This window comes from Ectobacillus ponti (assembly GCF_024294785.1).
Classification (GTDB): domain Bacteria; phylum Bacillota; class Bacilli; order Bacillales; family Bacillaceae_G; genus Ectobacillus; species Ectobacillus ponti.
In genome coordinates this window covers 110,536-166,279 of record NZ_JANCLT010000001.1, presented here as the reverse complement: position 1 = coordinate 166,279, position 55,744 = coordinate 110,536, and the positions used below count along the sequence as shown (strand labels likewise).

The following is a 55,744-nucleotide window of genomic DNA, read 5'->3' as shown; positions in this document are numbered from 1 at the left end:
ACAAGGCTGACGGTTTCAAACAGCGTTTCGAAAATGCCGCGCATGATGGCGCCGTGCATGTCGCAGACCGCATGCGGCCGTTCCTGCGCCAGCTCCTTGAACGGGCAATTGTATACCTGATAAAACACCTTGGATTGCTCCCGCACTACATCAAATTCCGGGGACAAGCCTGCTGTAATGAGGGCTTCCCGGGCAATTGCCACCTTGTCTTCAAAGGAAAGGTCTGCCTCGGCAACGTTATGCTGCTGTAAATGCCTGTTCATCAGCTCTTTACCGAATTTCTTTCCGGTTTCATACAGCGCAGTCTGTCCTGCCTTGCCCAGGCCGAGCAAAGTATCCAAGGCAATTTGGGACAGCAGCTTGTAGTCCCTGAATGGGAATTGCAGTTGAATGACGTCATTGGACAACCGGTACAGCCGGCTCGGTCTGCCGCCTTTTCCAGTTTTCTTTGTTTCAGACACGAGCATGCTGACATCTTCCAGCTTTGTCAGATGAAGGCGCGCGACATTGGGATGAATCTGAAATTCATCAGCAATTTCCTGCACCGTGACCTCTGCATGCTTTTGGGCAATGTATTGATAAATATAATAACGGGTTGGATCAGACAGCACGTTTGTTACCTTTAAAGCTTGTTCCATACGATTCGCCACCTTTAGCTTTGTCGGAGATACTAACATTATAATATAGGAAATGTTATATAATAACAGGATTTGACAAGGGTTCGGAAATTGTTCATATTTGCCTTGTCTTCTTCTCGTGCTTGTAAACAGGATTGGCAAGATACATAGATTAAGTGCAGAATGTCATCATTTTCCTTCCTCTTTCTGTCATGTTATATAAGGTAGCAAGGAGGTGAATCATATGAATTCTGTTGAACAGTTTGCCGCGCAGCTGCTGGCAGAAGCCTGTGAGCTGCGGGCATCTGATATCCATTTCGTGCCGCGCAGCCAGGATGCCGCTGTGCAGATGCGGCTCGATCACGACCTGCTGACAAGGCATATCGTTTCCAAAGCCTTTTGTGAACGTCTCGTGTCCCATTTCAAATTCTTATCAGGAATGGACATCGGGGAAAAGCGCAAGCCGCAAAATGGCTCATGGGAATGGGAACAGAACGGGCAGCAGATGCATCTGCGCTTGTCCACGCTCCCTACCATCCATAATGAAAGTCTCGTCATCCGTGTCCATCTGCACGACTCCGCACCGTCCCTGTCCGAGCTTTCTCTATTCCCCAGTTCTGCCAAAACGCTGCTTTCCTTCCTTCATCACTCGCACGGCCTCATTTTGTTTACCGGGCCGACCGGCTCGGGGAAAACCACTACCATGTACGCCCTTTTAGAAGCAGCGAAGCAGTCGCAGCGCAGTATTGTCACCCTCGAGGATCCGGTGGAAAAGCGCAGCGACGGCATGCTGCAAATTCAAATTAACGAACGCGCCGGCATTACGTATGAAACCGGACTGAAGGCGATTTTGCGGCATGATCCTGATATTATCCTGGTCGGGGAAATTCGGGATGAACAGACTGCCAAGGTGGCGGTGCGGGCGAGCTTGACTGGGCATCTCGTGCTGACAACTCTGCATACGAATGATGCACAGGGAGCGGTGCTGCGCTTGTTGGATTTCGGCATTCCGCTGCAGGAGCTGGAGGATTCCTTGCTTGCTGTAGCCGCGCAACGGCTGGTAGAGCTGAAATGCCCGTTTTGCAACGGCAAATGCTCCCCGCTTTGCAAGAAAATGCGGCAGACGAGAAGGCTGAGCGTATATGAGCTTTTATATGGCAGGGAACTGCGCCATGCTCTTGCGGCGGCGCGCGGAGAAAAACGGTCGTACCGATACGCCACGCTGCAGCGGACAGTGAACAAGGGCTATGCGTTGGGATACATCGAGGAAGAGCATGCCCGTGTCTGACAAGCGGCGGCGCTGGAGCTTGAAGGAGCAGGCCATCTTGCTCCGGCAGTTGGCCGATTTGCTCCAGAAAGGATACACGCTGAGGCGTGCCCTCGAGTTTGTCCAGCTGCACATGCCGGCGGCGAAGCAGGAGCAGCTGCGGGAGGCCGTGCTGCAGCTGAAGACCGGACAAAGTCTGCATGATGTGTTCTGTGGGCTGCAGTTCCATGCGGAAATGCTCAGCTATTTGTTTTTTGCCGAGCGGCACGGTGACATCGTTCAGGCACTGAGGCAAAGCAGTGTGCTGCTGGAACGAAAACAGCGGCGCGCTGACAAGCTGAAGAGTGCGCTGCGATATCCGCTGTTTCTGCTCACCTTCTTCTTGGGGCTTGTTTTCCTGTTCAACACAGTTCTCCTGCCTCAATTCTCCAGTCTGTACACCTCGGTGCAAGCCGCTTCCGGCTCTGTTTCTATTCCCTTGCTGATCTTACAAGCCCTGCCGAAGCTTTGTCTGATCCTGCTTGCCATTGTTGTATTGGGATTTGTTTACTTCCGGCTTTCCTTTCGAAGGCTGCCGGCCGAGGAGCAAATGAAGCGGCTGCTGCGCATCCCGGTCGCCCGTTCCTGCCTGCGCTCCCTGCATTCCCACTCTTTTTCCATCCAGCTGAGCAGCCTGCTGCAGGGAGGTTTGTCAGTCCTGGATGCGCTTATTCTGATGGGACAGCAGCAGCATCAGCCTTTTTTACAGCATGAAGCAGCGGCAATTAAGCATGCGCTTGCCGGCGGCGAGGGACTGGAGCAGCAGCTGCAGAAGCGGCCGTACTATGAGAAGGAGCTGGTTTATGTAGTGGCGCACGGACAGGCAAATGGCGCATTGGCGGAGGAGCTTGCTGATTATGCCGAAATGGCGCTGGAGCGTCTGGAGGCTTTCATTGCCGCTGCAACTGCGGCCATCCAGCCGCTCTGTTTTCTTGTGATCGGATTGCTGGTGGTCTTGTTATACATGGCCATCATGCTGCCGATGTTCAACATGATGCAAACGATATAAAAGGAGGATACGCATTTGCGAAACGAGAAAGGCTTTACTTTGCTGGAAATGCTGTTGGTTATGGTTGTGATTTCTGCTTTGCTGCTGTTGATTATTCCAAATATCTCAAAGCAACGTGCGTCTGTACAGTCTAAAGGATGTTCGGCACTGCAAAAGTCAGTGGAGGTTCAGGTGCAGGCGTATCATTTAGAACAAAATAAGTTTCCGGCAATAGAGGATTTAATAAAGGATAAATATATCAGCTCAGATAAATGCCCGAACGGACAGAGTATCATCATTGGCGCCAATGGAGAAGTTTCCGTGCAATGATACGGGAGGAACGGGGCTTTACTTTCGTGGAGATGCTGTTTGTGCTGCTGATTGCCGGCATGGCGGCATCTCTGCCGTTATTTTATTTGCTGCCGTGGCATGAGAGCCGGAAGCTGGAGCAATTTGTTGAGCAATTTCGGGAGGATACGATGTTTATGCAGCAGGCTGCCATCAGCAATAACGGGAGCTATCAGCTGCGCATGTTTCCGAAGGAGCATTTGTATACGATTGCGAAAGCAGGCACGCTGCAGACTGTTTTGGTGAGGGAGTATCACGGCAGCCTGCAAATAGACCAGAGTACACTGCAGCAGCCCGTTACATATGGGGCGGACGGAAATGTGAATCGCGGAGGAACCATGTATGTTTCGTACGGAAAAAAGAAGTACCGCATTGTGTTTTACTTGGGGCAGGGGAGGTTCGCCTGCCTCCTGCAATGAAGATGGGTATATGCTGGTAGAAATGCTTGCTTCCTTCAGCCTGCTGTGTATGCTGACGGCACTGCTGCTGCCGCAGGCTGTGCACCTGCTCTCGGAGCGTAAGCATATGAGGCAATCCTATGAAGCGGCCTTGCTTTTAAAGGAGACAGCTGCACAATATCGGGAAGAGGGGATGACGGCGGGCCGCCAGGCTGTGGAGCGGGGAGGTGTGGTATATGAGATTCAGAGTACGAGAGTGGACGAGAAAAGAAGTATGGTCTGTGCGATATGGACAAGTGTCCGAAACAGGGAGGAGAGACGCTGCCAAGCTCTTAGACACTAGCGGACAAGCAGGATTCACCCTGTTGGAAATGCTGGTTTCTGTATCTGTTTTGGCCGTCCTTTGTCTTGCGGTGCCGCCATTGTATGTATTGATGCCATCCGCCAAGCCCGGGACCTTGCATGAACGGGAATGGACTTTGTTTCTCGCGCAGCTGCAAATGGATTTCCGGGAGTCCTATGCGGTTGAAATCAGGGAAAACCGGATTCAGCTGTGGCAGGAGGGCATTGGGACTGTGGAGTATTTCTGCGGCGGAGAGCAAATGGTCCGCACAGTCAATCGAAGGGGGAATGAGGTTGTGCTGGAAACAGCGGCCCGCGTATCCTACAGAGCATCTCCCACCCGTCTTTGGATTCAGATGGAGGACCATGCCGGCACGGCGCACAAAGGGCTTGTCGTTCGGTTTTGGGAACTGGACCGCATCGGATGAAGGAGGAGAGAGGCGCTGTACTGCCGGCTGTGCTGTTGTTTTCCCTCATTTTTTTATCCCTGTTTCTGCACAATTGGCAGGTAGTCCGTGTAGAGAAGCAGTTCCAGTTTGAAGCGGAGCAGTATTTGCTGCTGGACCAGCTCATGGCCAATGCGGTGCAGGAGGCGAAGCGGGCCTTGCAGCAGGGGACTGCCCTGCCGCCGGCCGGACAATATGAGGACGAAACGGGAAAAGCGCGGATTTCCTATCAGCTTTCTTCCGCCTCTGTCATCAAGGTTTCGATCTTCTGTTCCACTACAAGAAACCGGGCATACCAGGCTTCGTTCTTGTATAATAAAGAGCATGCAAAGCTATCCAAATGGGCGGAGGAGCGATTCAATTGAAAACATTGTATATTACAGGGTTTATGGGGGCAGGCAAAACAACAATTGGAAAAGCGATGGGGGAGCTGTGGCAGGTGCCGGTGCTGGATACGGACCAAGAAGTGGAACGAAAATGGGGAAAAACGGTGAGGGAGATGTTTGAGCAGGAAGGGGAAGGTGTATTTCGCTCCCGCGAAACGGAGATGCTGCAGGCTCTTCCGTGTCAAGATGCCATTATTACAACAGGGGGAGGCATTGTCGGCAAGGAAGAGAATCGGCAGTGGATGAAGCGAAACGGCACGGTGCTGTATCTCTATTGCGATCCGGAGCTGATTGCAGAACGGCTGCGCGAGGATACAACACGGCCGCTGCTGCAGCAGGATAACCTGGACGCGTTCTTCAGCCTGTTCCGGGCGCGGCAGCCTCTGTATGAAGAAGCGGATATTCAAATCGATACTACAGGCAAAAGCATAGCGGCAATTGTAGCTGAAATTGAAGAAAAGATTAAATAAAAGCAAGCTGGATATACTGGTAACAGAGATTGAGGTTGGGGGTGAACAGTATGTCTACAAATGATTATGTGAAGTTTGTGACCCAGCAGGTCGTATCGTACATGAATAGCCCAAAGGAAGCGAGGCAGGAGAAGAAGCAGCTGAAGCGCTTTGAACGTCCGCCCTTCTTGACCCGGTGGTTTGGAGTGCTTCCCTTGAGTGTGGCGCTGCTCTATAAGGCGGTTAAGCATAGGAAAGCAGAGTAGGAGCGGTTTGCCGGATCAGCAGCCGCTTCTTTTTTTGTAACGAGAGTTATTCTTATCTGAAAATAGCAGCAGGCCCATTTTGATTCAAATGTAAAATTATGTATAATGGCAGTGTGATTGTTATGGAAACATAGTAATGGAATTGATGGAGGGATTTACATATGGCAGAGCGTTTAGTTGGAAAACAAGCACCGCGCTTTGAAATGCCGGCAGTTATGCCGAACAAGGAATTTGGCAGAGTAGGTCTGGAGCAGCTGATGAAGGCAAACAAATGGACGGTGTTATTTTTCTATCCCATGGACTTTACATTTGTATGCCCTACAGAAATCGTTGCGCTGTCTGACCGCTATGATGAATTCCTGGACTTGGATGCCGAGGTCATCGGTGTGTCCACTGACACGGTTCATACACACTTGGCCTGGATCAACACAGAACGCAATCAAAATGGACTTGGCGATTTGCGGTATCCGCTGGCTGCGGATACAAACCATGCTGTGTCCCGTGACTATGGCGTACTGATTGAAGAAGAAGGCATTGCGCTGCGCGGCCTGTTCATCATCAGTCCGGAGGGTGAGCTGATGTATCAGGTTGTCCACCACAATAACGTCGGCCGTGAAGTAAATGAAGTATTGCGCGTGCTGCAGGCACTGCAAACCGGCGGGTTATGCCCGGCGAACTGGAGACCCGGCCAAAGGACGCTGTAGGCTTACAGGTCTTTCTTCCGATTGGGACGTTCATCAGGGCAGCAGCGCAGCGATAGCAGAAGAGTGGATGGAAGGAGAACCGGCAGGGGAGTGCCGGTTCTTTTTTCGTTCGATGCCAATGCAACTGTAGAATAATTTGTCACAAAATGGACTTAAATTATATATTAACACTGTCCGAATGTTGCTTTATAATGTAACTATGAAAAAGTTGTGCATACATTATTGTGAAAGAAATAACATAATTTGCTTTAGCATATAAATGAAAACGCTGTCAAAGAAAGGGGGATTTTCGTGAGCAAGTTCTTTTTCAACTATCGTCCGGCAACGCTGGAGGATGAGAAGCTGCTGCAATATGCGGAGGCTATTTACGGGCAAGGCGGCCAGTCTGTACTGGAAAACCTGATGGCGAAGGCGGCCATTCGCCTTCGCGACCGCTACCCGTATAAGTCTGATGAACAGATCTCATACCTGGTGAACAAGGGTCTCCATGAAATGCTCAGCAAGTATGTGGAACAGTAGCGAAAGGGTACTTCACGGTACCTTTTTTGTTTTGCCATGAAACGAGGTATGGTAGAGGACAGAGGTGATGAAGATGACAAAGCAAGCATTTTCCCTTTCAGGGCTTTGGCGCGTGACCAGCCCTCCGCTTGGGCAGCTCGTGCTGGGCCTGCTGCTGTCCATGGGCAACACGGCTGTGTCCTTGGCCATCCCGCTGTTTATTAAAAAAATCATGGATGCCTTGGCGGAGAAGCTGAGCCCCTCCTTATTGGCCGGGCTGATTGCCCTGCTGCTGCTGCAGGTGGTCACTTCGGCGCTGTCACTGTTCATTTTGGCCCGGGTCGGGCAGCAGATTGTACGGCAGCTCCGGACAAAGACATGGCGGAAGCTGCTGGCGCTTCCGGTTTCCTATTATGACCGGCACCACTCCGGCGAAATGATCAGCCGCGTGACAAATGACACGACGGTGGTGATGAATTTGCTGTCGACAGAAATGGTGCAGGTTGTGACCAGCTTCCTGTCTGTCATCGTCTCCGTTGTCATTTTGTTTACTCTCGATGTGCCCATGACAGCTGTATTGCTGACAGCAGTGCCGATTACCTTCCTGATTGTGATGCCGATCGGCCGGAAAATGTACCGGCTGTCCTATGAACAGCAAAACCGCATGTCCGATGTGACCGCATTTCTGACACAGATGCTGAGTGAAATCCGCCTGATTAAGGCCTCGACAACAGAGGGTGAGGAGTTTGAGAGGGGCAGCGGCAAGTTTGACTCCTTGTTCGAGTACGGCGTGAAAAAAGCGAAAATTCAATCGATCCTGGCTCCATTGATGACGGCTGTTATGACTACGGTGCTGGTGGTCATTATCGGCTACGGGGCGTACCGGGTCAGTGAAGGCCTCATTACCTCGGGCGAGCTGGTGGCATTCGTGCTGTATTTGTTTCAAATCATTATCCCGGTCGGCTCCATCAGCCGGTTCGTGACGAGCTTTCAGGAAACGAAGGGCGCAACGGAGCGCCTGTTTCAGATTTTGGCGGAGCAGGAGGAGAATCATGAGGGGACGGAGTGCATAGAAGCTCCGCGGGAGCTTGTCTTTGAAGAGGTAGGCTTTGGCTACGGCGGAGAGCTTGTGCTGCGGAATGTGAGCTTTGCTGCCCGTCAAGGAACGATTACGGCCTTTGTCGGTCCGAGCGGAGTGGGGAAGACAACCGTGTTTTCGCTGATGGAGCGCTTTTACGAACCAAGCGAAGGACGGATTCGCCTGAATGATGTTCCCGCTTCGCATATCCCGCTCCGGGAGTGGCGCCGGCTGTTTAGTTACGTGCCGCAGGATGCACCGATGCTGACGGGAAGTGTCCGCGACAACATTACATACGGCATGAACCGGGCGGTAACAGAGGAGGAGGTGCAGGAGGCGGCCCGGCTGGCCAACGCGCATGCGTTTATTTCACAATTTCCGGACGGCTATGACACATGGGTCGGAGAACGGGGCATTACGCTGTCAGGCGGCCAGAGGCAGCGCATCGCCATTGCCAGGGCACTGCTGCGCGACCCGCAATTTCTGCTGCTGGATGAGGCGACGGCAAGTCTGGATTCAGAATCGGAGCGCCTGGTGCAGGAGTCGTTGGACACACTGCTTCAGGGGCGTACGGCGTTTGTGATTGCCCATCGCCTGTCCACGGTTGTGGATGCCGACCAGATTATCGTCATGGAGAATGGCACCGTTACGGGTGTGGGGACGCATGCCGAGCTGCTTCGAGAGCATGACTTCTACCGCACGCTTGTGCAGCAGCAGTTTCACCGCGGCAGCGCATAAATTGGCCTTGTTTGCGGAAGCTACGAAGGAACATCCGCAGAGGAGGTGCAGGAATGATGATGAGCGAGGGATCCGGCGGTTCCAAGAAAAACGAAGAGAACGATGCCAATCACGTGAGTGCGCGCACAAAGGCGCATCAGCGCCATATGACGAAGCATCGGCAGGAAGAGCACAATGACGGCCGCAAGTATAATGGCAAGGTATAAGAGAAGGGAGCTGCTTTGGCAGCTCCTTGTTTTTTTTGCGCGTCACAGCGGAATTCGTCCCGGCGTCAGGTAGAACAGTCCGCCGTTTACCACTTCGAGGAGGATGCGCGGCTCATATTGCTCCTGAAGCGCCTGTTTTTCGGTCGCGTAGCTTTCGGGCAGCTCCTCTACTCCCTCGTAGAACTGATTGAGCAAATCCAAGTCATGCTGCCAGCGTTCGCGGGCTTCATCCGCCCATGTATGGTCTTCCTTCATAATGAGGGATTTTACGGTTTCTTCAATCCGGATCAGCCCGCTTTGCGGCCGGATCATCGGGGTCAAGGTAAAGCACAGGTCCGGTATTTTCGGCGTCAGCGGGATGCTTTGCAGCGTTTCATGAAAGCCGGACACAATTGCGCCGCTGATAAGGTGCAGCCCGAGCGAATACATCATGTCCTTTTTTCGGTCACACTGATAGGACACCTTCATATTCACCCCGAGCCATGGATGGAGCGGGATGCCGTGCGGGCCCTCCGCCTGCACTTCTTCGTACAGGCGGATATAAGCGCCGAGCTCCTTTGTCGCGTGAAAAATTTGCCGAAGGCGCGGGGAGCCGTAGTGGATGACTTCCCCCTTTACATCCTCCGGTGCTTTGTTTTGGTCGGTAATGAGTGAGAGAGAGGCCGGATTTGGAACGCCGCCGGTCTTCTCCAGGTAGTGCCAATAGAACGGGCGGTTCATCAGCAGCTTGTCCATTTCAATGGTCAGCTGCACATGCAGGTGATAGTCGCGATTCTCCAGAATCTCGCATTGATTGGCCAGAAAAAAGCGATGCATATAATCATGGATTTCATGTTGCTGCATAGCGGTCCACCTCCGTCTCACTGCGGCGCGCAAATTCAATGACCGATGTCAGGTTCTCCATCTTAATCCGGATTTCCCCCTCTGTTTTGGAGTGCAGGAAGATGTCCTGAATATGATCTTCAATATTCTTCATATCAATCCGGGTCAGAATATCATCCAGTTCGCCGACCACCCGCTCAAACAGTTCAATTTTTTCGTACAGAAGCTTCAGGATATGCTCCTCCACCGTGTCTTTTGTTGCCATGTTGTAAATATGGACATCATTCTTCTGGCCGAGACGGTGAATTCGACCAATGCGTTGTTCAAGGCGCATCGGATTCCAGGGCAGATCGTAGTTGATCATATAGTTGCAGAACTGCAGATTGATGCCCTCGCCGCCGGCTTCTGTTGCAATCAGCACCTGGGCATGATTTTGGAACAATTCCTTCATCCAGTCCTTCTTGCCGCGCTTAAAGCCGCCGCGGAATGGCACGGAGGAAATGCCGTGCTGCTTTAAGAACCACTGCAAATACATCTGGGTGGCCCGGTACTCTGTGAAAATGACGACCTTATCGTCAAGCTCCTTTATAATCTCCAATATTTTTTGGGCCTTGGAGTTGGAGGGAATTTGGTTGATTTTCTCCATCAGGGTATGGATGTAGGGCTCTACTGTGTAATCCGGATTTTCCTTCTGCCGCTTTTCCACAAACTTTTTCAGGGAGAAGTAGACAGACTCCCGGCTGCTGCAGGCCTCCCGTTTCAGAGTGAGCGATGAGAAAGCTGAGGTAAAGGCGTTCTCTGACCGCCAGCCGCTGATGGCATCATACAGAGCGCGCTCCTGTTCGTTAAAATCCACAAAAATGGTGTGCACATGCCGTTTGGGCCATTCAATGCCTGTGTCATGGCGGCGGTTGCGGACCATGACCTTGTTGATTAATTCCTTTAAATGCTGATCTGTTTCCAGCGTCCGGTTGCCCGAGGCGTAGTACTCTTCGAAATTGGATTGATTTCCGAGGTGCCCCGGCTTGAGCAGGGATACAAGATTGAAAATCTCGTCAATCCGGTTTTGAATTGGAGTGGCCGTCAGCAAGAGACAGAACTTCTTTTTTAGTAGTTGGGCAAACTCGTAGTTTTTTGTCTTATTATTCTTCAGCTTGTGCGCCTCGTCAATGATGATGAGGTCGTACTCAAGATTCAGGACAATGTCCCGGTGCGGCGCCCGCTTGGCTGTGTCAATGGAAGAGACTATCACTTCCGCCTGCTCCCAGGAATAGCTTTTGCGCTGGGCGACAGCCGGGATGTAGAACTTTGTATTCAGTTCGTAGGCCCATTGTGACACAAGGGAGGCAGGGACGAGGATCAGCACCTTCTTCACAAGTCCGCGAATCATATATTCTTTTAGAATCAGCCCGGCTTCAATTGTTTTGCCAAGACCCACCTCATCAGCCAGAATGGCCTTGCCGTTCATTTCTTCAATGACTGTTTTGGCAACCTCCAGCTGATGCGGCAGAGGGGTGAGATGGGGTAGGTGCCCGGGGGCCTGCAGCCCTTCAAATGAGGGAATGAGCAGCTGCTTTTCCGTTTCGTATGCGAGATTGTATAATTCCCAGTTGGACCAAGGGCCGTCGCCCTCTGCCTTTTGCAGAAATTCCTCCTGCCACGAACGGTCCACCATTATATCGACATTCATGTGCCGTATCCCACCTTCAGTAAATTCGAAATTATTTTTTAAGCGAGAATATTGCTGAAAACATTTCAAAAATGTTAGGATATTGGTTGTAAAGGATATGGAATCTTTCGTATTTTGTCCGGAAATAGCCTGTTTGATGTACGCTTTCACAAAAAAAGATAAGGAGATTCCGGATAAAAGCCCAGGAAGCTTCCCATCTTCTTACGGTAAGTTGCGGTTTCTTGTACCAGGAGAAATGGTGCTGCGGAGCGTGTGCTCCCGCGGTCCGGTTTTCTCTACATACAGCAAGAGGGGAGAGTTTATGATGACATTGCATCGCACACCGCTATATGAAGTGTATGCAGCATACGGCGCCAAGACAATCGATTTCGGCGGCTGGGATTTGCCTGTGCAATTCACCAGCATTAAGGAAGAGCATGAGGCTGTACGGACAGCGGCAGGCTTGTTTGATGTGTCACATATGGGGGAAATCGAGGTATCAGGCAGCGGCAGCCTTGCCTTTTTGCAGCGCGTGATGACCAATGATGCAGCAATGCTGAAGGACGGCGGCGCCCAATATACAGCCATGTGCTACGAGGACGGCGGTACAGTCGATGATTTGCTTGTATATAAAAAAGGTGAACATGACTATTTGCTCGTTGTGAATGCATCCAACATCCAAAAGGATTATGAGTGGCTGCTGGCTCATGCCGCAGGTGATGTGCAGGTTGTGAACGTATCTGACCAGATGGCGCAGCTTGCTGTGCAAGGACCTAAGGCAGAGGCTGTTCTGCAGACGCTGACGGACACTCCTCTTCATGAGATTAAATTTTTCAAGTTTCAGGAGAATGTAAACATACAAGGTGTTTCCGTCCTTGTATCCCGGACAGGCTATACGGGAGAGGACGGATTTGAAATATACTGCCAAAGCGAAGATGCCGTGAAGCTGTGGCACTTGCTGACAGAAGCCGGCGCAAAGCCATGCGGTCTCGGGGCACGCGACACCCTCCGCTTTGAAGCGGCCCTGCCGTTGTACGGCCAGGAGCTGACAAAGGGCATCACACCGATTGAGGCGGGCATCGGCTTCGCTGTGAAGGTGAACAAAGAGGACTTTATCGGCAAAGCAGTGCTGCAGGGCCAAAAGGAACATGGGGCACCGCGCAAGCTGGTCGGCATTGAAATGATTGAACGGGGCATTCCGCGCACGCATTACGAGGTGTTTGCCGGTGAAGAACAAATTGGCGAGGTCACCAGCGGCACGCAATCCCCGACACTGAAGAAGAACATCGGGCTGGCGCTTGTGGACCAGGCATATGCTGCTCCCGGCACGGAAGTGGATGTGCTCATCCGCGGCAAGCGGGTAAAGGCCGTTGTGATTCCAACACCGTTTTACAAACGCGCGAAGTAAAGAGAGGGGCTTACACTATGTTGCATCGTTATCTTCCAATGACTGAAGAAGACAAGCAGGAAATGCTCGGCGCCATCGGCGTTGAGACCATTGATGAACTGTTTTCTGATATTCCAGAGCAGGTTCGTTTTCAGGGAACCTACAACATTAAGCCGGCGAAGTCCGAACCGGAGCTGTTGAAGGAATTGTCTCAGATGGCAAGCAAGAATGCCAACACAAAAGAATATGCGTCCTTCCTCGGCGCCGGTGTATATGACCATTATGTGCCGGTCATCGTGGACCATGTCATTTCCCGTTCCGAATTCTACACGGCTTACACGCCTTACCAGCCGGAAATTTCCCAGGGCGAACTGCAAGCCATTTTCGAGTTCCAAACGATGATTTGTGAGCTGACCGGCATGGATGTGGCAAACTCTTCCATGTATGACGGAGGAACGGCTATTGCAGAAGCGGCAATGCTCGCGGCGGGCCATACGCGCAACCGTAAAATTCTGGTGTCCAAAGCCGTCCATCCGGAAACACGTGATGTGCTGCAGACATACGCGAAGGGACAGCGTCTCGAGGTTGTGGAAATTCCACACAAGGAAGGCGTGACAGACCTGGCTGCCTTAGAAGCTGAAATGGGTGCGGATGTAGCCTGCGTCGTTGTGCAGTATCCAAACTTCTTCGGCCAGGTTGAAAGATTGGCAGACATCGAGAAAATTGCCCACCAGCATAAGGGCCTGTTCATTGTATCCTCCAATCCGCTGGCGCTGGGCGCTTTGACGCCTCCAGGCAAGTTCGGAGCCGATATTACAGCCGGCGATGCCCAGCCGTTTGGCATTCCGGCACAATTCGGCGGCCCGCACTGCGGCTATTTCGCAACGTCTAAAGCATTCATGCGCAAAATTCCGGGCCGACTTGTCGGACAGACCGTCGATACAGACGGCAAGCGCGGCTTTGTACTGACGCTGCAGGCGCGCGAACAGCATATTCGCCGCGATAAGGCAACATCCAATATCTGCTCCAACCAGGCCTTGAATGCATTGGCTGCTTCTGTGGCCATGACTGCGCTTGGCAAGCAGGGCGCGCGGGAAATCGCAGTGCAGAACATTTCCAAAGCACAGTATGCGAAAAAGCAGCTTGAAGCAAATGGCTTCCCTGTCGCCTTTGCCGGCCCATTCTTCAATGAATTCGTCGTGGACTGCGGTAAATCCGTGAAGGAAGTGAATGCGGCGCTGCTGCAAAAAGGCATCATCGGCGGCTATGACCTCGGTCTGTACTATCCGGAGCTGGCAAACCATATGCTGCTTGCCGTGACGGAGCTGCGGACGAAAGAGGAAATCGACACACTGGTGAAGGAAATGGGGGACATCCGATGACAAAGCACGATCAATCACTCATTTTTGAAGTAAGCAAGCCGGGCCGCGTCGGCTACAGTCTGCCGGCGCTGGACGTGGAAGAGGCAGTGCTGGAGGACCTGTTTGACAGCGCATATATCCGCCAGGAGGCAGCGGAGCTTCCGGAGGTGTCCGAGCTGGATATCATGCGCCACTATACAGCACTGTCCCGCCGCAACCACGGTGTGGATTCCGGCTTCTATCCGCTGGGATCTTGCACAATGAAATACAATCCGAAGATCAACGAGAACGTGGCACGTTTCCCTGGCTTCTCCTATATTCATCCGCTGCAGGAGGAAAGCACGGTGCAGGGCGCACTGGAGCTGCTCTACGACCTGCAGGAGCACCTGACAGAAATCACCGGCATGGATACGGTGACGCTGCAGCCGGCAGCCGGTGCGCATGGGGAATGGACAGGCCTGATGCTGATTCGCGCGTATCACGAAGCAAATGGAGACTTCAACCGCACGAAGGTGGTTGTGCCTGACTCCGCCCACGGAACAAACCCGGCGTCTGCAACTGTAGCCGGCTTTGAAACCATTACGGTGAAATCTGACGAAAACGGTCTGGTGGATCTGGAGGATTTGCGCAGTGTGGTGGGATCTGACACAGCGGCACTGATGCTGACGAATCCAAACACATTGGGCCTGTTCGAAGAGCAGATTCTGGAAATGGCGGCTATTGTCCATGAGGCAGGCGGCAAGCTGTACTATGACGGCGCCAACCTGAATGCTGTATTGAGCAAGGCGCGCCCTGGCGACATGGGCTTTGACGTGGTGCACTTGAACCTGCACAAAACATTCACAGGCCCGCATGGCGGCGGCGGACCGGGCTCCGGCCCTGTTGGCGTAAAAGCAGACCTTATTCCGTTTCTGCCAAAGCCGATCATCGAGAAGACAGAGGAAGGCTACCGCCTGAACTATGACCGTCCGCAGGCAATCGGCCGCGTGAAGCCGTATTACGGCAACTTCGGCATCAATGTCCGTGCGTACACATACATCCGCTCGATGGGCCCAGAGGGGCTGCGTGATGTAACAGAATACGCTGTGCTGAATGCAAACTACATGATGAGAAGACTGGCGCCATACTATGACCTGCCATTTGACAGACATTGCAAGCATGAGTTTGTCCTGTCCGGCCGCCGGCAGAAAAAGCTTGGTGTCCGCACATTGGACATTGCCAAGCGTCTATTGGACTTTGGTTACCATCCGCCGACCATTTACTTCCCATTGAACGTGGAGGAGTGCATTATGATCGAGCCGACGGAAACAGAGTCCAAGGAAACGCTGGACGATTTCATCGAAATCATGATCCGCATCGCGAAGGAAGCGGAGGAAAATCCGGAAATCGTCCAGGAGGCGCCGCATACAACAGTCGTGAAGCGCTTGGATGAAACATTGGCTGCCCGCAAGCCGGTCCTCCGTTACCAAAAAGCATAAGCTTTATCAGCTTTTGCGCCTAGTTCTGAACCATGTGAGAGGGAGCGATCCCTCTCTTTTTTGTTTTGTTGTTTCTCCGTGGAGCAGGGCCGCTTTTTTGGCTATCGGGATACAAGGAATATGGAGCGTGCCAGGCCGGCCGCAGCAGACGAACATGTGTCTGCCGTTGACAGAACCAGAAAACTTGTATATATTTCTTGCCATGCTATTGTGAAAGTGGAATTGCATCATTTACACTAAATATAGAACAGGCAGATGGGAGTCTGCCCGCACAGCCGGAGAACTTGGGCCGGCCTTGCTGGAGGGGAGGGAAGGTCATGGGCCAGAAGGTAAGCTTTTATTTATACATAGCAGCCTTTGTGCTGGTGGCTGCTGTAACAGCCTATCTCATCATTGATAACAGCTGGTATCAATCCGTAAATCCGTTTGTATTGCTCTGTATGTACGCGGGTATTGGCGTTGTCAGCTTTGGCATGCGCGAGGAAATGCTTGGGGTGTTTGATAAGTAAGAGGGGGCTGGAGCTACGAATGTGGCTCCAGCTCTTTTTCCATTACCGGCTCCTGCAGGTGGTCAAAGCTGCGGGACTGCGTTGAAAACCGCTGGGAGTGAATGGCTGTGCTCAGCAAAAAAACCGCAAACAAAAATAGGAAAAATAACAGCAGAATACGTGTATGAGCTGGAAGTGCCATAGTTTCAACTCCTTATACTTTTCTTTTATCTTTTGGTGGAAGGTACATGTTTTATACAAGATAGCGTGAGTTTTCCATGTATAGGGGCTGATATGGCCGGCTTGCATGGAGGGCAGTTTCTGATATGATAAGCAGAGGAAAAACTGGATGGAGTGGTGTGTATGTATCGAACTATACTGTACCTTGCTGTCATTCTGCTGGCCTTAATCGGCTGCGGAAGACAAATGGGAGAAACCGCGCCAAGCAAGGAAGAACCGGCGGTGCGGCAGGAGAAACAGGACTATCAGTTGTCTGTGCAGACAAAAATGGAAAAGGGGCAGGCGACATTTGTTCTTTTGCTGGAAAACCAAGGGGAGAAGAAGCTGATTCTTACGTTCCCGACTGCGCAGCAGGCAGAGTTTATCGTGGAGGACGCCAAGAGCAAGGAGCTGTACCGCTATTCGAAAGGAAAAATGTTTACGCAGCAGCAGACGACAGTGCAGCTGGAGCCGGGGGAACAAAAGGAGTGGCGGGCCGTCTGGAATTACGGCGCCATTGCGGAGGGGGAAGCCTATCAGGTGAGCGCAGGCCTGCTGCCGCTTCAGGTAAACGGAAAACAAGCGGACCAGAGCAAGTTCACCGCGACCGCCGAGTTCAAAGGCGGCACGGCTCCTTCCGCCCCCATTACCGTGCAGGGGAAGGATGGGGTGTACATGGTGTCAGGGCCGGCTATGCCGGAAGCGGGGCAGACCATGTATACGGTTGAGGACGGCCACAATGAGCTTGTTCCTGCAACACGGATCGATGTGTCTAAAGCATGGAGGGTGGAGATTAACCTTTCAAAGGCGAAGCTTCCACAAAACGGAACGCTGCTGTTTGTGCTGCAGGTGGGCAGCAAGGACGGAAAGCAGGCGCCGAAGCAGCAGGAGTTTGTCCTGCAGCAATTCCCATAATTCCCTGCAAATGCTGCAAATTCCCTTTGAATCTGCAGCATTTGCACCCGCACTGTCACAGCATGCAGGATAAAGGCGGAAAGTTTCCACAGGTAGTCTTCTGTGCGCGGCGAATTTCTTACTCTAAAAGCTTTCTCATGTCACGGATTCATGCGGAAAGGACGGAGAGGAAATGAGAAAATGTGCCGTATTCTTATTATGCTGTGGTGTCAGTATGCTTGGTGCTTGTTCAGGCGGACAGTCGTTGAAGGAAGCAGGCCTGGTGGCGAGTGCAAATACAGCGAAGGAAGTCACCTATAATCCAGTGCCGTTGGCTAAGGCAAAAGAGGCCCTGCCATTCTCATTTCAGGCGCCATCCTTTTTGCCCTACACGTCTTCGGGGGATACAAAGGCAGTCATCCGCAAGGGAGGCGCATCGGGCAAAGAGCAAATTGTTTTGAATGTAAAATATAACCGCTCGGACGGGCAAGACAGCCGCTACGTGGAGCTGACTGTAGCCAATTTTGAATATAGCATGCAGTTGGTTCAGCAGAAGCTGTTCGATGAAGCCTTCACTCTGTCAGACGGCACGCAAGTATATTATAAGGGGATAAAAGAGGGCGGAGATGAGTTTGCCACCTTAACCTGGAAGAGGGGGAGCATGGATTATCAGCTGCTGTACCGAAATGTCCGGGATCAGGATAATAGTGCGGTAAAGCAAGCGCTGCTGCAGGTCGCCAACAGCATGAAAGCATAAGAGCGCAAAGAACTGCAGGCGGTCATCTCCCTGAAAAAAGCCGGAAGAGAAGCGCTCTGAAGCTTCTTCACAGCAAAAAAGAAAGTCCGCAGACTTTCTTTTTTTGCTTTAATCCTTCTTTCTGACCTTGCCGGACCACGTGCGGAATCCACCCTGCAACTGATACATGCTCTTATAGCCCTTGCGCTTTAGAAACTGGCCGGCGCGGCCTGTACGAATGCCGTTCTGGCAATACATATACACAGGCTGGTCAGCACGGATTTCCTTATAGCGCATCCGCAGCTGGGAGAATGGAATGTTGCGGGAGCCGAGAATATGGCCTGCTTTATATTCATCCGGCTCACGGATATCAATCAGCTGCGCTTTACGGTAGCCGGCGCGGAATTCTTCTTCTGCAAGCGGTTGAACCAGCTTGCGCTGATAGAAGTACATTGCCACAGAATAGGCGATGAACGCAACAAGGATGACAAGGAAGATGATAAGATTCATCACGGTGAAATCGACCCCTTTTTTCATATCTACCTTACCTATTATAACGGTGTGGACAAGCAATGCAATAAAGATGGGAGAATTTTCGTTTCTTTTCACAAACAGCAGTAAATTTGATAGACTAGGTTACGTATACATTTTTGGAAGTCAGAGGTGCAGTATGGAAAAGGAAAAATGGAGCTACATCAACTCCGGCAAGTGCTCGCCGTCTTATAATATGGCCTTGGATGAATGCCTGCTGAACTGGCAGAGCGAAAAGCTCATGCCGCCGACCATCCGCTTCTACGAGTGGGAGGTGCCTACGCTTTCAGCCGGGTACTTTCAGCGTGTCGCGAAGGAAATCAACATGGAAGAAGTGAAAAAGCGCGGCTTTGGCTTTGTGCGCCGCCCGACCGGCGGAAGAAGCGTGCTCCATGACCGGGAGCTTACATATAGTGTTATTGTGTCTGAAGATCATCCGGATATGCCAAGTACGGTCACAGAAGCATATCGCGTAATCTCGCAAGGGCTGCTGTATGGATTTCAGTCACTGGGCTTGGAAGCGTATTTTGCGGTTCCCAAAACAGACAAGGAGCAGGATGAACTGCGGAATCCGCGTTCAGCGGTTTGCTTTGATGCACCGTCCTGGTATGAAATTGTGGTGGAGGGCCGGAAGATTGCCGGCAGCGCCCAGACACGGCAAAAGGGCGTGATTTTGCAGCATGGCTCTGTGCCGCTGGAAATTGATCTGGATACCCTTTATGATCTGTTCTTATTCCCGAACGAGCGGGTAAAGGAGCGGATGAAGTCCATGTTTTCCTCCAAGGCGGTCGCCATCAACGAACTGACAGACCGTACCTTCACAATGGAGCAGCTGATTGAAGCCTTCCACGCAGGATTTGAAAAAGGGCTGGGCGTGGAGCTTGTTCCGTATGAATTGACGGCGGAGCAGCAGGCTGAGGTTGAAGTGCTTGCGAAGAGCAAGTATGAAAGCGATGAATGGAACTACAAGAGATAAAAAGAATGCCCCCGGCGCCGGCCGGGGGCATTTCTTGCATCAGCAATGCTTTAAAGGAGATGTAACAGTTTTTTTGGATCAATGCCTTTTTCCTTCAGTTGGCGAAGACGCTGTACAGCATCCATTATGTCTGCATCCAGTGTGAAGGAAACGCCCTGCTCACGCAGTTCATCCGTCAAGGCTTCTATGGAATCATCCAGGTCAAGCCCAAGGCTGTAATCCAGGCAGGCCCCCTTTGCCTTATCGAGAAGACGATCGTATTTCTGCTGCAGTGCTGACCGCACAGCTTCCCGCTCGCTTGCCTGCTGCAGGCTGGCTGCTGTGACAGTCGGCTGCGGGCTGGTTTCCACAGCAGGGGCAGACTGCGGCTTTGCTTGTGTCGCTTGTGGTGCCGGGGCAGGCTGCGGCTTAGCCGGCTTATGCTCTTCCGCTTTTGGTGCAGGCTCGGCTGCAAGCTCAACCCGGTCCTTTGGTGCTGCGATTTCTTGGGCAGGGGTATGTACGGGAGCCAGTGCATTCTCTTCCTGGGCTGCTTCTCCTTGCTTATCCTTGCTCCACATGACCCGCTCAATCTGCAGCGTCACATTATTCTTTTTCATTTCGGTAAGCATGACTTTGCCCACTTCCGCTTTGCCGGTGAAGTCCACAATTTTATAAATGACACTGCGGTTCCAATCCACCTTGCCGCTTAAAAACAACTCTTCATTGGACTTTGGATGAAGGCCCTCTATTTTAATTTCGGCATTGACGCCATTTTCACTGTATACCATGATCAATGAGGCCGAAACCTCTTCGTCCGCGAGCATCAATTCCCGAGCCATTTTGCCAGTCCGTACTTCCGCTTTTTTCTTGAGCGACATTCCATTTCCCCTCTCATCTGTTCGTTGTATAGTATTCCGAATAGTAAAAGTCTCACGAAAAGATATATTACCGAGAAGAAAAGCGATAAGTCAATCATTTGCTTCTTTATTTTATTTTTTTCTCGGTCATTTATGTTCGGCGCCGTGCTGTCAATTTAGCCCACTATAAAGACGGCATTTGCACAGCGCGAACGGACGGGAGCCGAATCCCCTCCTCGTGGAGTTTTTTTGCCATAATAAATTTAGCTTCTTGGGAAGCCCGCAAATAGTAAATATCCTGCACAGTCGCGGCAATGGAGAAGCGATAGCCGAACGGCGAGGCATCGAGGGAGGACATTCCCCAATAATGATACATTTCCACGGGCTCGCCGCTGCCGTCGCGCAGGAAGTACTCCATTTGCAGTTCATTCAGCTCGGCACAGACTGATTCGAGCAGCAGCCGTATCCGCAGCGGATCTTCCTGAAAATCGGTGATGACACTTTCAAACACGCGGCGGCGTTCCATATTGCCATTGACGATTTTTCGGACTTCTCCGTTTGGCACAATCATCAGCTTGCCGTCGACCAAGCGGATGGTCACTACCCGAAAGCCAAGGTCCTCTACTGTTCCCGCCAATTCATTGTTGACAGAGACGAAATCGCCCTTCTTTAATTGTCCCTCAAACAAGAAGAAAAACCCGTGCAGAAAATCTTTGATGGCGGACTGGGCGCCAAAGCCCACAATCACCCCGATTACACCGCCGGCAACCAGAACGTGCTGCAGGTCCACAAAGGGTGTGATTGCGACAAGCAGCACGATCAGAAGGGTTGCGTACCGGGATGTATTCTTGACAACAGTTTCAATGGTTTGCTCCTTCTTCTCCTCCAAAAAGCTGGTCCGCTTGAAGAATTGATGCAGAAAGCGCTGAAGCACAAAGAAGGCCGCGGATACCCCCGCCAACGCCAAAATAATAGTCAGCGCATAGGATGAAAAGGTGAAATGCTCAGGAAATATCTTTTGGAGCATGTGAAATCCTCCTTTAGTATGTATGGTCTCCAAGGATATAGCATTACAAAGAAAGAACAAATTGACAAGAATTTTCTCGCGGGTGTTACAACCAGCCCTTTTTACATAACATCCCTGTCCATGGAAATTCTTCATTGCCGGCAAAGCTGCTTCTCCGCTCATACTAAGCAGGAGAATACATCAGGAAAGAGGTGATGGGCATGAAGCCGTTTATGCCAAAGCTTGTATACTTTGAACCGGAGGCACTGAACTATCCGCTGGGCAAGCAGCTGCACGAGAAGTTTACAGAAATGGGGCTTGAAATCCGCGAAACAACCTCCCACAACCAAATTCGGGACTTGCCGGGGGAAAATGACCTGCAGAAATACCGCTATGCAAAATCGACATTGGTGGTGGGCGTCCGGCGCACCTTGAAATTTGATACATCCAAGCCGTCAGCGGAATATGCCATTCCGCTTGCGACAGGCTGTATGGGACATTGCCATTATTGCTACCTGCAAACGACGCTCGGCAGCAAGCCGTACGTTCGTGTGTATGTGAATATTGATGAAATTTTTGCGCAGGCCCAAAAATATATGGATGAGCGGGCACCGGAAATCACCCGTTTTGAGGCAGCCTGTACGTCCGATATTGTTGGGATCGACCACCTCACGCATGCGTTAAAGCAGACCATCGAGTTTATTGGCCAAACAGAATTTGGCCAGCTTCGTTTTGTGACGAAATACTCCCATGTGGATCATTTGCTCGATGCCAAGCATAATGGGAAGACGCGCTTTCGCTTCAGTGTGAACTCCCGTTATGTCATTAAAAACTTTGAACCGGGCACGTCTCCGTTTGAGGACCGCATTGAAGCGGCGCGCAAGGTGGCGCAGGCAGGGTATCCGCTGGGCTTCATTGTTGCGCCGATCTATATGCACGAGGATTGGGAGGCTGGATATTTAGAGCTGTTTCAGCGTTTGCATGCCTCTTTGAAGGATATGGAGCTCCCAAACTTATCTTTTGAAATGATCCAGCACCGGTTCACCAAGCCGGCTAAGAAAGTCATTCAGCAGCGTTATCCGAACACCAAGCTGGAAATGGATGAAGAAAAACGGAAGTATAAGTGGGGGCGCTACGGAATCGGCAAATATGTCTATCCGACGGAAGATGCCGCGAACCTGGAGCGCACCATCCGTTCCTATATTGAAGAGTACTTCCCGCATGCAGAAATCCAATACTTCACATAATGGAGACAGCGTTTTCCGGTTCTTCCCTTGTCAGGGCGGATGTTCTGTTGTATCATTTTAATGATTGCATAGAGCGGGTCTTGAGAGAAAATGAATTGGATGGAGGAACCTGATGCCTACTCCTAGCATGGAAGACTATATAGAGCAGATTTATTTATTGATTGAGGAAAAGGGATATGCGCGTGTATCCGACATCGCAGAAGCGCTGAGTGTGCATCCGTCTTCGGTGACAAAAATGGTGCAGAAGCTGGACAAGGATGAATACTTAATATATGAGAAATACCGCGGGTTGATTTTAACGACAAAGGGCAAAAAAATCGGGAAGCGCCTTGTATACCGCCACGAGCTGCTCGAGCAGTTCATGCGTATCATCGGGCTGGATGAAAGCAAGATTTACGGAGATGTGGAAGGGATTGAGCACCACCTCAGCTGGGAAGCCATTGACCGCATTGGCGATCTCGTGCAGTACTTTGAGGAGGATCCGGCCCGTATTACAGCCTTGCGCAACGTGCAAAAAACAAACGAAGAATAAACCTGATGAACCAGTGGGATTTCACTGGTTTTTTATTTTTTTGTATATAAATTTTTGTGTTTTCTGTATATAATGAGGTTGATATACCGCTGAAGGAGCAGTGTGCAGATAACTGACGAAGCGAGGCGGTATCTGTATAATAGAGCAGTTGAGACAACCAAAGGTGCATGGATATACAGCATGAGGAAATCATGCCGGATGACGGGCGAAACCCCTCACGATGGTGCGTACAGGCAGAACAAGGACTCTCCCGATTTGGGGGAGTTTTTTTAAAAAAGATAAAGGTGCGCGGGTTTCCGGAGGGCTGGCGGAAGCTTGCCCCAGTCAAGTTTGTGTTGGCAGGAGATTTCTTTCCGGGCCATGAGCAGATGTTTTCAGTTTCACACAGCAAAGGGGGAGCAGGATGAAACAGGCGGCGGATTGGGTTAGCAACAAGTATGTGGAAGTATCGGCGCAGGAAAGCTTGCGGGAGGTAATCCGGCGGCTTTCCGGGCAGCGGGGCGCAACAGCCGTGGTAATGGATGAGAATGGGCAGCCAGCCGGCCTGCTCTGCAGGGATGACCTGCTGCAGGCTGCAGGGGAAGAAAAGCTGGACGAAACGGCTGTGGATATGATGAGGCCGGTGCAGAAGGTATCGCCGAGTTTCCCGGCGGCAGAGCTTCCCGGTTTCGGGGGACAAGCACTGCTTGTGGCCGATGAGGCGGACAGCATCATCGGCATACTCGGGGAACAGGAGCAGCTTCGGTCTGCCATGGCGCAGATGAAGGCGGACAAGGAAGAAGCGGATAATATGCTGAAGATGCTCCGGACCGTACTGCAGGCCGCGTACGAAGGTGTTGTTGTAGTCGATGTGGATGGCATCATCCGGGAGTTCAACCAAGCCTATAGTGATTTTACCGGTGTGCCGATTCGGGAGGCGATCGGCCGGCACGTAACGGAGGTCATTGACAACACCCGGCTTCATATCACCATCCAGACCGGCATCCCGGAACGAAGCTCCATTCAAAATATTGTGGGGCAGGAAATGGTCGTGCACCGCATCCCGATTTGGCGGGAAGGACACGTGGTCGGGGCCATCGGCATTGTCATTTTCCAGGGTGTATCCGAAATTTACAGTATGCTGAACCGGCTTCAAAGCTTATCTCAGGCGGTCGCTGTCGGCAAAAAACAACCGCTGCTGAAGGAGGAGCAGCCGGCAGCTGCGGAGGTTCATGGCTTTGACGGCATCATCGGCAAGAGCGCTTCTTTGGCGGCCATTAAACGCATCGCGATGAAAGCTGCAAAAGTGCCTTCCACCGTTCTCATCACCGGAGAAAGCGGCACAGGAAAAGAGGTTTTTGCCAAAGCGATCCACAGCGCAAGCCGGTATGCATCCGGCAATTTTGTGGGGGTGAACTGCGCGGCCATTCCGGAGCAACTGCTGGAGGCGGAGCTGTTCGGCTATGACGAAGGATCCTTTACCGGGGCAAAGAGAGGCGGAAAAGCCGGCAAGTTTGAGCTGGCGCATAATGGCACCATCTTTCTGGATGAGATTGGCGATATGCCACTGTATATGCAGGCAAAAATTCTGCGTGTGCTGGAGGAGCGGGTGATTGAGCGGGTTGGCGGGGTGAAGCCAAAGCCAATAAACGTCCGGATTATTGCTGCCACGAATAAGAATCTGGAGGAAATGGTGAAGGCAGGAACATTCCGAGAGGACTTATTTTTCCGCCTGAACATTATCAGAATCTGCATTCCGTCGCTGCGGGAGCGGAAGCAGGACATCCCTGAGCTTGTCTCTTGCCACCTGGAACGGATTTGTAAGCTGTTTCAGATGGATCGGAAGGAGTGTACGCAGGAGGTCATGAAGCTGTTTATGGACTATTCATGGCCCGGCAACATCCGGGAACTGGTCAATGTGCTGGAAATGCTCGTCGGGCTTGTCGAGGGCCCTGTCATTCTCCCGGCCCATCTGCCGGCATATCTTCTGGACAGAAAAGAAACAGCCCACGCGGTGCAGGAGGAGGGCGAGGGAGACTGGAAGCAGCAAATCAAGCAGCAGGAAGGCGAGCGACTCCGTCAAATTTTAATAGAGGAACGCGGGAATAAAACAGCGGCGGCGAAACGTTTGGGTATTCACCGTTCCACTCTCTATGAAAAGATGCGGAAATATCATCTTGTGTCGGATTAAGATGTGTCGGGTTTGTGTCGGATGTATGTCGGATTTTAGTGTCGGATTAGACGTTAATCCGACATTTTTTGCGTGGAAGAGGGAACACGGCTAAATAGAATTGAGTTAATATTTCAAGAATTTAAGTAAATAAAGCTGGATTATATGCCAGAATAGACAGTATTTGCTGACTATTTAGAATAAATATATCTATTCCCTCCATTTTTGGCATGCTGCTTGCTTTATAGAAAGACGACAGCACTTATGCTCATATCAATCAAAGGGGGAATACGATGTCGACTTATCAACTGTTAATGCCGGGGCGCGTGTTGTATGGCAAAGATTCGTTCACAGAAGTAGGAAATGTTGCGCGTTCTTTTGGCAGTAAAGTTTTGATTGTCAGCGATCCGATTATGGAGAAGATCGGCAACGTGGCACGCTGCGAGCAGCTCATCCACGAAGCAGGCTTATCTTCGGCAAAGTATACAGGGGTGGATACAGAGCCGACGGACATTCACGTGCAGGAAGCGCTGGACGTTTGCCGGCAGGAGGCATGTGATGTCATCGTGGCGGTTGGCGGCGGCAGCTGCCTGGATACAGCGAAAGCAGTGGCAGTTCTGATGACAAATGGGGGGCACATTCGTGACTACGCCAGCAATCAAAAGCTGTTTGCCGAGAAAGCGCTTCCTTTAATCGCAGTTCCGACGACGGCCGGGACAGGCTCTGAGGTGACAAAGGTTACGGTTATCATTGACACCGTGTATGATGTCAAAATGATGCTGCCACAGCCGGAATTGCTGCCGGCTGCAGCTATTGTCGACCCGGTTTTGACCTTGTCCTGCCCGCCGTCCGTAACAGCGGCAACAGGCGTGGATGCACTGTGCCATGCAATTGAGGCATATATTTCCCGCCGGGCGCAGCCGGTGACAGACATGTTCGCCTTACAGGCCATTGAACTGCTGATCGGCAATTTACGCAAGGTATACACAGACGGAAACGACCTGGAGGCGCGGGAAAACATGGCGCTTGGCTCCATGCTTGCGGGAGTGGCCTTCTCAAACGCATCCGTTACGCTTGTGCACGGCATGTCCCGCCCGATTGGCGCCATGTTCCATGTGCCGCATGGGGTATCCAATGCCATGCTGCTGCCGGCTGTTCTGGAGTTTACGAAGGAAAGCGCTTTGGTTCGGTTGGCTGTCATAGGCCGGCTGATTAAACCGGAATTGCAGGGGCAGGCAGATGCAGATGTGGCGGAAGCGGTCATCGCGGAAGTGAAGCAGTTGTGCCAGGATCTGCAAATTCCGAACATGAAGACATGGGGAATCGACAAGGACCGCCTGGAGCAGGTTGTGGAGAAGATGGCAACAGATGCCCTGGCAAGCGGCAGCCCGGGCAATAACCCGCGTGTGCCGACGCATGAAGAAATTGTAGCCTTGTACCATGTTTGCTATGACTATGATTTCAGTTTGTCTAATACAGTAGCTTTGTAATCGGGGATTGGGGGAACGAGTGTGGATTTGTTCGTTATTATTTTAGCGTTAGGCCTTCTTATGTTGATTGCGTACCGCGGCTTTTCCGTTATTCTCTTTGCGCCGCTGTGTGCGTTGCTTGCTGTCATTTTGACAGAACCAAACTACGCCCTGCCGTTCTTCTCCAACATTTTTATGGAGAAGATGGTTGGCTTCATTAAGCTGTACTTCCCGGTATTCCTGCTGGGGGCGATTTTCGGCAAGCTTGTAGAAATGTCCGGCCTGGCTGCTTCCATTGCCAAGACAATCGTGCAGTTTGTCGGCGCCAAGCGTGCTGTGTTGGCAATTGTATTAATGTGTGCAATTCTGACTTACAGCGGCGTGAGCTTGTTCGTAGTGGCCTTTGCTGTGTACCCGTTTGCGGCAAACCTGTTCCGTGAGGCAAACATTCCAAAGCGTCTGATTCCTGGTACGATTGCCCTTGGGGCGCTGTCCTTTACAATGGATGCGCTGCCGGGAACACCGCAAATTCAAAACGTAATTCCGACAACGTATTTTAAAACAACGATCTATGCTGCTCCGACACTTGGTGTCATTGGCGCCATCTTCGTATTCGTTCTGGGTATCGTATACCTGGAGTCCCGTTCGAAGAAAGCAAGAGCTGCCGGGGAAGGTTATTACGGATTTGGAAATTCACAGGAAGAAATGGCTGCAGCCTTGCAAGAAGCGCTTCCTCAATCTGCTGCGCCGGAAGTGGAAATCAGCAAGCTTCGGCAGGCACTGGCTTTTGTGCCGCTCATTCTGGTAGGCGTGATGAACAAATTCTTTACGTTGAATCTTCCAAAGTGGTATCCGAACGGCTTTGATTTCTCAAAAATCGGCCTGAAGCAGTTTGCAAAGGTAGAACTGTCTGCAGTAGTGGGCATTTGGTCTGTAGAAATGGCACTTGTCATCGGTATTTTGGCAACGCTTGCATTTAACTTCAAGGGAGTCATGCAAAACTTCCAGACAGGCTTGAATGCCAGCATCGGCGGTGCGCTGCTTGCCGCAATGAACACCGGCTCCGAGTACGGCTTCGGGGGCATTATCTCTGCTTTGCCTGGCTTTGGTGTAGTTCGTGACGGCATTTCCCATACCTTCACCAATCCATTGGTGAACGGGGCGGTCACAACAAACGTCCTTGCCGGCATCACCGGTTCCGCTTCCGGCGGGATGGGGATTGCCCTTGCTGCCATGGGCGAGAAATACGTGGAGGCAGCTTCTAAATATGGCATCCCGCCAGAAGTTATGCACCGTGTTGTAGCAATGGCATCCGGTGGTATGGATTCTCTGCCGCACAACGGTGCTGTTATCACTTTGCTGGCGGTTACAGGATTGACACACCGTCAAGCATACCGCGATATTTTTGCAGTCACCGTCATCAAGACGATTGCCTGCTTCTTCGTCATCGGCGTATACAGCCTGACAGGACTTGTATAATTTATAGAAGGATAGAGGGAGGAACTAGACATGACAACAACTACAGTACAAACATTGAAAAACTACATCGGCGGCCAGTGGGTGGAAGCTGTTTCCGGGCAAACGGAGGTTGTGCCAAACCCTGCAACAGGAGAAGCCTTGGCGTACGTTCCAATCTCCAGCAGAGAAGACCTGGACAATGCGGCGGCAGTAGCCAAGGAAGCATTCCGTACATGGAGCAAGACACCGGTTCCGCGCCGCTCCCGCATTCTCTTTAAATATCAGCAGCTGCTTGTGGAAAATTGGGAAGAGCTTGCCCGCCTTGTAACCTTGGAAAATGGCAAAAGCTACGAGGAAGCATATGGCGAGGTGCAGCGCGGCATCGAGTGTGTTGAGTTTGCTGCGGGGGCACCAACGCTTATGATGGGCAGCCAGCTGCCTGATATTGCAACAGGCATTGAATCCGGCATGTACCGGTACCCAGTCGGCGTGGTTGGCGGCATTACACCGTTTAATTTCCCGATGATGGTGCCGTGCTGGATGTTCCCGCTGGCCATTGCTTGCGGCAACACATTCGTGCTGAAGCCATCTGAGCGTACACCGCTTCTGGCAAACCGTTTGGCGGAGCTGTTCACGGAGGCAGGTCTTCCGGCGGGCGTGCTGAACATCGTGCACGGTGCGCATGATGTGGTAAACGGCATTCTGACACACCCTGACATCAAGGCTGTTTCCTTCGTAGGCTCCCAGCCGGTTGCTGAGTATGTGTACAAGACAGCGGCAACTCACAGCAAGCGTGTACAAGCACTGGCTGGCGCAAAGAACCATTCTATTGTACTGCCGGATGCCGATCTGAATAATGCAGTATCCAACATCATCGGGGCCGCCTTCGGTTCTGCGGGCGAGCGCTGCATGGCGTGTGCTGTTGTTGTTGCGGTAGGCGATGTGGCTGATGAGCTGGTAAGCCGTCTGGTGGAAGCAGCTGAAAATATTAAAATCGGAAATGGCATGGACAACGGCGTATTCCTCGGTCCGGTCATCCGTGACTCCCATAAGGAGCGCACGATCAAGTACATTGAAACAGGTGAGCAAGAGGGTGCGATTCTCGTTCGTGATGGCCGTAAGGATGCAGCGACAAGCGGACAAGGCTACTTTGTCGGCCCGACAATCTTTGACTGCGTACAGCCGGGCATGACGATTTGGAACGATGAAATCTTTGCGCCGGTGCTGTCCATCGTGCGTGCGAAGGATCTGGCTGAGGCAATTGAAATTACAAACCGCTCTGAGTTTGCCAACGGTGCTTGCCTGTACACAGACAGCGCGAAGGCTGTGCGCCAGTTCCGTGAAGATATTGACGCAGGTATGCTCGGCATCAACCTGGGTGTGCCGGCTCCAATGGCCTTCTTCCCATTCTCCGGCTATAAGAACTCCTTCTATGGAGATCTGCACGCGAACGGCAAGGACGGCGTAGAGTTCTATACCCGCAAAAAAATGGTGACAGCCCGCTACTAAGAAAAGCGGAACCGGCTCGTTCTCCCTGGCGGTGGGCTAGCCGGTGTAGCTGGACATCAAGAAAAGCGGAACCGGCTCGTTCAGCCCACAGAAGGGAGGTTCTCCCTGGCAGTGGGCTAGCCGATATAGCTGGACACCAACAAAAGCAGAGGGACTCGCCCGGCTTCCAGAAGGGCAAGAAAAGATTGGAGGAGACTGGTCCTCCCTGGCAAGCAAGGAAGAAACAGAGGCAGGGAGCTGAATGAGGCCCCCTGCCTTCTGCATGAAAGAGGGATTGGAATGGACTACTTTTCGGAGCTGAAAGGCCAGAAGGTGCTGGTTACCGGCGGCAGCAAAGGCATCGGCAAGGACATGGCCCTTGCGTTTGCCCGCCTCGGGGCAGATATCGTGATTACCGGCAGAGGAGAAGCGGCCCTGGCGGAGGCTGTTGCCGAGCTGCAGCAGGTGCATGGACGTTGCTCGTACATTGTGGCTGACATGCAGGATGTGGAACAGGTCTATAGGATGGTGGACGAGGCGGCGGACCGATTGGGCGGCCTGGATATTTTGGTGAATAATGCCGGAGTCAATATCCCAAAGCCGGCCTTTGAAGTGACAGAGGCAGATTGGGACAGTGTGATCGATACGAATTTGAAAGGCACCTTTTTCTGCGCCCAGCGCGCCGGCCTTCACATGAGCAGGCGGCAGCGCGGCCGCATCATTAACATTGTCTCGCAGATGGCGTTCGTCGGCTACATCAAGCGGGCCGCCTATTGCTCCAGCAAAGGAGGAGCGGTGCAGCTGACGAAGGCGCTGGCCATCGAGTGGGCGAAGCTGGGAATTCGCGTGAATGCGGTGGCCCCGACCTTTATTGAGACGGAGTTTACGGAGAGAATGTTTGCGGACCAGGCATTCTATCAGGATGTGCTGAGTCGCATTCCGATTGGCAGCCTGGCGCAGCCGTCAGATGTGACGGGGGCTGTGCTGTATTTGGCATCAGATTTGGCAGGGTTTGTAACGGGCGAAACAATTCGTGTGGACGGAGGCTGGACAGCGATATGATGAGAGAACAACTGGCTGTATTAGGCTGCGGCACAATGGGCCATTCCATTGCGTTGGCGGCGGCTATGACCGGATTTGAAACGATGGTTTGGGGAACAACGGAAGCGGATATCGTCCGCGGGCAGACGGGCGTTGCTGAGAAGCTGGCGGTGCTGCAGGCGCATGGCTTTTTCCCGGCGGCTGAAATCGCAGAAATTCAGAAGCGCGTTACCTTTACGCTGTCACTTGAGGAGTGTGTGGCGGACCGGACTTTTATCATTGAAGCGGTGCCGGAAATTCTCGAACTGAAGCAGGAGCTGTACGAGAAGCTGGATGTGCTGTGTCCGCCTGATGTGATTTTGGCCAGCAATACATCAGGCCTCAGCCCGACGGCGATTGCAGCCCGGATGGAGCGCCCGGAGCGGATGGTTGTGACGCATTTCTGGAATCCGGGCCATCTTGTGCCGCTGGTGGAGATTGTAAGGGGAGAACGGACGGGAGAGGGAGCTGTGAAGCGTTCTTTGTCTCTGCTGCAGCAGATGAAGAAGCAGCCGATTGTTGTACAGAAGGATGTCCCGGGCTTTATCGCCAACCGCCTGCAATATGCGCTGCTTCGTGAAGCCCATGCCTTGTACGAGCAGGGCGTGGCAAGCGCGGAGGAAATCGACATCGCAGTGCGCTACAGCATCGGCCGCCGTTTATCTGCCACAGGGCCATTTATGAGCGCGGATATGGGCGGTCTGGATGTCATCCATACAATTTCCTCCTATCTGATTCCGGACTTGAGCACGCAGCCGTCCCTGCCGAGCATGGGCCAACTGGTGGCAGAAGGGAAGTACGGGCAGAAAAATGGAGCAGGCTTCTATGAGTGGACACCAGAGCTGCATGAGCGGATGAACAGCGAGCGGGAAAGTGAATTGATTCGTCTCTTGAAGCAGGATTTTGAACGGGAGCTCGTATAAAGGCTGTTTTCATCGCCACCCTTTTCTACAGAAAAGAACCGCGCATTCAAAAGGATGCGCGGTTCTTTTTTTTGCTTTTCTTGCCCTCAATGACCGTAAGGTGCGTGGATTTTCGTTTCTTTTTCAAGCCTGCGGCGCTGCTTTTGCGAAGCTTGCTTTCGGCTGCCCGCTTGATGGATAGAGGTGTTACGTTTTGCTTGGCATATTTGCGCTTGGATTGCTTGGCGGCACGGTTGTAGGAAGCTCTTGTATCAGCCGAAGATCCGGAATTGGAAAACAGTCGATACAGCCAGTAAAACGCACCTAACACAATGCCGATCGTCAGCAGATTTCCCAGCAGTTTCCCTGGGTTGGTGATGAGGTACGAAACGAATTGGAAGGCTGCCAGCCCCATCACTACAACAAAAAGGACGAAAGTTAATGAGCGACCGTTCATTGAATACACCTCCTAGAGAAAAACAAGTATGAAATGTTATATGTGTATCATTCATTTCTCTCCAGACGAAGCAGCTCTTGAAACGAGGAAATGGCCACCTCCACTTGCTCATCCGTCGGCTCTTTGGTTGTCAGCAGCTGCAGCCACAGCCCTGGATAGCCGAGCCAGCGCAGCATAGGGACATTGCGCACGAGGTTCGTCATCTGCAGCACCTCAAATGAAATGCCGAGAACAATAGGAATGAGCAGAATGCGGGATCCGACCCGCAGCCAGAGCGGTTCTGTCGGGACAAGAAAATAAATAAACATGCCGACGATGACAGTAAAGAGAATAAAGCTGCTGCCGCAGCGGTAATGAAGCCTTGTTTGCTGCTGTACGTGCTCTACCGTGAGAGGAGCATTGCTCTCATAGGCATTGATTACTTTATGCTCTGCGCCATGATACTGAAACACCCGCTTGATCAACGGGGTGAGCGATACGAAATAAATGTAAGATAGTAAGAGAACGAGCTTAATAAAGCTTTCCAATACAATTTGTGCTGCATCCGAGGCAAAAACGGGGCGTGCGAGAGCTGCCAATAATGCCGGAATTGCCGAAAACAGGATTTTGCCGAATAAGAAGGACAGTACCCCAAGGGCAGCCACTCCCAGCACCATCGCTGCTTTGGGCGTTTCCTTCTCCTTCTTGGCCGCAAGGGCTGCATCGTCCCCCGGGTCCACATCATATCGCTCTGACGCAAACTGCAAGTGCTTGGAGCCTGTTGCTGAAGCGTACAGGATGGCGGCAATGCCGCGCAGAAACGGAATCCGCTTCAAGACCTCGAGGATGGGGTGCTGTGTGCGGGGCACACGGTAAAACTCGATGGAAGCGTCCTTTCTGCGAATGGCTGTAACAGTATATTCTCTGCCGCCGAACATAACTCCTTCTACTACAGCCTGACCGCCATAGATTTGTTTCATTTCTCCTGCCATACATGCACCAACCTGTGTCGTTTTTCTTCATTTTAACGGTAGAACTTGCTTTCTGACAAGGAAAACGGCAAAGCTTGGCAGGACGTCTCTTTCTGTTATCGCCAAGTTTTTTTCATTCTAAACAACATGTTCCGCCAGGCTTTCGGACATACTAACAGGCGGGGTGAGAAAAAATGGAAAAACAAAAGCGGCAGAGGCCGAATTCCTTTATGAAAAATGTGGTGAAAATAGGCTTGTTCGGTGGTATTTTCTGGGGACTTGTATGGTACTTGCTGCATATTTTCTCATTTACAGAGGTCGGGCCAAACTATTTGCTTATGCCGCTTGCACTCGGCAGCTGGAAAGAGGGCATGTGGGGACAACTGGGCGGTGTTGCAGTCATGGGGCTGTTTTCCATCGGGACTGCCATCCTGTACGGCTTGTTTCTGAAAAAATTTCAAGGTGTGGTCCCGGGCATTCCATACGGCCTTGTGTGGTGGGGGCTGGTTTTCTTTGTAATCGGCTCGTTATCTCCCGTTCTGAAGAATGCTCTGCAGCTTCCCAAGGAGACAGTTATCGCGACAATCTGTATTTTTATCTTATATGGTGTGTTCCTGTCCTATTCCGTGTCCTACGAGGCGCTTGAAGAAAATCAAGGCGGCCTGAGATAGGCGGAAAGGCTGCGCCGAGATACTCATGAGAGCCCGGTCAGTATACTGAAACATGTCGAATCTGGGTTCTGTACACCAAGTATTTGAAATGTTAAAATATAGATAGTCCTACTTTTCAGATTGCTTTGGCCAAATGCGAAAGTACACGCTCGTTTGTGAGCAAGCATCAGAAAAATAGAACGTACGCCCGATGGCCGTATGGCTGAGGGCGTAGCGGGAATTGGCATCCCCATTGAGGATCAGGCAGTTTTGCAGCCTTCTCATAAAGAGAATCCCGCCTGCGTGAGCCGCGGGAGCATGCCACAGGATAGAATGTTCAATGAACATTCTTTTTTTGCGAGAGCATACAAAACAAGGGAGGGCTTATTTTGGACAAGCTGCAAGCATTGCGGGCTTCCTTCGGGCAGGCGGGCATTGATGGCCTGCTGATTACAAATGGCTATAATCGTACATACATGACCGGTTTTACAGGCACAGCCGGTGTTGCTCTCATTTCGGCGGACCGCGCTCTGTTCATCACGGACTTCCGCTACATGGAGCAGGCGGAGAAGCAGGCTGCCGGCTATGAAATCGTCCAGCATACAGGGTTGATTTCAGAAGAGGTGGCGAAGCAGGCGAAGGAACTCGGAATTGGGAAGCTTGGCTTTGAGCAGGACAGCCTGACATACAGCGAGTATCAGGTATACAAAGGCCAGGCAGAAGCGGAGCTTGTCCCTGTTTCCGGTCTGGTGGAAAAGTTACGCTTGATTAAGACACATGATGAGATTAAGATATTAAAGGAAGCGGCACAGATTGCCGATGCAGCCTTCTCTCATATCTTGACATATATCAGCCCGGGACGTACGGAGCTGGGGGTGTCAAACGAGCTGGAGTTTTTCATGCGCAAGCAAGGCGCCGCATCTTCTTCCTTCAATATTATTGTTGCCTCCGGCTATCGCTCCGCGCTGCCGCATGGGGTAGCCTCCGATAAGGTGATTGAGAAGGGCGATTTTGTGACGCTTGACTTCGGGGCATATTATAAAGGATACTGCTCTGACCTGACACGGACAGTGGCAGTGGGCGAGCCGTCCCCGGAGCTGAAAAAGATATATGAAATCGTGCTGGAAGCGCAGCTGCGCGGTGTGAATGGCATACGGGCCGGCATCACCGGAAAGCAGGCGGACGCACTGACACGCGATTACATAACAGAACAAGGATACGGACAATACTTCGGCCATTCCACAGGCCATGGCATCGGTCTGCAAATCCATGAAGGCCCAAGTCTCTCTGTGCGCTCTGACATGCCGCTTGAACCGGGCATGGTGGTGACAGTGGAGCCGGGTATTTATGTTCCGCAGCTCGGCGGCGTCCGGATTGAGGACGACGTGCTGGTGACGGGCGAAGGCAACGAGATTTTGACAAGTTCTCCAAAGGAACTGATCATTTTATAATTCAGGAGGAAGCTTCATGATTTCAGTAAACGATTTTCGTACAGGCTTAACAATTGAAACAGACGGCGCGATCTGGCAGGTTATTGATTTCCAGCACGTAAAGCCGGGTAAAGGTGCGGCATTCGTCCGCTCCAAGCTGCGCAACCTGCGTACAGGCGCGATTCAGGAAAAAACATTCCGTGCCGGTGAAAAAGTAGAAAAGGCGCACATTGAAAACCGTCGCATGCAATACCTGTATGCAAGCGGCGATGCGCACGTATTCATGGACAACGAAAGCTATGAGCAAGTAGAACTGCCTGCAAAGCAGATCGAGCGCGAGCTGAAGTTCCTGAAGGAAAACATGGAAGTGTACATCATGACGTTCCAAACTGAAGTGCTTGGCGTAGAGCTGCCAAATACAGTTGAACTGAAGGTTGTGGAAACAGAGCCGGGCATTAAGGGTGACACTGCTTCCAACGTGACAAAGCCGGCTACTATGGAAACTGGCCTTGTCGTACAGGTGCCAATCTTCATCAACGAAGGTGAAACACTGATCATCAACACAGCAGAATCCCGTTACGTATCCCGTGCGTAATGGCAGGAAGCCGCAGGAGCTTAACTCCTGCGGCTTCTTTTTTTGTGATAGGAGAGGTGGATGCTCGTAGCCGGTGTCTGGGCTTATTTGCTCCGTTCTGCGGCTGGCCCTCAATCTGCCGCTGTTTCATTGAGAAATCAGAATAGTACATATTTTCTGTGCGGTCTCTTAAAATAGAAGTGAAAGCGGGGGATGGGATGAAGCGTGAATATGAAATTATGATTGCGGCCCCGGCCGCCGGGGTGTTCCAGTGGCTGACGGACGGAGAACGGATGAAGAAGTGGATGGACGGGCTTGAATCGTTCACCTACGAAAGGAAGGGGGATTTCCTGGAGGGGGCAGCTTTTCAGCAAACCATGCGGCTCCCTGTTTCGCAGGTGACCTGGAATGGGACTGTGACGTCTTACCGGGAGAATGAGGAGCTGGGGCTGTCGCTGCAGGCGCCGATGTTTTCCTTGCAGCTGCGGTACGTGCTGCACGAGCACAGGGGGCAAACGCTCCTGCAGCAGCAGTGCCATATGCAGACAAGCGCCTGGATGGGAGTCATGCTGCCGATGGTGTCAGCCTTTTGTGACATGCTGTTTCAGCAGCAGCTGCAGAAGTTGAAAACATGTGTGGAGAGAGCTTAAGAGCTCTCTTTTTTTGTTGCTTTGAAAAAGCGGATGGGAGTTTTTGAGGCAGATTCGCAACAGAGCCGGGCATACAGACGTCTGGAATGCTTCAGATGCCGGCGCTCTATTTATAGGGAATGCAGGCCGGCCCTCCCCTTCTGTGGGCGGAACGAGCCGGCTGCGCTTTTCTTAGTGTCCAGCTCCGTCGGCTAGCCCACTGCCAGGGAGAACCCGTCACCATAAAAGGCAAAAAGCGCCTTTTAGGAGCCGGAACCTCCCTTCTGTGGCCTGAACGAGCCGGCTGCGCTTTTCTTGGTGTCCAGCTCCGTCGGCTAGCCCACTGCCAGGGAGAACCCGTCACCATAAAAGGCAAAAAGCGCCTTTTAGGAGCCGGAACCTCCCTTCTGTGGCCTGAACGAGCCGGCTGCGCTTTTCTTGGTGTCCAGCTCCGGGGACTGGCTTCCTGCCAGGGAGAACCTCCGGCACAGAGAGACAAAAAGCGCCTCTCAGACCGGAGAACCTCCCTTCTGGAAGCCTGGCGAGTCCCCTGCGCTTTTCTAGTCATGAAATGGACAGCCCCGGCATATCGTGGTACAAATGTACTCTTTTTGCAGACGAGGGAAGGTGAAGCAGTGAAGCAGTGGTTGACGGGAATAGAGGGCGCGGTGCTGGCGATGGCTGCGCTCCGGATTTTTTCAGGCAGTGTGGAAATTATCGCAGCGCTTATTATGCTGTACTTGAATGATGCGAAGAAGGCGCTTGTCGTAAATGGCATGCTGGCTTTTGTCGGTCCGACGGTGCTGATTGTAACGATGTCCATTGGGATTTTAAGCGTGGCACAGGAGCTGTCCTTTCTGAAACTGTTTTTTCTTGTGCTTGGCATCGGCTGCATTTTTATCGCCATTTTCAAATAGAAAACAAGTATAGGGAGAAGGCCATGAGAGAAGCATTGGAGATTTTGCCAAAAGAAATGCAAAATGCCCTCCGGCAGGTGCCTGCTGAGGGGCTGGAGGAAATCCGCATCCGGCTGCAGCGTCCGCTGGAATGCCTTGTGCGGGGAAAGCCGCATTTTGTAGATTATCTGCCGAACGCCGAAGACGCCATGTATATGTTAAATAAGCTGAGCCACTATTCCATCTACACGATGGAGGAGGAGCTGAAGCGCGGCTATGTGACGCTCCGGGGCGGGCACCGTGTCGGGCTGGCCGGCAAAGTCATCACTGAAAAGGGCAGCGTCAAGCTCATTCGAGATGTCACCTCCTTTAATATCCGGATTGCCCGGCAAAAGCTTGGCATTGCCGAGCCGCTCCTGCCATATGTTTATAACGGAAGATGGCGGAACACAATGATCATCGGCCCGCCGCAGACGGGGAAAACGACATTGCTTCGGGATGCTGCGCGGATTATGAGTACAGGCACTGCAAGCATCCCTTCTGCAAAAGTCGGCATTGTCGATGAACGCTCGGAAATCGCCGGCTGTGTTAAGGGTGTGCCACAGTATGAGCTGGGCATGCGTGCGGATGTGCTGGATGCCTGTCCGAAGGCGGAAGGCATGATGATGCTGATTCGTTCGATGAGTCCGGAGGTGCTGATTGTGGACGAGGTGGGCCGTCTGGAGGACAGTGAAGCCATTCTTGAAGCTGTGCATGCCGGGGTGCAGCTGTTCGTTACCGCTCATGGACATGCTTACGAGGATTTGTGGAAGCGGCCGTCATTGCGTTCGCTGCTGGAGCAGGGCGTGTTTGAACGATATATAGAATTGAGCCGGCTGCATGGGCCGGGCACAGTTAAGGCCATCAGGGACGAGCAGGGCCGCCCTTTGCCGAAGGAAAGTGTGGTGCGGGCATGATCAAGCTGATGGGAGCGGTTCTGATTGTCATCGCGACCACCTGGGTCGGGTTTCAGCTGGCCAAGCGGTATAGTGAGCGCCCGCGCCAGCTGCGGCTGCTGAAGTCAGCCTTGCAATCGCTGGAAGCGGAAATTATGTATGGCCACACGCCGCTGCGGGACGCCGCACAGCGGTTGGCCAAGCAGATGCCAAAGCCGCTGTGCTGGTTTTTTGAGACCTTTGAGGCTGAGCTCTGCAAGGGGGAGAAAACGGTGCGCGAAGCCTGGAATGACAGCCTTGTGCAGGTATGGAAGCTGACGGCGCTAAAGAAAACAGAGCTGGAGATTTTGCAGCAGTTTGGCGAAACGCTTGGACAGCATGACCGGGATTCGCAGCAAAAGCATATTCGTCTTTGCATCACGCATCTCGAACGGGAAGAGGGCGAAGCGAAGGATGCCCAACTCCAGTATGAACGTATGATGAGAAGTCTTGGCGTGCTGACAGGGCTGCTCATCGTCATTTTGCTGCTATAGGGGGAAAGCAGGTATGTCCATTGATGTAGGGTTAATCTTTCAAATCGCCGGAATCGGCATCATTCTTGCGTTCGTGCATGCCATCCTGAAGGAGCTGAAGCGGGAGGATGTGGCGAACTGGGTCATTCTTGTGGGCTTTGTCGTTATTTTGTTTCAGGTGGCCATGCTGCTGAACAACCTGTTTGACAAAATTAAGAGCGTTTTTTTATTCCATTAAGGGGGCGATGGCGATTGAGATCTTGCAAATTGTCGGTCTTGGGCTGATCGCCACCTTCCTGGCAGCGGTGCTCAACCAGCAAAAGTCCAGTATCACCTCGTTGTTTATTGTGTTTGTCGGCAGCGTAATGTTCCTCATTTTGATTGACCAAGTCAGCGCCGTGCTGCAGATGATTGAGCGCATTGCGAAGCAGGCGAATGTAAACAGCATCTATGTAGAAACACTTTTGAAGATTATCGGAATCGCCTACATCGCGGAGTTTGGGGCACAGGTGACAAAGGATGCGGGACAGGGGGCCATCGCCTCTAAAATTGAACTGGCGGGCAAGCTGCTGATTCTGGTGATGGCCATCCCCATTCTGACTGTTGTGATTGAAACCATTCTCGGGTTTTTGCCGAAATAAGGGGGAGAGCTTGTGCGGGATATAGGGACAAAAGCGCTGCTCATCTTTCTCTTGTTTTTTTCTTTGCCGCATTTGGTACAAGCCTCGCAAAAAAGCGAAGCTGTGCCGGATGCCGCCGTGAATCAGCAGCTGGAAAAGCTCGGCGTGGAGGAAATCAAGAAATATTGGGATGACGTGCTGACGAAATACGGCGGCTATCTGCCGGAGAGCCAGAAGGGGAGCTTCATGGAGTTTGTGAAGGGAGACAAGCAGCTGTCTCTGCAGGAATGGTTTAAGGGACTTGTCAAATATTTATTTCACGAGCTGCTGGCGAACAGCAAGCTGCTCGGCACGCTGATCATGCTGACCGTATTCAGCGCGCTTTTGCAGTCGCTGCAGTCGGCGTTTGATAAAAGTGGGACAGGCAAGATTGCGGATGCCGTAGTATACCTGGTGCTCATTGTTTTTGCTTTAAACAGCTTTTACGTGGTGACGACGTATGCAAAGGAAACCATTCAAACCATGATCGATTTCATTCTGGCGCTCGTGCCGATCCTGCTGGCCCTGATTGCAACAGGCGGCGGCGTCGTATCGGTCTCGTTCTTCCATCCGGTCATTGTGTTCTTGATGAATACGAGCGGCATGCTGATGAATTATGTGGTGCTGCCCCTGTTATTCCTGGCGACGGTTCTCGGCATTGTGAGCACAATGAGCGAAGAATACAAGGTCACCAAGCTGGCCAAGCTGCTGCAAAATGTAAGCGTCGGGCTCATCGGTATTTTCTTGACGGTATTCCTCGGTGTATTGTCCGTGCAGGGGACAGCCAGTGCGGTTGCAGACGGCATTGCGGTGAAAACGGCAAAGTTTGTGACCGGCAACTTTATTCCGGTCGTCGGCCGTATGTTCACCGAGGCTGCCGACACCGTGCTCAGCGCCTCGGCTCTGCTGAAAAATACGGTCGGCATTGCCGGTGTCGTCATTCTGCTGATCATTGTGGCATTTCCTGCCATTAAAATTTTTGCAGTCGGCTTTATCTACAAATTTGCCGCCGCCGCTCTGCAGCCGGTCGGCAGCGGCTCCATCATTCAATGCCTGGACATTATCGGCAAAAGCATCACGTATGTGTTTGCTTGTCTGGCTATTGTGTCGCTGATGTTTTTCCTCAGCATTACCATTATTATCGCAGCCGGCAATATTACGCTGATGATGCGGTAAGGAGGCGGGGATATGGAGTTTCTGACAGAATGGATCCGGAATATCATTCTCTTTCTGCTGCTGGCGACCGTCATGCATATGATTCTGCCAAACTCGGGCATGCAGAAGTATGTGAAGTTCGTGGTCAGCCTGCTGCTGATCGTGCTGATTTTGACACCTTTATTCAAGTTGCTTCGGACGGATGTGGGCGAAGTCATCGCCAGCTTCAACAGCAAAACCTACGCGAACGGCACAAATGTAGAAAATTTAATTGATGCGAAGAAAAAAGAAATACAAGCTTCACAGCGTGCATATATTTTACAACAGATGGCTGTCCAACTGAAGGAGCAGGTGGCGGACAAGGTGCAAGGGGAGTACGGCATGAGTGTCGTCAAGCTGCATATTACAGCGCCGGACGGAAAAGACATCAGCTCCGAGCAGGATGTGCAGTCCATTGCTGTTACCGTTGCGAAGGCGGACAAACGCCCCAGGGCCGTAGAAGCAGTGAAGCCGGTTGAAATTGATACGGCGAAGCCGCGCTCCCGCCAGGTGGACAACCAGACAGCCAAGGAAATCCAACAATTCCTCGCAAAGGAATGGCAGCTAGATGCAGGCAAAATTCAGGTGCAGACGGAAGGGGGGACGGAAGGAGCCAATGAATGAGAAGAAGCCGAGCTTCCTCAGCAAATTTCTGAAGGGATCTGAGGAAGACGAACGAACAAGGAAGAAGCTGGCGCCCAAGGTGATGGTCGGCTTGCTGGCTGCGGGTATTCTCCTGATGTTTTCCGGCAACCTGTTTCAGGCGAAGAAGGAGGTTCCCGTATTCAATAATCAGACTGCGGGCAGCAAGCCGGAGGATGTTCCGGCATTTGCTTCCAAGAACAGCACCTCTTCCAGCATTGGGAAAGCAGAAAAGGAGCTGGAGGATGAGCTGCAGAGTTTGCTGGAATCCATTAAGGGCGTAGGAAGCGTCACAGTATATGTAAACTTGGATTCTACCAACATCAAAGTGCTGAACAAGGATCGGACGACCCGGACGCAAACAACCACAGAAAAGGACCCGCAGGGCGGCAACCGGCAAATCCAAGATGAAACACAGGATGAGAAGACAACCATTATCCGCAGTGATAATAGTGAAGGGCCGATTGTGATTAAAGAGGATAAGCCTCCTGTCCGTGGTGTGGCTGTTACGGCAGAAGGCGCCGGCGATTTGGAAGTGAAGAAGGAAATCATTGAAATGGTGACCCGCTTCCTTGGCGTTGAAAGCCATAAGGTAGCTGTCAATGTAAAGAAATAAAACTGGGGAGGAACAATAGTGGTGAAAAAGCAAACAGTATGGTTATTGACGATGTTAAGTCTGGTGGTGGTGCTGTCCGTGTATTACGTGACAACGCCTGACAGCCCGAGATCCAATGTAGCTTCCACAGTGGAGCAGGCTGCGAAGAAGGGGGCAAGCAAGGAAACGGCAAAATCCTCCGGCAGCGATATGTTTGTGGATCTCCGCCTGCAAATGGATGACCAGCGCAGCGCGATGAAAGCAGAATTGCGCGACATGATGACATCCGGCACAGCGACAGCTGAGCAGAAGAATGAAGCCTACCAGAAGATTCAGCAAATCCAGGAGATGGAAGCAAAGGAGAAGCTGCTTGAAACGCTCATCAAGTCCAAGGTATCCAAGGATGCGCTTGTGCGCGCTGAAAGCAATTCCGTCAAAGTCACGCTGAAATCCGAGAAGCAATCTGCTTCCGAGGCAAACACAATCATTCAGCTGGTGCGCGGCGAGACAGGCATCCGCGATGTGAACGTACAGTTTGACCCGGCTAAATGATAGAATAACCAAAGGCTACCGGAATTCCCCGGTAGCTTTTCTGTTGGCTGTCCTTCTGTGAAAGGAATTACAACCCTTTCTTTTGATGGAGGCACCTCTTGTATTCTGGCAAACTCACCTGCCAAAAATGAAGAAAAGCTGGCATGAGGACAGGGAAATATGTTTGTGGGATAGAAGTTAGGGAGAGGATAAAAGGGGAGGAAAATTTTTCTGTAACAGTGGTCTTGCCAATTTTGCGTGTTAGTTGCTATTATTACTAGGTAATAACTCTTTATGCACAAAGAGTGTTATATAATAGAATACGATATTTTATAAAAATAATTGGAATTTTAAAACATTTTGTCGTAAGATGAAGGTGTAAACAAGTAGATGGGAGTGGAATCCATGTTCAAGATTCAAGAAGTACGGGAACTGATTAAGCTGATTGACAACTCCAACATTGACGAGTTTGAGTACGTAAATGAGGGAGCTTCCATCCGGATGAAAAAGCAATCCGGCGAAGTAGTTACATATCAAGCAGTACCTGTTGTAGAGCAGGCGGCTCCGGCGGCAGTACAGGCAGCACCTGCACCAGCACCGGCGGCAGCGCCTGCGCCAGAGGTGAAGGAAGCGCCGGCAGCTGAAGCGGCAAACCTGCATAAAATTACATCTCCAATGGTTGGCACATTCTATGCGTCTCCGTCCCCGGAGGTCGGCCCTTACGTTTCTGTCGGCAGCCGTGTCGGCGAAGACACTGTTGTGTGCATTGTAGAAGCAATGAAGCTGTTTAACGAGATTGAAGCGGAAGTGAACGGCGAGATTGTGGAAGTATTGGTGAAAAACGGCCAGCTCGTGGAATATGGCCAGCCATTATTCCTCGTGAAGGCATAAGGGAGCAAACGGACATGTTGAAAAAAGTATTGATTGCAAACCGCGGTGAGATTGCAGTGCGCATTATCCGCGCCTGCAAGGAGATGGGGATTGAAACAGTAGCGATTTATTCAGAGGCTGACAAAGAGGCGCTGCATGTGCAGTTGGCGGATGAGGCTTATTGCGTTGGCCCTACAGCCTCCAAGGAGAGCTATCTGAACTTTACGAACATCATCAGCGTGGCCAAGCTTACAGGCTGTGAAGGCATTCACCCGGGATACGGTTTCTTGGCGGAGAATGCTGATTTTGCCGAGCTGTGCCGGGAATGCAATATCGTTTTTATCGGTCCAACCCCGGAAGCCATTTCAAAAATGGGCACAAAAGACGTTGCGCGTGATACAATGAAGCAAGCAGGGGTTCCGATTGTACCCGGTTCACAGGGCATCATCAAGAGCACGGAAGAAGCGATTGAGCTGGCAGCCGAAATGGGCTATCCGGTGATCATCAAGGCGACTGCCGGCGGCGGCGGGAAAGGAATTCGCGTTGCCCGCAGCGAGCAGGAGCTGGTGAAGGGGATCCAAATCACCCAGCAGGAAGCAAGCACAGCCTTTGGCAATCCAGGTGTATATATCGAGAAATATATTGAAGACTTCCGCCACGTGGAGATTCAGGTTATGGCGGATACGCACGGCAATGTCATTCATCTTGGAGAGCGAGATTGCTCCATCCAGCGCCGTCTGCAAAAGCTTCTGGAGGAGACACCGTCTCCTGCGTTGGATGCGGAAGTCCGCAGACAAATGGGAGAGGCTGCGGTGAAGGCCGCGCAGGCTGTGGATTACACAGGTGCCGGGACAGTCGAGTTTATCTATGAATATAAGCAAAAGAAGTTTTACTTCATGGAAATGAATACAAGAATTCAAGTGGAGCATCCTGTTACTGAGATGGTAACGGGCGTGGACCTGATTAAGGAACAACTCCGCGTCGCAGCGGGGGAGAAGCTTTCCCTGACGCAGGAGGAAGTGCAGTTTAACGGCTGGGCAATTGAATGCCGCATCAATGCGGAAAACCCTGCGAAAAACTTTATGCCATCTCCAGGAAAGGTGAACGTGTACCTGCCTCCGGGCGGTTACGGGGTGCGGATTGACTCTGCTGTCTATCCGGGCTACACCATCCCTCCTTATTACGACTCCATGGTGGCAAAGCTGATTGTACACGGAAAGACGCGGGAAGAAGCGGTCGCGAAAATGAAGCGCGCCCTTGGCGAGTTCATTATTGAAGGTGTACATACAACGATTCCGTTCCATCAGCAGCTGCTGGAGCATCCTGACTTCGTTAAGGGAGAATTCAACACGAAGTTCCTGGAGCAGCATGAGCTTGTAAAGCAATAAAGCTGCACCCAAGGCGGGCGGCAAACAAAAGGAGGTTTTCTCATGGCAGAACATATGCTGGACATGGGGCAAGAAACAACGCTTGGCAAGGTGGAGATTGCACCTGAAGTCATCGAAGTTATTGCAGGCATCGCATCTACAGAGGTGGAAGGTGTGGCGGCAATGCGCGGCAACTTTGCAGCGGGTGTAGTGGAGAAGCTGGGCCGCAAAAACCACGGCAAGGGTGTGCGGGTGGAGCTGACAAACGAAGGCATTGTAGTGGATGTGTACGTCCAGATGTATTTTGGCGTCTCCATCCCATCTGTGGCACAGCGCATTCAGGACAACATCCGTCAGGCGCTGCTGACAATGACGGGACTTGATTTGAAGGAAGTCAACGTACACGTTGTCGGCGTTACCTTTGACGTGCCGAAGACGGAGATTGAACCAATTTAATGAGCAATGGGAGGCTGCCTGAGGCAGCCTCCTTTTTTTGTGGGGCGGATACAGGGGAGTTGTTCCTGGAGCATATTCAGCGGTCCTGCTGCCGCATTTCAGGACTTCAAAAAAGGAGGGGCTGTTGCGTTTTCTTTTCACAGAAAAGCAATCGCTTCCATCCCATCCCCCTATTTCATCAAACACGTACATTATGGTATGATGATTACCTTGAAGTTAACTTTTTCCGAAGACAGTAGTATACATACCCCGTACTTATGGTATCATCATGATATTATCAATCGGATAAATGACAACCGGATAACAAATTATAGTGGATATAGACGCACAAAGGAGAATGAAGGATGAAACGCAGAACTGCAAGAGAAAAGGCTATGCAGGCACTCTATCAAATGGATATTGCCGGCGAGACAGATGTACAGACGCTGATTGCGAACACGCTCGAGGAAGGGGAAGAAAGCAACGAATTTCTTGAAGCGCTTGTGCAGGGATGTGTTGAGCATCGGGACGAGCTGGACCAAATGATCAGCCAGTATCTTGAAAATTGGAAGCTGGACCGTGTCAGCACAGTGGACCGCAACATTTTGCGCATTGCGGCATACGAGATGAAGTTCATGGGGGATATTCCTCCAAGTGTATCCATTAACGAGGCCATTGAAGTTTCGAAGGTGTATGGGGATGATGAATCACGCCGCTTTGTGAACGGTGTGTTATCAAAAATAAAAGAAACGATGTAAAAAACCAAGGGGGAATCGGAAATGACGGCAGAACTGATTCAAGGAATGGAAGTCGCAAAGAAAAAGCGCCAGCAGTTGAAGGAGCAAACGACGCTATTGCGTGAGCAAGGCATCGTTCCGGGGCTCGCTGTTATTTTGGTGGGCGATGATCCGGCATCGCGTTCTTACGTGAAAGGAAAGCAACGCGGCTGTGAAGAAACAGGCATACATTCAGAATTGATTGAGTTTCCCGATACGATTACCCAGGAGCGCCTGCTGCAGGAGATTGACCGCTTGAATGAGGCGGCGCATATTCACGGTATCCTCGTGCAGCTGCCGCTGCCAAAGCATATTGAAGAAGATGCGGTTATTGAACGCATTTCCCCGGAGAAGGATGTGGACGGCTTCCATCCCGTCAGCATCGGCCGGATGATGACGGGGCAGGAAACTTTCCTTCCGTGCACACCGCATGGCATTATAGAACTGGTGAAGGAAAAGAACATCCCGATTGCCGGCAAGCATGTGGTGATTATCGGCCGCAGCAATATCGTCGGCAAGCCGGTCGGCCAGCTCTTCCTGCAAGAGGATGCCACAGTTACATACTGCCATTCCAAAACGCAAAATATGGCAAGCCTGACAAGGCTTGCTGACATTCTTGTTGTCGCAGTGGGCCGTCCGAAGCTGATTACGGCTGAGTATGTGAAGGAGGGAGCAGCTGTGATTGATGTCGGCGTAAACCGCCTTGACACCGGCAAGCTGTGCGGTGATGTGGACTTTGAACAAGTACAAAAGGTCGCCAGCTACATCACGCCTGTTCCGGGCGGTGTCGGCCCGATGACAATCACGATGCTGCTGCACAATACAGTGGCATCGGCGGAGCGTACAAAAGTAGCCTGCACCAGGTAACCGCAGGAGGCATATATGGAAAAATCATATTTGACGGTAACGGCGCTGACCAAGTATTTAAAGGCGCGTATGGAACGCGACCCGCACCTGCAGGATGTGTGGCTGAAGGGGGAAATCTCCAACTACAAGCTGCACAGCCGCGGCCATATGTACTTCACGTTAAAGGACGAGAATGCCCGTATCGCTTCTGTCATGTTCGCGGCCCAAAACCGCTCGCTTCCGTTTCGTCCGGCGGAAGGCATGAAGGTGCTCGTGCGCGGCCAGGTGGCCATTTACGAAGCAGGAGGCAACTATCAGCTGTATGTGAATGACATGCAGCCGGACGGCATCGGCAGCTTGTACTTGGCGTTTGAGCAGCTGAAGGGACGGCTGCAGCAGGAAGGGTTGTTTTCGCCTGCCTGCAAGCAGCAGCTGCCTTCCTACCCGCATACGGTCGGGGTGGTGACATCCCCCACAGGCGCAGCCATCCGGGATGTCATCACAACCATCAAACGTCGTCACCCGGCTGTCAACATCGTCGTGTTCCCAGTTCTGGTGCAAGGCGGGCAGGCCCCGGCTTCCGTGGCAGAGGGGATTCGCCGGGCAAACGAACTCGGCGGCATTGATGTGCTGATTGTCGGGCGCGGCGGCGGCTCCATTGAAGAGCTGTGGGCTTTTAATGAAGAGATTGTAGCCCGGGCCATTTTCAACAGCCGCATTCCGGTCATTTCTGCGGTGGGGCACGAAACAGATACGACCATTGCTGATTTTGTGGCCGATGTACGTGCCGCAACGCCGACAGCGGCGGCAGAATTGGCCGTGCCAAGCATGGCGGAGCTTGAGGAGCGCGTGCTGCAGCGGACTCTTCGGCTGCAGCGTGCCATGCAAAAGCAGCTGTCCGGGAAGAAGGAAAAGCTGCAAACGCTGCAAAAGTCCTATGCATTTCGTTATCCGAAGCAGCTGTATGCACAGAAGGAAGAGGAGCTGGACCGTGTGCTGGACCGATTGCTGCAGGCAAAGGGGCGCTATTTGGAGCGCAAGCAGACGCATGTCCGCCAGCTGCTGCTTGGGGTGCAAAAGCACCATCCGGCACAGAAAATCGCAGGCGCCCGGGCGCTTCGCAGCATGCTGCAAAAACGGTTGTACCGGGAAATGCAGGGAGTCTTGCAGCTGAAGCGGGGCTCCTTTGCCAGAATCGGAGAAAAGCTGGAGGCGCTGAGCCCGATGCGGGTGATGCTGCGTGGCTACAGCGTTGCCTATAACGGGCAAAATGAAGTGATGAAGAGTGTCACGCAGGCAAAGCCGGGAGAAGAACTGACAGTCAGGCTGCAGGACGGCCGGTTGTCTTGTACAGTCAGGGGAATAGAGGAGGGTGAACTGACGGATGGAAAAACAGATAAGCTTTGAGGAAGCCATCAATCAGCTTGAACAGCTTGTGCTGAAGCTGGAGCAGGGCGATGTGCCGCTTGAGGAAGCCATTTCGTATTTTCAGGAGGGCATGCAGCTGTCCAAGCTGTGCGATGAGAAGCTGAAAAATGCAGAGCAGCAAATGACAGTCATCCTGGGGGAAAACGGAGAGCTGCGTCCGTTCTCAGTCGGAGGGGACGAGGCGTGAGCACACTGTTTAAGGAATTTTTGCAGGAAAGCAAGCAACGCATGGATCAAGAGACAGTTGCGTATGCCTCTCGTCTTCAGGCGCCTGATACTCTGAAGGAAGCCATGATATATTCTCTGGAGGCAGGCGGTAAGCGCATTCGCCCGCTTCTGTTATTTGCGACGCTGCATGCGTTTGGCCGGGAGCAGGCGGCTGGGCTGGCGACGGCGTGCGCACTGGAGATGATTCATACATATTCGCTGATCCATGATGACCTGCCGAGCATGGATAATGATGACTTGCGCCGGGGCAAGCCGACCAATCATAAGGTATTCGGCGAAGCAATGGCTATTTTGGCCGGTGATGGCCTGCTGACTTATGCATTTCAAGTGATTGCAGAGGATGCCCATCCGCTTGTAACAGCGCGGATGAAGCTGCGCTTGCTGTCCGAATTGGCCAAGGCGGCCGGTCCGGAGGGCATGGTTGCCGGGCAGGTTGCTGATATGGAAGGGGAACGGAGGCAGCTTTCCCTTGCAGAGCTGGAGGCTGTCCATGTGCGGAAAACAGGCCGCCTGCTGGAGTTTGCCGTGCTGGCGGGAGCCATTCTGGCGGAAGCCTCGGACGAGCAGACGGAGAAGCTGTTGATATTCGCCCGCAATCTCGGCTTGGCCTTCCAAATCCGTGATGATATTCTGGATGTGGAGGGGACGGAAGAGGAAATCGGCAAGCCGGTCGGCAGTGACATCAGCAATGAAAAAAGCACGTATGTTTCACTGCTGGGACTGGAGGAGTCCAAAGCCGTTCTGCAGCAGCTCACCGCACAGGCAAAGGAAGCAGTGGCATCTCTTGGGCTGCAGGATGAATTCTTGCTGGCCATCTGCGATGTGGTGGCGAACCGAAAGTCCTGATTTGTACAAAGGCTGTACAATCCTTTAACGAGTATAAGATGGCGGGAATCGTCTCGGTTGAGACATTCCCGCTTTTATGGTATAAAGAAAGCAAAGACATTCTGTTATAGAACATCGGGAAAAGTGGATAGGGAACAGCTGCGGCCGTTATCACTCTGTGTTAGCGGCTCTTTTTTCAAATTGGGCAAAAGTCCTAAGCTGGCGGAAAAAGTGATACAATAGTACTACTCTACTTGGCCAAACTTCTTTATAATGATGCAAGTGACAGAAACTGATTATGAAACGAAAGTGAGTGATCCTGGTGGATCTGACGCAAATTCAAGACCCGGGCTTTTTGAAGAATATGTCTGTGGATGAATTGGAGCGGTTGAGCGAAGACATTCGCAAGTTTTTAATAGAAGAGCTGTCCGCGACAGGCGGGCATATCGCGCCGAATCTCGGCGTGGTGGAGCTTACGATTGCCTTGCATAAGGTGTTCAGCAGCCCGCAGGATAAGTTTCTATGGGATGTCGGACATCAATCATATGTGCACAAAATTTTGACGGGGCGGGCAAAGGATTTTGCGACATTGCGCCAGTACAAAGGCCTGTGCGGTTTTCCCAAGCGCTGCGAGAGCGAGCACGATGTGTGGGAGACCGGCCACAGCTCCACGTCTCTGTCAGCCGCCATGGGAATGGCGATTGCCCGGGATTTGAAAAAAACGCATGAGTATATCGTGCCGATTATTGGCGATGGCGCACTGACGGGCGGCATGGCTTTGGAGGCATTGAACCATATCGGCCATGAGAAGACCGACATGATTGTCATCCTGAATGATAACGAAATGTCCATCGCGCCGAACGTCGGAGCCTTGCACAGTGTGCTTGGGCGCCTGCGCACCGCAGGCAAGTACAACTGGGTGAAGGACGAACTGGAGTACCTGCTGAAAAAGATTCCGGCAGTCGGCGGGAAAATTGCAGCTACGGCGGAACGCGTGAAGGACAGCCTGAAATACATGTTTGTATCCGGCATGTTCTTTGAAGAGCTCGGCTTCACATACCTTGGACCGGTGGACGGCCATGATTATGAAAGCCTGCTCGAGAACCTCCATTACGCCAAGAAGACAAAGGGGCCGGTGCTCGTGCACGTGCTGACGAAGAAGGGGAAAGGCTATAAGCCTGCTGAGAGCGATGTCATTGGCACATGGCACGGCACGGGACCTTATAAGATTGAATCCGGCGATTTTGTAAAATCCGGCGATGCGGCGCCTGCCTGGAGCAAGGTTGTCAGTGAGACAGTCCGTAAAATGGCCAAAACAGATTCCCGTATTGTAGCGGTTACTCCTGCGATGCCTGTCGGTTCAAAGCTGGAGAACTTCGCCAAGGAATTCCCGGACCGGATGTTCGATGTAGGGATTGCCGAGCAGCATGCGACAACAATGGCAGCAGGATTGGCCACGCAAGGAATGAAGCCGTTCCTGGCCATTTACTCCACCTTCCTGCAGCGCGCCTACGACCAGGTTGTGCATGATGTGTGCCGCCAAAACCTCAACGTGTTCTTTGGCATTGACCGTGCCGGCTTAGTCGGAGCAGACGGCGAAACACATCAGGGTGTGTTTGATATCGCCTTCCTGCGCCATCTGCCAAACCTTGTCATCATGATGCCGAAGGATGAGAATGAAGGGCAGCATATGGTGTATACGGCATTAACCTATGATGATGGTCCGATTGCCCTTCGCTATCCGCGCGGCAACGGCCTTGGTGTGCCGATGGACCAGGAGCTGAAGGCCATTCCCGTTGGTACGTGGGAAACACTGCGCGAGGGTACAGATGCGGCAATCCTCACCTTTGGCACGACCATTCCGATGGCTTTGGAAGCAGCGGAGCAGCTTGAGCAGCAGGGTATCTCCGTGCAGGTCGTCAATGCCCGCTTTATCAAGCCGATGGATGAGAAGTATCTGCATAATCTGCTCGGAAGAGAAATTCCGGTTTTGACGCTTGAGGAAGCGTGCCTTGCCGGCGGCTTTGGCAGCGGTGTACTGGAGTTTGCCCATGAAAAGGGCTACCAGGGCGCCCAAATCGAACTGATGGGAATTCCGGACCGCTTCATCGAGCATGGCAGCGTGAACAAGCTGCTTGAAGAAATCGGCATGACAACAAAAGATGTGGCGGAGCGCATTCAAGCAATGGTTCCGACAAAAGAAAAAAGGGCGTAATGTATGAAGAAGGAACGAATTGATGTATTGCTTGTGGAGCAAGGGCTTGTGGAAACGCGCGAAAAGGCAAAGCGCGCGGTTATGGCCGGCCTTGTGTACGCAAATGAAATGCGGCTCGATAAGCCGGGGGAAAAGATTCCGGCAGACACGCAGCTGACGGTAAAGGGGCAGGTTATGCCGTACGTCAGCCGCGGTGGCTTCAAGCTGGAAAAGGCGCTGCAGGTCTTTCAGCTCGATTTGCGGGATAAAATAGTGCTGGATATCGGGGCTTCCACCGGCGGCTTCACAGATTGCGCCCTGCAGAACGGAGCGAGGCTGTCGTATGCCGTGGATGTCGGCTATAATCAACTGGCTTGGAAGCTTCGCCAGGATGAGCGTGTTGTGGTTATGGAACGGATAAATTTTCGCCATGCCACACCGGCCGATTTTCAAGAGGGAATGCCGCAGTTTGCCAGCATTGATGTTTCATTTATCTCGCTGCGGTTGATCCTGCCGGCTTTAAAGGCTATTTTGGCGCCGGGCGGTGATGTGGCTGCGCTGATCAAGCCGCAATTTGAAGCGGGCAGGGAGCAGGTCGGGAAGAAGGGCATTGTCCGTGACCGGAAGGTGCATGAAGCCGTGATTGCTGATATTATGGCATTCGCCATGGCGGAAGGCTATCACATCTGCGGCTTGACGTACTCACCCATTACAGGCGGAGACGGAAATATTGAGTTTTTGATTCATCTGAACTGGAGCGGCGCCGCGGCGCCGGGAGAAGACCGGAGTGCTGTGCGCCCGGCAGAGATTGTCGCTGAGGCACATGGTGCCCTGAAGCAGGCAGGGGGGGAGGAATGACCATGGTCGTTCCTCTTTTCTTGTGTATAAAAAGACAGCAAGTGAGTTGTTACAAATAACAATTGTGTATCTGTTGTTTTCGTATATGCAGATTGAAATATGCATAAAAATAAGAGGTATTTCAATGGTATGCCGTATAAATGGATATGTTATCCATATGTAGAGTTTGTGCAGAAAAAATAGGTTGTTCTGGAAAACAGTTATGTACAAGTTATACATTATCAGTTAACATAAAAGAACAGAGTAAGCGTTTTAAAATTACGGAGAGAGTGTGCGAGGTGCAGAAAGATGAATAAAGGTCAGCGCCATATTAAAATTCGTGAAATTATTGCTAATAAAGAGATTGAGACGCAAGATGAACTAGTGGATATTCTGCGCAATGAAGGCTTTAATGTGACGCAGGCCACCGTTTCCCGGGATATTAAAGAGCTTCATCTCGTCAAGGTGCCGCTTCATGATGGAAGATATAAATACAGTCTTCCGGCCGATCAGCGCTTTAATCCGCTGCAGAAGCTCAAGCGCAATTTGGTGGACTCGTTTGTAAAGATGGACGCAGCAGGGCATATGATTGTGCTGAAGACACTGCCCGGCAATGCCAACTCCATTGGAGCATTGATTGATCATCTGGATTGGGACGAGATTCTGGGCACGATTTGCGGTGATGATACGTGCTTAATCATTTGCCGTACGGTGGAGGATACCACAACCGTTTCAGACCGTTTCTTAAATATGCTGTAAAAGGCGCTGCTTGCTGCAACCCGTAAAGGTATGACGTCCGTTCGCCTTGGGTTGCGGCAGGAGTGTCTTTTTTTGCTGTTTTCCCTCTCTTTTTGATGGCTAACCGGGCTGCTTTCGCTTTTCTTGGAAATATGGTATGGTGTTAGCGAGGTGAATGAAGCGGTGTTATCGGAACTGTCGATTAAGAACTTTGCTATTATTGAATCATTAAATATCTCCTTCCAGAAAGGATTGACAGTGCTCAGCGGGGAAACCGGAGCCGGGAAATCCATCATTATTGATGCCATCAGTCTGCTCGTCGGCGGCCGTGGATCAGCTGAATTTGTCCGATATGGCACAGAGAAGGCGGAAATTGAGGGGCTATTTTATCTCGAGGACCATCACGTTGCCTGTATCGAGAAGGCGGCGGAGCTGGATATTGATGTATCGGATGGTATGGTAATTCTGAAACGGGACATTGCTGCATCCGGAAAAAGTGTATGCCGCATGAATGGAAAGCTGGTTACGCTGAGCGCTCTGCGTGAGCTTGGCAAAACCCTGGTCGATATTCATGGCCAGCATGAGACGCAGGATTTGATGAACGAGCAACGTCATCTTCATATGCTGGATCATTTTGATGCAGAGCATATTTTAAAGCAATTGGACAAGTATCAGGAGCAATTTGCGGAATATGAGCGCTTGAAAAAGCAGCTGCGTTCGTTTACGCAAAATGAGCAGCAAATGGCGCATCGGCTGGATCTCATCCAATTTCAGCTGGAGGAAATTCAAAAAGCGGAGCTGCAGCCCGGCGAAGAGCAGGATCTCATGGAAGAGCGCCTCAAAATTGCCAACTTTGAGAAAATCTACAAGGCGCTTGGTGATGCATACCGTTCACTTGGAGGGGACAGCGGCGGACTCGACCATGTGCGCAATGCCATGAATCAAGTGGAAAGCATTTCTGATTTGGATGCCTCCTTGAAGGAGTCCCATGATACGATTGCCAACAGCTATTATTTGCTTGAAGAGGTTTCTTATACGCTGCGGGAGAAGCTCGATTTGATGGAGTATGACCCGAACCGGCTGGATGAAATTGAAACAAGATTGAATGAAATTCGTATGCTGAAGCGGAAATATGGAAATACTATTGAAGAAATTTTGGAGTACGCCAGCAAAATTGAACAGGAAATTTCCACAATTGAAAACAAGGACATACATATTGAACAAACAAGAAAACAGCTGAAGCAGGCGGAAGCCGGAGCTGTGGCGGAAGCGCAAAAGCTGAGCGGTATGCGCAGGCGGCTCGCTGATCATTTGACAGAGGCAATTCATCAGGAGCTGCGGGAACTGTACATGGACAAGACGAGATTTGAAGTTATGATCGGCACGCAGCGAGGTGGGGCTGACGACCCGGAGGTGGACGGCGAAGCGGTCAAGCTGACAGACGGCGGCTATGATGCAGTGGAGTTTTATATCTCCACAAATCCCGGCGAACCGCTGAAGCCGCTCTCCAGGGTGGCATCCGGGGGAGAGCTGTCCCGTATCATTCTGGCGCTGAAGAGCATCTTTTCCAAGCAGCAGGGAGTCACTTCTGTCATTTTCGATGAGGTGGATACAGGTGTAAGCGGCCGGGTGGCGCAGGCAATTGCAGAGAAGATCTACAAGGTGTCTGTCAACTCGCAGGTGCTCTGCATCTCCCATCTGCCGCAGGTGGCCTCCATGGGGGATACTCATTTGTTTATCCGTAAGCAAATTGTCAATGACCGGACACTGACATCGGTAACCGTACTGAATGAAGAGGAAAAGGTTGTGGAGATTGCCCGGATGATTTCCGGAGTGGAAATTACGGATTTGACGACAGAGCATGCGCGCGAATTGCTGCAGCAGGCACGCAGCATCAAGACGGCACAGGCTATCCAGTAAAAGGATAGCTTTTTTCTTTCTCCCAGTTATAAACACCTCCGGACAAGGAGAGATTAAATGGTGAAGCCGCTTTGGCTCAATGTGGGTTAGGAGCGAGGAGAGTGAATGGATTGAAGTTTGAGCAAATTCGAAAGATACTTGGTGCATTTCTCCTTGTTTCATTGCTTGTAATCGGGCTGTGCAAGCCTGTTAGAGACTTTTTGACAATTCCGAAACAGGTTGTTCTCTTCGAGGGACAACATTCACTTGTAGCATCATCAGTTCCTGTCTTCCAAGCCACTTCCACCAATCCATCTGTATTTACAGTAAATGCGGCGACAGAAAAAGAACAGCCGCTTGCTGTTGCCGCCCATGAAAGCGGAGAGGCAGATATGGTGCTGCAGCTGGCGGGATTCCCGGTTAAGAAGGTTAACGTTCGTGTATTGAAGGACTTCAAGGTACTGCCTGGCGGGCAATCCATCGGGGTAAAGCTGAATACAAAGGGCGTGCTCGTTGTGGGGCATCATCTTGTCCAGACGAAGAAAGGGCGCTTGTCACCCGGAGAGATTGCCGGAATTAAGGTGGGCGACATGATCACGAAAATTAACGGCCAAGAAATTGAGCGCATGAGCGATGTGGCCCCGTTCATTCAGCAAAGCGGGAAAACAGGCGATCCGCTCGACATTGTACTGCTTCGCAATTCCAAATACATCCGCACGAAGCTGACGCCGCTGCAGGAGAAGGATAATACTGCTTACCGCATTGGTTTGTACATTCGGGATTCAGCAGCCGGCATTGGCACCATGACCTTTGTTCATCCAGAATCCATGAAATATGGCGCTCTCGGCCATGTCATTTCGGACAATGATACGAAGCAGCCGATTCAGGTGGAGGATGGGCAAATTGTCCGCTCTACGGTAACTTCCATTCAACGGGGCAGCAATGGCGACCCGGGCGAAAAGCTTGCCCGTTTTTCCCCTGATAAAGAGATACTGGGCAATATCACAACAAACAGTCCGTTCGGCATCTTCGGCAAGCTGCATACTTCGATTCAAAATGGGATCATGGACCGGGCTCTTCCTATTGCTTTATCTCACCAGGTAAAGGAAGGAAAAGCGCAAATTTTAACGGTTATTGATGAGGATA

Annotated in this window: 64 protein-coding genes (2 of these 64 running past the window's edge); 55 read left to right on the top strand and 9 right to left on the bottom strand. The window is 51.8% G+C overall.

The features are described from left to right. Positions 1-638: the 5' portion of a helix-turn-helix transcriptional regulator gene (locus NK662_RS00945; protein ID WP_254756435.1), read on the bottom strand. The gene continues 61 nt to the left of window position 1, outside the view; 638 of the gene's 699 nt are visible here — the first part of the coding sequence; the start codon lies at positions 636-638; its stop codon lies beyond the left edge, outside the window. A gap of 223 nt (positions 639-861) precedes the next feature. On the opposite strand from NK662_RS00945, the gene comGA reads away from it, so the two are divergent. From comGA to NK662_RS00880, 13 genes are all read left to right on the top strand, one after another. After that, the gene (comGA, locus tag NK662_RS00940; protein ID WP_254756433.1) at positions 862-1,905 is read left to right on the top strand and encodes a competence type IV pilus ATPase ComGA; all 1,044 of its coding nucleotides are present in this window, start codon (positions 862-864) and stop codon (positions 1,903-1,905) included. Further along, entirely contained in the window at positions 1,898-2,932 is a 1,035-nt protein-coding gene (gene comGB, locus NK662_RS00935) for a competence type IV pilus assembly protein ComGB (protein WP_254756431.1), read from the top strand. Before comGA ends, comGB begins: the two co-directional genes overlap by 8 nt. A gap of 15 nt (positions 2,933-2,947) precedes the next feature. After that, positions 2,948-3,241 carry a competence type IV pilus major pilin ComGC gene (gene comGC, locus NK662_RS00930; RefSeq protein WP_254756429.1) on the top strand — a complete coding sequence of 98 codons (294 nt, stop codon included), beginning with the start codon at positions 2,948-2,950 and terminating at the stop codon, positions 3,239-3,241. Beyond that, complete coding sequence (gene comGD / locus NK662_RS00925) at positions 3,238-3,678, top strand: competence type IV pilus minor pilin ComGD (protein WP_254756427.1); 441 nt, start codon at positions 3,238-3,240, stop codon at positions 3,676-3,678. Before comGC ends, comGD begins: the two co-directional genes overlap by 4 nt. Before the next feature lie 10 nt (positions 3,679-3,688). Next, positions 3,689-4,000, top strand: coding sequence for a hypothetical protein (locus tag NK662_RS00920; protein ID WP_254756425.1), 312 nt, complete (start codon positions 3,689-3,691; stop codon positions 3,998-4,000). After that, on the top strand, positions 3,894-4,427 hold the full coding sequence (locus tag NK662_RS00915; RefSeq protein WP_279663113.1) for a competence type IV pilus minor pilin ComGF: 534 nt from the start codon (positions 3,894-3,896) through the stop codon (positions 4,425-4,427). The genes NK662_RS00920 and NK662_RS00915 overlap by 107 nt, the downstream gene beginning before the upstream one ends. After that, positions 4,424-4,810 (top strand): competence type IV pilus minor pilin ComGG, encoded by a 387-nt coding sequence (gene comGG / locus NK662_RS00910; protein ID WP_254756423.1) that lies wholly within the window; start codon positions 4,424-4,426, stop codon positions 4,808-4,810. Before NK662_RS00915 ends, comGG begins: the two co-directional genes overlap by 4 nt. Continuing rightward, a complete protein-coding gene (locus NK662_RS00905) occupies positions 4,807-5,301 on the top strand; it encodes a shikimate kinase (RefSeq protein ID WP_254756421.1) in 495 nt (164 codons plus the stop codon). The genes comGG and NK662_RS00905 overlap by 4 nt, the downstream gene beginning before the upstream one ends. A 50-nt stretch (positions 5,302-5,351) precedes the next feature. Continuing rightward, the gene (locus tag NK662_RS00900) at positions 5,352-5,546 is read left to right on the top strand and encodes a YqzE family protein (protein WP_254756419.1); all 195 of its coding nucleotides are present in this window, start codon (positions 5,352-5,354) and stop codon (positions 5,544-5,546) included. Between the two features lie 161 nt (positions 5,547-5,707). Beyond that, positions 5,708-6,250 carry a peroxiredoxin gene (locus NK662_RS00895; RefSeq protein WP_254756417.1) on the top strand — a complete coding sequence of 181 codons (543 nt, stop codon included), beginning with the start codon at positions 5,708-5,710 and terminating at the stop codon, positions 6,248-6,250. 291 nt (positions 6,251-6,541) lie between these two features. Continuing rightward, positions 6,542-6,769, top strand: coding sequence for a hypothetical protein (locus NK662_RS00890; protein ID WP_254756415.1), 228 nt, complete (start codon positions 6,542-6,544; stop codon positions 6,767-6,769). 73 nt (positions 6,770-6,842) lie between these two features. Continuing rightward, on the top strand, positions 6,843-8,564 hold the full coding sequence (locus NK662_RS00885; RefSeq protein WP_438503569.1) for an ABC transporter ATP-binding protein: 1,722 nt from the start codon (positions 6,843-6,845) through the stop codon (positions 8,562-8,564). Positions 8,565-8,617: 53 nt separating this feature from the next. After that, the gene (locus tag NK662_RS00880; protein WP_254756412.1) at positions 8,618-8,770 is read left to right on the top strand and encodes a hypothetical protein; all 153 of its coding nucleotides are present in this window, start codon (positions 8,618-8,620) and stop codon (positions 8,768-8,770) included. Positions 8,771-8,812: 42 nt separating this feature from the next. On the opposite strand, the gene NK662_RS00875 is transcribed toward NK662_RS00880, so the two are convergent. Together NK662_RS00875 and NK662_RS00870 are read right to left on the bottom strand one after the other, a co-directional pair. Further along, entirely contained in the window at positions 8,813-9,613 is an 801-nt protein-coding gene (locus NK662_RS00875; RefSeq protein WP_254756410.1) for a YqhG family protein, read from the bottom strand. Beyond that, positions 9,600-11,282 (bottom strand): DEAD/DEAH box helicase, encoded by a 1,683-nt coding sequence (locus NK662_RS00870; RefSeq protein WP_254756408.1) that lies wholly within the window; start codon positions 11,280-11,282, stop codon positions 9,600-9,602. Before NK662_RS00870 ends, NK662_RS00875 begins: the two co-directional genes overlap by 14 nt. 301 nt (positions 11,283-11,583) lie before the next feature. On the opposite strand from NK662_RS00870, the gene gcvT reads away from it, so the two are divergent. From gcvT to NK662_RS00850, 5 genes are all read left to right on the top strand, one after another. After that, positions 11,584-12,669: a glycine cleavage system aminomethyltransferase GcvT gene (gene gcvT, locus NK662_RS00865; RefSeq protein WP_254756406.1), complete on the top strand. Its 1,086-nt coding sequence runs from the start codon at positions 11,584-11,586 to the stop codon at positions 12,667-12,669. A 17-nt stretch (positions 12,670-12,686) separates the two neighbouring features. Then, complete coding sequence (gcvPA, locus tag NK662_RS00860) at positions 12,687-14,030, top strand: aminomethyl-transferring glycine dehydrogenase subunit GcvPA (RefSeq protein ID WP_254756404.1); 1,344 nt, start codon at positions 12,687-12,689, stop codon at positions 14,028-14,030. After that, positions 14,027-15,487 (top strand): aminomethyl-transferring glycine dehydrogenase subunit GcvPB, encoded by a 1,461-nt coding sequence (gene gcvPB, locus NK662_RS00855; RefSeq protein ID WP_254756402.1) that lies wholly within the window; start codon positions 14,027-14,029, stop codon positions 15,485-15,487. The genes gcvPA and gcvPB overlap by 4 nt, the downstream gene beginning before the upstream one ends. A gap of 78 nt (positions 15,488-15,565) precedes the next feature. Further along, positions 15,566-15,727: a DUF3929 family protein gene (locus NK662_RS23720; protein WP_368736045.1), complete on the top strand. Its 162-nt coding sequence runs from the start codon at positions 15,566-15,568 to the stop codon at positions 15,725-15,727. 77 nt (positions 15,728-15,804) lie between these two features. After that, positions 15,805-15,996: a hypothetical protein gene (locus NK662_RS00850; RefSeq protein WP_254756400.1), complete on the top strand. Its 192-nt coding sequence runs from the start codon at positions 15,805-15,807 to the stop codon at positions 15,994-15,996. 13 nt (positions 15,997-16,009) lie between these two features. Here NK662_RS00850 and NK662_RS00845 read toward each other — a convergent pair whose 3' ends face one another. Continuing rightward, positions 16,010-16,177 carry a hypothetical protein gene (locus tag NK662_RS00845; protein WP_254756398.1) on the bottom strand — a complete coding sequence of 56 codons (168 nt, stop codon included), beginning with the start codon at positions 16,175-16,177 and terminating at the stop codon, positions 16,010-16,012. A gap of 161 nt (positions 16,178-16,338) precedes the next feature. Here NK662_RS00845 and NK662_RS00840 point away from each other — a divergent pair, with 161 nt between their 5' ends. Beyond that, a complete protein-coding gene (locus NK662_RS00840; protein ID WP_254756396.1) occupies positions 16,339-17,109 on the top strand; it encodes a BsuPI-related putative proteinase inhibitor in 771 nt (256 codons plus the stop codon). A gap of 172 nt (positions 17,110-17,281) precedes the next feature. Then, complete coding sequence (locus NK662_RS00835) at positions 17,282-17,845, top strand: DNA polymerase III subunit delta (protein ID WP_254756394.1); 564 nt, start codon at positions 17,282-17,284, stop codon at positions 17,843-17,845. A gap of 108 nt (positions 17,846-17,953) precedes the next feature. On the opposite strand, the gene NK662_RS00830 is transcribed toward NK662_RS00835, so the two are convergent. Continuing rightward, the gene (locus NK662_RS00830) at positions 17,954-18,334 is read right to left on the bottom strand and encodes a rhodanese-like domain-containing protein (RefSeq protein WP_254757392.1); all 381 of its coding nucleotides are present in this window, start codon (positions 18,332-18,334) and stop codon (positions 17,954-17,956) included. Between the two features lie 160 nt (positions 18,335-18,494). Between NK662_RS00830 and NK662_RS00825 the strand changes: the two genes are divergently transcribed. Then, positions 18,495-19,331, top strand: coding sequence for a lipoate--protein ligase family protein (locus tag NK662_RS00825; RefSeq protein WP_254756392.1), 837 nt, complete (start codon positions 18,495-18,497; stop codon positions 19,329-19,331). Positions 19,332-19,381: 50 nt separating this feature from the next. Here the strand turns inward: NK662_RS00825 and NK662_RS00820 are convergent, their stop codons facing one another. Continuing rightward, the gene (locus NK662_RS00820; protein ID WP_254756390.1) at positions 19,382-20,191 is read right to left on the bottom strand and encodes a hypothetical protein; all 810 of its coding nucleotides are present in this window, start codon (positions 20,189-20,191) and stop codon (positions 19,382-19,384) included. 163 nt (positions 20,192-20,354) lie between these two features. Further along, entirely contained in the window at positions 20,355-21,197 is an 843-nt protein-coding gene (locus tag NK662_RS00815; protein WP_254756388.1) for a mechanosensitive ion channel family protein, read from the bottom strand. Positions 21,198-21,397: 200 nt separating this feature from the next. Here NK662_RS00815 and splB point away from each other — a divergent pair, with 200 nt between their 5' ends. The 8 genes from splB to NK662_RS00775 all read left to right on the top strand — a co-directional run bounded on the left by splB (position 21,398) and on the right by NK662_RS00775 (position 31,522). Continuing rightward, positions 21,398-22,423 (top strand): spore photoproduct lyase, encoded by a 1,026-nt coding sequence (gene splB, locus NK662_RS00810; RefSeq protein ID WP_254756386.1) that lies wholly within the window; start codon positions 21,398-21,400, stop codon positions 22,421-22,423. A gap of 112 nt (positions 22,424-22,535) precedes the next feature. Beyond that, positions 22,536-22,955, top strand: a complete 420-nt coding sequence (mntR, locus tag NK662_RS00805) for a transcriptional regulator MntR (RefSeq protein WP_254756384.1) — start codon at positions 22,536-22,538, stop codon at positions 22,953-22,955. 403 nt (positions 22,956-23,358) lie between these two features. Then, positions 23,359-25,125, top strand: a complete 1,767-nt coding sequence (locus tag NK662_RS00800) for a sigma 54-interacting transcriptional regulator (RefSeq protein WP_254756382.1) — start codon at positions 23,359-23,361, stop codon at positions 25,123-25,125. A 272-nt stretch (positions 25,126-25,397) separates the two neighbouring features. Next, the gene (locus NK662_RS00795; RefSeq protein WP_254756380.1) at positions 25,398-26,594 is read left to right on the top strand and encodes an iron-containing alcohol dehydrogenase; all 1,197 of its coding nucleotides are present in this window, start codon (positions 25,398-25,400) and stop codon (positions 26,592-26,594) included. 21 nt (positions 26,595-26,615) lie between these two features. Continuing rightward, positions 26,616-28,052 carry a GntP family permease gene (locus NK662_RS00790; RefSeq protein WP_254756378.1) on the top strand — a complete coding sequence of 479 codons (1,437 nt, stop codon included), beginning with the start codon at positions 26,616-26,618 and terminating at the stop codon, positions 28,050-28,052. A gap of 30 nt (positions 28,053-28,082) precedes the next feature. Continuing rightward, on the top strand, positions 28,083-29,540 hold the full coding sequence (locus tag NK662_RS00785; RefSeq protein ID WP_254756376.1) for a CoA-acylating methylmalonate-semialdehyde dehydrogenase: 1,458 nt from the start codon (positions 28,083-28,085) through the stop codon (positions 29,538-29,540). 279 nt (positions 29,541-29,819) lie between these two features. After that, complete coding sequence (locus NK662_RS00780) at positions 29,820-30,581, top strand: SDR family NAD(P)-dependent oxidoreductase (RefSeq protein WP_254756374.1); 762 nt, start codon at positions 29,820-29,822, stop codon at positions 30,579-30,581. Beyond that, a complete protein-coding gene (locus NK662_RS00775) occupies positions 30,578-31,522 on the top strand; it encodes a 3-hydroxyacyl-CoA dehydrogenase family protein (protein ID WP_254756372.1) in 945 nt (314 codons plus the stop codon). Before NK662_RS00780 ends, NK662_RS00775 begins: the two co-directional genes overlap by 4 nt. A gap of 46 nt (positions 31,523-31,568) precedes the next feature. Here NK662_RS00775 and NK662_RS00770 read toward each other — a convergent pair whose 3' ends face one another. Then, positions 31,569-31,958, bottom strand: coding sequence for an SA1362 family protein (locus NK662_RS00770; protein ID WP_254756370.1), 390 nt, complete (start codon positions 31,956-31,958; stop codon positions 31,569-31,571). A 47-nt stretch (positions 31,959-32,005) separates the two neighbouring features. Further along, positions 32,006-32,929 (bottom strand): DUF1385 domain-containing protein, encoded by a 924-nt coding sequence (locus NK662_RS00765; protein ID WP_254756368.1) that lies wholly within the window; start codon positions 32,927-32,929, stop codon positions 32,006-32,008. A gap of 173 nt (positions 32,930-33,102) precedes the next feature. On the opposite strand from NK662_RS00765, the gene NK662_RS00760 reads away from it, so the two are divergent. The 26 genes from NK662_RS00760 to spoIVB form a co-directional block, all read left to right on the top strand. After that, positions 33,103-33,579 (top strand): YqhR family membrane protein, encoded by a 477-nt coding sequence (locus tag NK662_RS00760; RefSeq protein WP_254756366.1) that lies wholly within the window; start codon positions 33,103-33,105, stop codon positions 33,577-33,579. Between the two features lie 368 nt (positions 33,580-33,947). Then, positions 33,948-35,009: a Xaa-Pro dipeptidase gene (pepQ, locus tag NK662_RS00755; RefSeq protein WP_254756364.1), complete on the top strand. Its 1,062-nt coding sequence runs from the start codon at positions 33,948-33,950 to the stop codon at positions 35,007-35,009. 16 nt (positions 35,010-35,025) lie between these two features. After that, complete coding sequence (gene efp / locus NK662_RS00750; RefSeq protein ID WP_254756362.1) at positions 35,026-35,583, top strand: elongation factor P; 558 nt, start codon at positions 35,026-35,028, stop codon at positions 35,581-35,583. 197 nt (positions 35,584-35,780) lie between these two features. After that, positions 35,781-36,212, top strand: coding sequence for an SRPBCC family protein (locus NK662_RS00745; RefSeq protein WP_254756360.1), 432 nt, complete (start codon positions 35,781-35,783; stop codon positions 36,210-36,212). A 614-nt stretch (positions 36,213-36,826) separates the two neighbouring features. Next, on the top strand, positions 36,827-37,108 hold the full coding sequence (locus tag NK662_RS00740) for a YqhV family protein (RefSeq protein WP_254756358.1): 282 nt from the start codon (positions 36,827-36,829) through the stop codon (positions 37,106-37,108). Between the two features lie 23 nt (positions 37,109-37,131). After that, the gene (gene spoIIIAA, locus NK662_RS00735) at positions 37,132-38,043 is read left to right on the top strand and encodes a stage III sporulation protein AA (protein ID WP_254756356.1); all 912 of its coding nucleotides are present in this window, start codon (positions 37,132-37,134) and stop codon (positions 38,041-38,043) included. Continuing rightward, positions 38,040-38,555, top strand: coding sequence for a stage III sporulation protein SpoIIIAB (gene spoIIIAB / locus NK662_RS00730; protein WP_254756354.1), 516 nt, complete (start codon positions 38,040-38,042; stop codon positions 38,553-38,555). Before spoIIIAA ends, spoIIIAB begins: the two co-directional genes overlap by 4 nt. 13 nt (positions 38,556-38,568) lie before the next feature. Beyond that, entirely contained in the window at positions 38,569-38,772 is a 204-nt protein-coding gene (gene spoIIIAC / locus NK662_RS00725) for a stage III sporulation protein AC (RefSeq protein WP_254756352.1), read from the top strand. A gap of 7 nt (positions 38,773-38,779) precedes the next feature. After that, positions 38,780-39,175 carry a stage III sporulation protein AD gene (gene spoIIIAD, locus NK662_RS00720; protein ID WP_254756350.1) on the top strand — a complete coding sequence of 132 codons (396 nt, stop codon included), beginning with the start codon at positions 38,780-38,782 and terminating at the stop codon, positions 39,173-39,175. Positions 39,176-39,187: 12 nt separating this feature from the next. Continuing rightward, positions 39,188-40,369 (top strand): stage III sporulation protein AE, encoded by a 1,182-nt coding sequence (spoIIIAE, locus tag NK662_RS00715; protein ID WP_254756348.1) that lies wholly within the window; start codon positions 39,188-39,190, stop codon positions 40,367-40,369. Between the two features lie 12 nt (positions 40,370-40,381). Beyond that, positions 40,382-41,011 (top strand): stage III sporulation protein AF, encoded by a 630-nt coding sequence (gene spoIIIAF / locus NK662_RS00710; RefSeq protein ID WP_254756346.1) that lies wholly within the window; start codon positions 40,382-40,384, stop codon positions 41,009-41,011. Next, the gene (spoIIIAG, locus tag NK662_RS00705; protein WP_254756344.1) at positions 41,004-41,645 is read left to right on the top strand and encodes a stage III sporulation protein AG; all 642 of its coding nucleotides are present in this window, start codon (positions 41,004-41,006) and stop codon (positions 41,643-41,645) included. The genes spoIIIAF and spoIIIAG overlap by 8 nt, the downstream gene beginning before the upstream one ends. An 18-nt stretch (positions 41,646-41,663) precedes the next feature. Next, positions 41,664-42,176, top strand: a complete 513-nt coding sequence (locus tag NK662_RS00700) for a SpoIIIAH-like family protein (protein ID WP_254756342.1) — start codon at positions 41,664-41,666, stop codon at positions 42,174-42,176. A gap of 384 nt (positions 42,177-42,560) precedes the next feature. Next, positions 42,561-43,046 (top strand): acetyl-CoA carboxylase biotin carboxyl carrier protein, encoded by a 486-nt coding sequence (accB, locus tag NK662_RS00695; RefSeq protein ID WP_254756340.1) that lies wholly within the window; start codon positions 42,561-42,563, stop codon positions 43,044-43,046. Between the two features lie 14 nt (positions 43,047-43,060). After that, positions 43,061-44,413: an acetyl-CoA carboxylase biotin carboxylase subunit gene (accC, locus tag NK662_RS00690; protein ID WP_254756338.1), complete on the top strand. Its 1,353-nt coding sequence runs from the start codon at positions 43,061-43,063 to the stop codon at positions 44,411-44,413. A gap of 42 nt (positions 44,414-44,455) precedes the next feature. Continuing rightward, on the top strand, positions 44,456-44,848 hold the full coding sequence (locus NK662_RS00685) for an Asp23/Gls24 family envelope stress response protein (protein ID WP_254756336.1): 393 nt from the start codon (positions 44,456-44,458) through the stop codon (positions 44,846-44,848). 344 nt (positions 44,849-45,192) lie between these two features. Further along, the gene (nusB, locus tag NK662_RS00680; RefSeq protein ID WP_254756334.1) at positions 45,193-45,585 is read left to right on the top strand and encodes a transcription antitermination factor NusB; all 393 of its coding nucleotides are present in this window, start codon (positions 45,193-45,195) and stop codon (positions 45,583-45,585) included. A 21-nt stretch (positions 45,586-45,606) separates the two neighbouring features. Next, positions 45,607-46,470 (top strand): bifunctional methylenetetrahydrofolate dehydrogenase/methenyltetrahydrofolate cyclohydrolase FolD, encoded by an 864-nt coding sequence (gene folD / locus NK662_RS00675; protein ID WP_254756332.1) that lies wholly within the window; start codon positions 45,607-45,609, stop codon positions 46,468-46,470. 15 nt (positions 46,471-46,485) lie between these two features. Next, positions 46,486-47,856 carry an exodeoxyribonuclease VII large subunit gene (xseA, locus tag NK662_RS00670; RefSeq protein WP_254756330.1) on the top strand — a complete coding sequence of 457 codons (1,371 nt, stop codon included), beginning with the start codon at positions 46,486-46,488 and terminating at the stop codon, positions 47,854-47,856. Next, a complete protein-coding gene (locus tag NK662_RS00665; RefSeq protein WP_254756328.1) occupies positions 47,834-48,064 on the top strand; it encodes an exodeoxyribonuclease VII small subunit in 231 nt (76 codons plus the stop codon). The genes xseA and NK662_RS00665 overlap by 23 nt, the downstream gene beginning before the upstream one ends. Continuing rightward, on the top strand, positions 48,061-48,951 hold the full coding sequence (locus NK662_RS00660; RefSeq protein WP_368736044.1) for a polyprenyl synthetase family protein: 891 nt from the start codon (positions 48,061-48,063) through the stop codon (positions 48,949-48,951). The genes NK662_RS00665 and NK662_RS00660 overlap by 4 nt, the downstream gene beginning before the upstream one ends. Positions 48,952-49,252: 301 nt before the next feature. Then, the gene (gene dxs, locus NK662_RS00655) at positions 49,253-51,145 is read left to right on the top strand and encodes a 1-deoxy-D-xylulose-5-phosphate synthase (RefSeq protein WP_254756326.1); all 1,893 of its coding nucleotides are present in this window, start codon (positions 49,253-49,255) and stop codon (positions 51,143-51,145) included. Between the two features lie 3 nt (positions 51,146-51,148). Next, the gene (locus NK662_RS00650) at positions 51,149-51,982 is read left to right on the top strand and encodes a TlyA family RNA methyltransferase (RefSeq protein WP_254756323.1); all 834 of its coding nucleotides are present in this window, start codon (positions 51,149-51,151) and stop codon (positions 51,980-51,982) included. Positions 51,983-52,270: 288 nt separating this feature from the next. After that, positions 52,271-52,720 carry a transcriptional regulator AhrC/ArgR gene (gene ahrC / locus NK662_RS00645; RefSeq protein ID WP_254756321.1) on the top strand — a complete coding sequence of 150 codons (450 nt, stop codon included), beginning with the start codon at positions 52,271-52,273 and terminating at the stop codon, positions 52,718-52,720. A 162-nt stretch (positions 52,721-52,882) separates the two neighbouring features. After that, a complete protein-coding gene (gene recN / locus NK662_RS00640) occupies positions 52,883-54,619 on the top strand; it encodes a DNA repair protein RecN (protein ID WP_254756319.1) in 1,737 nt (578 codons plus the stop codon). A 101-nt stretch (positions 54,620-54,720) separates the two neighbouring features. Further along, on the top strand, positions 54,721-55,744 hold the 5' portion of the coding sequence (gene spoIVB / locus NK662_RS00635) for a SpoIVB peptidase (RefSeq protein ID WP_254756317.1). 290 nt of this gene lie beyond the right edge of the window; the window shows 1,024 of its 1,314 coding nt (coding positions 1-1,024); the start codon lies at positions 54,721-54,723; its stop codon lies off the right edge, out of view.

Bases quoted from the DNA above. Each gene is read 5' to 3' on its own strand.
- NK662_RS00825 (WP_254756392.1), top strand. From the start codon at position 18,495: ATGGAAAAGGAAAAATGGAGCTACATCAACTCCGGCAAGTGCTCGCCG.
- comGG (WP_254756423.1), top strand. From the start codon at position 4,424: ATGAAGGAGGAGAGAGGCGCTGTACTGCCGGCTGTGCTGTTGTTTTCC.
- xseA (WP_254756330.1), top strand. From the start codon at position 46,486: ATGGAAAAATCATATTTGACGGTAACGGCGCTGACCAAGTATTTAAAG.
- NK662_RS00785 (WP_254756376.1), top strand. From the start codon at position 28,083: ATGACAACAACTACAGTACAAACATTGAAAAACTACATCGGCGGCCAG.
- comGD (WP_254756427.1), top strand. From the start codon at position 3,238: ATGATACGGGAGGAACGGGGCTTTACTTTCGTGGAGATGCTGTTTGTG.
- NK662_RS00920 (WP_254756425.1), top strand. From the start codon at position 3,689: ATGCTGGTAGAAATGCTTGCTTCCTTCAGCCTGCTGTGTATGCTGACG.
- ahrC (WP_254756321.1), top strand. From the start codon at position 52,271: ATGAATAAAGGTCAGCGCCATATTAAAATTCGTGAAATTATTGCTAAT.
- NK662_RS00840 (WP_254756396.1), top strand. From the start codon at position 16,339: ATGTATCGAACTATACTGTACCTTGCTGTCATTCTGCTGGCCTTAATC.
- NK662_RS00885 (WP_438503569.1), top strand. From the start codon at position 6,843: ATGACAAAGCAAGCATTTTCCCTTTCAGGGCTTTGGCGCGTGACCAGC.
- NK662_RS00800 (WP_254756382.1), top strand. From the start codon at position 23,359: ATGAAACAGGCGGCGGATTGGGTTAGCAACAAGTATGTGGAAGTATCG.
- spoIIIAC (WP_254756352.1), top strand. From the start codon at position 38,569: ATGTCCATTGATGTAGGGTTAATCTTTCAAATCGCCGGAATCGGCATC.
- folD (WP_254756332.1), top strand. From the start codon at position 45,607: ATGACGGCAGAACTGATTCAAGGAATGGAAGTCGCAAAGAAAAAGCGC.
- NK662_RS00830 (WP_254757392.1), bottom strand. From the start codon at position 18,334: ATGAATCTTATCATCTTCCTTGTCATCCTTGTTGCGTTCATCGCCTAT.
- accC (WP_254756338.1), top strand. From the start codon at position 43,061: ATGTTGAAAAAAGTATTGATTGCAAACCGCGGTGAGATTGCAGTGCGC.
- gcvPA (WP_254756404.1), top strand. From the start codon at position 12,687: ATGTTGCATCGTTATCTTCCAATGACTGAAGAAGACAAGCAGGAAATG.
- NK662_RS00915 (WP_279663113.1), top strand. From the start codon at position 3,894: ATGAGATTCAGAGTACGAGAGTGGACGAGAAAAGAAGTATGGTCTGTG.
- mntR (WP_254756384.1), top strand. From the start codon at position 22,536: ATGCCTACTCCTAGCATGGAAGACTATATAGAGCAGATTTATTTATTG.
- comGA (WP_254756433.1), top strand. From the start codon at position 862: ATGAATTCTGTTGAACAGTTTGCCGCGCAGCTGCTGGCAGAAGCCTGT.
- NK662_RS00650 (WP_254756323.1), top strand. From the start codon at position 51,149: ATGAAGAAGGAACGAATTGATGTATTGCTTGTGGAGCAAGGGCTTGTG.
- spoIIIAD (WP_254756350.1), top strand. From the start codon at position 38,780: ATGGCGATTGAGATCTTGCAAATTGTCGGTCTTGGGCTGATCGCCACC.
- NK662_RS00845 (WP_254756398.1), bottom strand. From the start codon at position 16,177: ATGGCACTTCCAGCTCATACACGTATTCTGCTGTTATTTTTCCTATTT.
- NK662_RS00780 (WP_254756374.1), top strand. From the start codon at position 29,820: ATGGACTACTTTTCGGAGCTGAAAGGCCAGAAGGTGCTGGTTACCGGC.
- nusB (WP_254756334.1), top strand. From the start codon at position 45,193: ATGAAACGCAGAACTGCAAGAGAAAAGGCTATGCAGGCACTCTATCAA.
- NK662_RS00760 (WP_254756366.1), top strand. From the start codon at position 33,103: ATGGAAAAACAAAAGCGGCAGAGGCCGAATTCCTTTATGAAAAATGTG.
- NK662_RS00900 (WP_254756419.1), top strand. From the start codon at position 5,352: ATGTCTACAAATGATTATGTGAAGTTTGTGACCCAGCAGGTCGTATCG.
- NK662_RS00870 (WP_254756408.1), bottom strand. From the start codon at position 11,282: ATGAATGTCGATATAATGGTGGACCGTTCGTGGCAGGAGGAATTTCTG.
- spoIIIAG (WP_254756344.1), top strand. From the start codon at position 41,004: ATGAATGAGAAGAAGCCGAGCTTCCTCAGCAAATTTCTGAAGGGATCT.
- efp (WP_254756362.1), top strand. From the start codon at position 35,026: ATGATTTCAGTAAACGATTTTCGTACAGGCTTAACAATTGAAACAGAC.
- NK662_RS00815 (WP_254756388.1), bottom strand. From the start codon at position 21,197: ATGCTCCAAAAGATATTTCCTGAGCATTTCACCTTTTCATCCTATGCG.
- NK662_RS00850 (WP_254756400.1), top strand. From the start codon at position 15,805: ATGGGCCAGAAGGTAAGCTTTTATTTATACATAGCAGCCTTTGTGCTG.
- spoIIIAB (WP_254756354.1), top strand. From the start codon at position 38,040: ATGATCAAGCTGATGGGAGCGGTTCTGATTGTCATCGCGACCACCTGG.
- NK662_RS00775 (WP_254756372.1), top strand. From the start codon at position 30,578: ATGATGAGAGAACAACTGGCTGTATTAGGCTGCGGCACAATGGGCCAT.
- NK662_RS00875 (WP_254756410.1), bottom strand. From the start codon at position 9,613: ATGCAGCAACATGAAATCCATGATTATATGCATCGCTTTTTTCTGGCC.
- NK662_RS00685 (WP_254756336.1), top strand. From the start codon at position 44,456: ATGGCAGAACATATGCTGGACATGGGGCAAGAAACAACGCTTGGCAAG.
- splB (WP_254756386.1), top strand. From the start codon at position 21,398: ATGAAGCCGTTTATGCCAAAGCTTGTATACTTTGAACCGGAGGCACTG.
- NK662_RS00745 (WP_254756360.1), top strand. From the start codon at position 35,781: ATGAAGCGTGAATATGAAATTATGATTGCGGCCCCGGCCGCCGGGGTG.
- NK662_RS00895 (WP_254756417.1), top strand. From the start codon at position 5,708: ATGGCAGAGCGTTTAGTTGGAAAACAAGCACCGCGCTTTGAAATGCCG.
- NK662_RS00765 (WP_254756368.1), bottom strand. From the start codon at position 32,929: ATGGCAGGAGAAATGAAACAAATCTATGGCGGTCAGGCTGTAGTAGAA.
- accB (WP_254756340.1), top strand. From the start codon at position 42,561: ATGTTCAAGATTCAAGAAGTACGGGAACTGATTAAGCTGATTGACAAC.
- NK662_RS00880 (WP_254756412.1), top strand. From the start codon at position 8,618: ATGATGATGAGCGAGGGATCCGGCGGTTCCAAGAAAAACGAAGAGAAC.
- gcvPB (WP_254756402.1), top strand. From the start codon at position 14,027: ATGACAAAGCACGATCAATCACTCATTTTTGAAGTAAGCAAGCCGGGC.
- spoIIIAA (WP_254756356.1), top strand. From the start codon at position 37,132: ATGAGAGAAGCATTGGAGATTTTGCCAAAAGAAATGCAAAATGCCCTC.
- spoIIIAF (WP_254756346.1), top strand. From the start codon at position 40,382: ATGGAGTTTCTGACAGAATGGATCCGGAATATCATTCTCTTTCTGCTG.
- NK662_RS00770 (WP_254756370.1), bottom strand. From the start codon at position 31,958: ATGAACGGTCGCTCATTAACTTTCGTCCTTTTTGTTGTAGTGATGGGG.
- NK662_RS00835 (WP_254756394.1), top strand. From the start codon at position 17,282: ATGAGAAAATGTGCCGTATTCTTATTATGCTGTGGTGTCAGTATGCTT.
- NK662_RS00820 (WP_254756390.1), bottom strand. From the start codon at position 20,191: ATGTCGCTCAAGAAAAAAGCGGAAGTACGGACTGGCAAAATGGCTCGG.
- gcvT (WP_254756406.1), top strand. From the start codon at position 11,584: ATGATGACATTGCATCGCACACCGCTATATGAAGTGTATGCAGCATAC.
- NK662_RS00665 (WP_254756328.1), top strand. From the start codon at position 47,834: ATGGAAAAACAGATAAGCTTTGAGGAAGCCATCAATCAGCTTGAACAG.
- NK662_RS00795 (WP_254756380.1), top strand. From the start codon at position 25,398: ATGTCGACTTATCAACTGTTAATGCCGGGGCGCGTGTTGTATGGCAAA.